The organism is Pseudomonas auratipiscis, assembly GCF_036324085.1.
GTDB classification, from domain to species: domain Bacteria; phylum Pseudomonadota; class Gammaproteobacteria; order Pseudomonadales; family Pseudomonadaceae; genus Aquipseudomonas; species Aquipseudomonas auratipiscis.
This window is the reverse complement of the sequence record NZ_JAZDCU010000026.1, coordinates 1-57,134: the sequence shown is the minus strand read 5'-3', so window position 1 is coordinate 57,134 and position 57,134 is coordinate 1. Positions and strand designations below refer to the sequence as shown.

50 protein-coding genes and 1 pseudogene (1 of these 51 running past the window's edge) are annotated in these 57,134 nt (G+C 59.6%); 23 read left to right on the top strand and 28 right to left on the bottom strand.

Going from position 1 to position 57,134, the window contains the following annotated elements:
• From V0R60_RS24975 to V0R60_RS24965, 3 genes are all read right to left on the bottom strand, one after another.
• On the bottom strand, positions 1-542 hold the 5' portion of the coding sequence (locus tag V0R60_RS24975) for a DUF4123 domain-containing protein (RefSeq protein ID WP_330080843.1). It extends 310 nt beyond the left edge of the window; only the first 542 of its 852 coding nucleotides appear in the window; it begins with the start codon at positions 540-542; its stop codon lies off the left edge, out of view.
• Complete coding sequence (locus V0R60_RS24970) at positions 539-2,608, bottom strand: type VI secretion system Vgr family protein (protein ID WP_330080844.1); 2,070 nt, start codon at positions 2,606-2,608, stop codon at positions 539-541. Before V0R60_RS24970 ends, V0R60_RS24975 begins: the two co-directional genes overlap by 4 nt.
• A gap of 173 nt (positions 2,609-2,781) precedes the next feature.
• Positions 2,782-4,122, bottom strand: a complete 1,341-nt coding sequence (locus tag V0R60_RS24965) for an MATE family efflux transporter (RefSeq protein ID WP_330080845.1) — start codon at positions 4,120-4,122, stop codon at positions 2,782-2,784.
• Positions 4,123-4,223: 101 nt separating this feature from the next.
• Between V0R60_RS24965 and V0R60_RS24960 the strand changes: the two genes are divergently transcribed.
• Positions 4,224-9,116 carry an alpha-2-macroglobulin family protein gene (locus tag V0R60_RS24960; protein WP_330080846.1) on the top strand — a complete coding sequence of 1,631 codons (4,893 nt, stop codon included), beginning with the start codon at positions 4,224-4,226 and terminating at the stop codon, positions 9,114-9,116.
• 69 nt (positions 9,117-9,185) lie between these two features.
• On the opposite strand, the gene V0R60_RS24955 is transcribed toward V0R60_RS24960, so the two are convergent.
• Positions 9,186-9,479 carry a hypothetical protein gene (locus V0R60_RS24955; protein WP_133216558.1) on the bottom strand — a complete coding sequence of 98 codons (294 nt, stop codon included), beginning with the start codon at positions 9,477-9,479 and terminating at the stop codon, positions 9,186-9,188.
• 134 nt (positions 9,480-9,613) lie between these two features.
• Here V0R60_RS24955 and pbpC point away from each other — a divergent pair, with 134 nt between their 5' ends.
• Positions 9,614-11,938, top strand: coding sequence for a peptidoglycan glycosyltransferase PbpC (gene pbpC / locus V0R60_RS24950; RefSeq protein ID WP_330080868.1), 2,325 nt, complete (start codon positions 9,614-9,616; stop codon positions 11,936-11,938).
• A 118-nt stretch (positions 11,939-12,056) separates the two neighbouring features.
• A complete protein-coding gene (locus tag V0R60_RS24945; RefSeq protein ID WP_330080847.1) occupies positions 12,057-13,721 on the top strand; it encodes a ShlB/FhaC/HecB family hemolysin secretion/activation protein in 1,665 nt (554 codons plus the stop codon).
• Positions 13,722-13,781: 60 nt separating this feature from the next.
• Here V0R60_RS24945 and V0R60_RS24940 read toward each other — a convergent pair whose 3' ends face one another.
• Positions 13,782-14,189: a response regulator gene (locus V0R60_RS24940; protein WP_203478928.1), complete on the bottom strand. Its 408-nt coding sequence runs from the start codon at positions 14,187-14,189 to the stop codon at positions 13,782-13,784.
• A 67-nt stretch (positions 14,190-14,256) separates the two neighbouring features.
• Positions 14,257-14,478 (bottom strand): Flp family type IVb pilin, encoded by a 222-nt coding sequence (locus V0R60_RS24935; protein WP_203542882.1) that lies wholly within the window; start codon positions 14,476-14,478, stop codon positions 14,257-14,259.
• A gap of 321 nt (positions 14,479-14,799) precedes the next feature.
• On the opposite strand from V0R60_RS24935, the gene cpaB reads away from it, so the two are divergent.
• Genes cpaB through V0R60_RS24895 form a run of 8 tightly spaced genes read left to right on the top strand, consistent with a single transcriptional unit; the run spans position 14,800 to position 22,232 of the window.
• Positions 14,800-15,729: a Flp pilus assembly protein CpaB gene (gene cpaB, locus V0R60_RS24930; RefSeq protein ID WP_330080848.1), complete on the top strand. Its 930-nt coding sequence runs from the start codon at positions 14,800-14,802 to the stop codon at positions 15,727-15,729.
• A gap of 20 nt (positions 15,730-15,749) precedes the next feature.
• Positions 15,750-17,000, top strand: coding sequence for a type II and III secretion system protein family protein (locus tag V0R60_RS24925; protein WP_330080849.1), 1,251 nt, complete (start codon positions 15,750-15,752; stop codon positions 16,998-17,000).
• Positions 16,997-18,187: an AAA family ATPase gene (locus V0R60_RS24920; RefSeq protein WP_330080850.1), complete on the top strand. Its 1,191-nt coding sequence runs from the start codon at positions 16,997-16,999 to the stop codon at positions 18,185-18,187. The genes V0R60_RS24925 and V0R60_RS24920 overlap by 4 nt, the downstream gene beginning before the upstream one ends.
• Positions 18,184-19,455, top strand: a complete 1,272-nt coding sequence (locus V0R60_RS24915; RefSeq protein WP_136478306.1) for a CpaF family protein — start codon at positions 18,184-18,186, stop codon at positions 19,453-19,455. The genes V0R60_RS24920 and V0R60_RS24915 overlap by 4 nt, the downstream gene beginning before the upstream one ends.
• A 32-nt stretch (positions 19,456-19,487) precedes the next feature.
• Positions 19,488-20,333 carry a type II secretion system F family protein gene (locus V0R60_RS24910; RefSeq protein ID WP_330080869.1) on the top strand — a complete coding sequence of 282 codons (846 nt, stop codon included), beginning with the start codon at positions 19,488-19,490 and terminating at the stop codon, positions 20,331-20,333.
• A gap of 1 nt (position 20,334) precedes the next feature.
• Positions 20,335-21,222, top strand: coding sequence for a type II secretion system F family protein (locus V0R60_RS24905; RefSeq protein WP_330080851.1), 888 nt, complete (start codon positions 20,335-20,337; stop codon positions 21,220-21,222).
• 13 nt (positions 21,223-21,235) lie between these two features.
• On the top strand, positions 21,236-21,961 hold the full coding sequence (locus V0R60_RS24900; protein ID WP_330080852.1) for a tetratricopeptide repeat protein: 726 nt from the start codon (positions 21,236-21,238) through the stop codon (positions 21,959-21,961).
• A 7-nt stretch (positions 21,962-21,968) separates the two neighbouring features.
• Positions 21,969-22,232 (top strand): DUF3613 domain-containing protein, encoded by a 264-nt coding sequence (locus V0R60_RS24895; protein WP_330080853.1) that lies wholly within the window; start codon positions 21,969-21,971, stop codon positions 22,230-22,232.
• A 3-nt stretch (positions 22,233-22,235) separates the two neighbouring features.
• Here the strand turns inward: V0R60_RS24895 and V0R60_RS24890 are convergent, their stop codons facing one another.
• Both V0R60_RS24890 and V0R60_RS24885 read right to left on the bottom strand, forming a co-directional pair.
• Positions 22,236-23,018, bottom strand: coding sequence for a response regulator transcription factor (locus V0R60_RS24890; protein WP_330080854.1), 783 nt, complete (start codon positions 23,016-23,018; stop codon positions 22,236-22,238).
• A 110-nt stretch (positions 23,019-23,128) separates the two neighbouring features.
• The gene (locus tag V0R60_RS24885; RefSeq protein WP_203478938.1) at positions 23,129-23,599 is read right to left on the bottom strand and encodes a prepilin peptidase; all 471 of its coding nucleotides are present in this window, start codon (positions 23,597-23,599) and stop codon (positions 23,129-23,131) included.
• A 74-nt stretch (positions 23,600-23,673) separates the two neighbouring features.
• On the opposite strand from V0R60_RS24885, the gene V0R60_RS24880 reads away from it, so the two are divergent.
• Positions 23,674-24,117: a TadE/TadG family type IV pilus assembly protein gene (locus tag V0R60_RS24880; RefSeq protein ID WP_330080855.1), complete on the top strand. Its 444-nt coding sequence runs from the start codon at positions 23,674-23,676 to the stop codon at positions 24,115-24,117.
• Positions 24,114-26,810 carry a PAS domain-containing sensor histidine kinase gene (locus V0R60_RS24875; protein WP_330080856.1) on the top strand — a complete coding sequence of 899 codons (2,697 nt, stop codon included), beginning with the start codon at positions 24,114-24,116 and terminating at the stop codon, positions 26,808-26,810. The genes V0R60_RS24880 and V0R60_RS24875 overlap by 4 nt, the downstream gene beginning before the upstream one ends.
• Here the strand turns inward: V0R60_RS24875 and V0R60_RS24870 are convergent.
• The 7 genes from V0R60_RS24870 to V0R60_RS24840 form a co-directional block, all read right to left on the bottom strand.
• Positions 26,795-28,735, bottom strand: coding sequence for a pilus assembly protein TadG-related protein (locus V0R60_RS24870; RefSeq protein ID WP_330080857.1), 1,941 nt, complete (start codon positions 28,733-28,735; stop codon positions 26,795-26,797). The genes V0R60_RS24875 and V0R60_RS24870 overlap by 16 nt on opposite strands.
• Positions 28,736-28,817: 82 nt before the next feature.
• Positions 28,818-29,378, bottom strand: coding sequence for a DUF4136 domain-containing protein (locus V0R60_RS24865; protein WP_136478299.1), 561 nt, complete (start codon positions 29,376-29,378; stop codon positions 28,818-28,820).
• Between the two features lie 20 nt (positions 29,379-29,398).
• On the bottom strand, positions 29,399-30,061 hold the full coding sequence (locus V0R60_RS24860) for a DUF4136 domain-containing protein (RefSeq protein ID WP_136478298.1): 663 nt from the start codon (positions 30,059-30,061) through the stop codon (positions 29,399-29,401).
• A gap of 19 nt (positions 30,062-30,080) precedes the next feature.
• Positions 30,081-30,830 (bottom strand): methyltransferase domain-containing protein, encoded by a 750-nt coding sequence (locus V0R60_RS24855; RefSeq protein WP_136478297.1) that lies wholly within the window; start codon positions 30,828-30,830, stop codon positions 30,081-30,083.
• The gene (locus V0R60_RS24850) at positions 30,827-31,132 is read right to left on the bottom strand and encodes a MazG-like family protein (protein ID WP_136478296.1); all 306 of its coding nucleotides are present in this window, start codon (positions 31,130-31,132) and stop codon (positions 30,827-30,829) included. Before V0R60_RS24850 ends, V0R60_RS24855 begins: the two co-directional genes overlap by 4 nt.
• A gap of 61 nt (positions 31,133-31,193) precedes the next feature.
• Positions 31,194-32,048, bottom strand: coding sequence for a MaoC family dehydratase (locus V0R60_RS24845; protein ID WP_330080858.1), 855 nt, complete (start codon positions 32,046-32,048; stop codon positions 31,194-31,196).
• A 2-nt stretch (positions 32,049-32,050) separates the two neighbouring features.
• Positions 32,051-33,403 (bottom strand): 3-oxoacyl-ACP reductase, encoded by a 1,353-nt coding sequence (locus V0R60_RS24840; protein ID WP_330080859.1) that lies wholly within the window; start codon positions 33,401-33,403, stop codon positions 32,051-32,053.
• Positions 33,404-33,573: 170 nt separating this feature from the next.
• Here V0R60_RS24840 and V0R60_RS24835 point away from each other — a divergent pair, with 170 nt between their 5' ends.
• The gene (locus V0R60_RS24835; protein ID WP_136478293.1) at positions 33,574-34,851 is read left to right on the top strand and encodes an acetyl-CoA C-acetyltransferase; all 1,278 of its coding nucleotides are present in this window, start codon (positions 33,574-33,576) and stop codon (positions 34,849-34,851) included.
• Here the strand turns inward: V0R60_RS24835 and V0R60_RS24830 are convergent.
• Positions 34,838-35,857, bottom strand: a complete 1,020-nt coding sequence (locus V0R60_RS24830; RefSeq protein ID WP_330080860.1) for a bile acid:sodium symporter family protein — start codon at positions 35,855-35,857, stop codon at positions 34,838-34,840. The two genes, V0R60_RS24835 and V0R60_RS24830, sit on opposite strands and share 14 nt — an antisense overlap.
• An 87-nt stretch (positions 35,858-35,944) precedes the next feature.
• Here V0R60_RS24830 and V0R60_RS24825 point away from each other — a divergent pair, with 87 nt between their 5' ends.
• Positions 35,945-36,733, top strand: coding sequence for an AraC family transcriptional regulator (locus V0R60_RS24825; RefSeq protein WP_330080861.1), 789 nt, complete (start codon positions 35,945-35,947; stop codon positions 36,731-36,733).
• Between the two features lie 32 nt (positions 36,734-36,765).
• On the opposite strand, the gene V0R60_RS27095 is transcribed toward V0R60_RS24825, so the two are convergent.
• Positions 36,766-37,494: a methyl-accepting chemotaxis protein gene (locus V0R60_RS27095; RefSeq protein WP_371922335.1), complete on the bottom strand. Its 729-nt coding sequence runs from the start codon at positions 37,492-37,494 to the stop codon at positions 36,766-36,768.
• Positions 37,495-37,623: 129 nt separating this feature from the next.
• Positions 37,624-38,712: pseudogene (locus V0R60_RS27090) on the bottom strand (cache domain-containing protein); the annotation flags it as partial.
• A gap of 279 nt (positions 38,713-38,991) precedes the next feature.
• On the opposite strand from V0R60_RS27090, the gene V0R60_RS24815 reads away from it, so the two are divergent.
• On the top strand, positions 38,992-39,885 hold the full coding sequence (locus V0R60_RS24815) for a PA4780 family RIO1-like protein kinase (protein ID WP_136478289.1): 894 nt from the start codon (positions 38,992-38,994) through the stop codon (positions 39,883-39,885).
• Positions 39,886-39,889: 4 nt separating this feature from the next.
• On the opposite strand, the gene cueR is transcribed toward V0R60_RS24815, so the two are convergent.
• The 3 genes from cueR to V0R60_RS24800 are packed head-to-tail and all read right to left on the bottom strand — an operon-like array spanning position 39,890 to position 43,130.
• Positions 39,890-40,294 carry a Cu(I)-responsive transcriptional regulator gene (gene cueR, locus V0R60_RS24810; RefSeq protein ID WP_136478288.1) on the bottom strand — a complete coding sequence of 135 codons (405 nt, stop codon included), beginning with the start codon at positions 40,292-40,294 and terminating at the stop codon, positions 39,890-39,892.
• Positions 40,291-42,693, bottom strand: coding sequence for a heavy metal translocating P-type ATPase (locus V0R60_RS24805; RefSeq protein ID WP_330080862.1), 2,403 nt, complete (start codon positions 42,691-42,693; stop codon positions 40,291-40,293). The genes cueR and V0R60_RS24805 overlap by 4 nt, the downstream gene beginning before the upstream one ends.
• Positions 42,694-42,743: 50 nt before the next feature.
• On the bottom strand, positions 42,744-43,130 hold the full coding sequence (locus V0R60_RS24800) for a hypothetical protein (RefSeq protein WP_136478286.1): 387 nt from the start codon (positions 43,128-43,130) through the stop codon (positions 42,744-42,746).
• A gap of 147 nt (positions 43,131-43,277) precedes the next feature.
• Between V0R60_RS24800 and V0R60_RS24795 the strand changes: the two genes are divergently transcribed.
• Positions 43,278-43,475, top strand: a complete 198-nt coding sequence (locus tag V0R60_RS24795; RefSeq protein WP_136478285.1) for a heavy-metal-associated domain-containing protein — start codon at positions 43,278-43,280, stop codon at positions 43,473-43,475.
• Positions 43,476-43,591: 116 nt separating this feature from the next.
• Positions 43,592-44,773 carry a multidrug effflux MFS transporter gene (locus V0R60_RS24790; protein WP_136478284.1) on the top strand — a complete coding sequence of 394 codons (1,182 nt, stop codon included), beginning with the start codon at positions 43,592-43,594 and terminating at the stop codon, positions 44,771-44,773.
• Here V0R60_RS24790 and V0R60_RS24785 read toward each other — a convergent pair.
• Together V0R60_RS24785 and V0R60_RS24780 are read right to left on the bottom strand one after the other, a co-directional pair.
• Entirely contained in the window at positions 44,757-44,921 is a 165-nt protein-coding gene (locus V0R60_RS24785; protein ID WP_168198498.1) for a hypothetical protein, read from the bottom strand. The genes V0R60_RS24790 and V0R60_RS24785 overlap by 17 nt on opposite strands.
• 123 nt (positions 44,922-45,044) lie before the next feature.
• Entirely contained in the window at positions 45,045-46,058 is a 1,014-nt protein-coding gene (locus tag V0R60_RS24780; protein WP_330080863.1) for a zinc-binding alcohol dehydrogenase family protein, read from the bottom strand.
• Between the two features lie 119 nt (positions 46,059-46,177).
• On the opposite strand from V0R60_RS24780, the gene V0R60_RS24775 reads away from it, so the two are divergent.
• Both V0R60_RS24775 and V0R60_RS24770 read left to right on the top strand, forming a co-directional pair.
• On the top strand, positions 46,178-47,107 hold the full coding sequence (locus V0R60_RS24775; protein WP_330080864.1) for a LysR family transcriptional regulator: 930 nt from the start codon (positions 46,178-46,180) through the stop codon (positions 47,105-47,107).
• Between the two features lie 463 nt (positions 47,108-47,570).
• Positions 47,571-48,284, top strand: coding sequence for an ArsR/SmtB family transcription factor (locus tag V0R60_RS24770; RefSeq protein ID WP_136478281.1), 714 nt, complete (start codon positions 47,571-47,573; stop codon positions 48,282-48,284).
• Positions 48,285-48,340: 56 nt separating this feature from the next.
• On the opposite strand, the gene V0R60_RS24765 is transcribed toward V0R60_RS24770, so the two are convergent.
• Entirely contained in the window at positions 48,341-49,294 is a 954-nt protein-coding gene (locus tag V0R60_RS24765) for an adenosine deaminase (protein ID WP_330080865.1), read from the bottom strand.
• Between the two features lie 147 nt (positions 49,295-49,441).
• On the opposite strand from V0R60_RS24765, the gene V0R60_RS24760 reads away from it, so the two are divergent.
• Positions 49,442-50,521: a calcium:proton antiporter gene (locus tag V0R60_RS24760; RefSeq protein ID WP_136478279.1), complete on the top strand. Its 1,080-nt coding sequence runs from the start codon at positions 49,442-49,444 to the stop codon at positions 50,519-50,521.
• Between the two features lie 9 nt (positions 50,522-50,530).
• Here V0R60_RS24760 and V0R60_RS24755 read toward each other — a convergent pair whose 3' ends face one another.
• From V0R60_RS24755 to V0R60_RS24740, 4 genes are all read right to left on the bottom strand, one after another.
• Positions 50,531-51,211 carry an SDR family oxidoreductase gene (locus V0R60_RS24755; RefSeq protein ID WP_330080866.1) on the bottom strand — a complete coding sequence of 227 codons (681 nt, stop codon included), beginning with the start codon at positions 51,209-51,211 and terminating at the stop codon, positions 50,531-50,533.
• A 333-nt stretch (positions 51,212-51,544) separates the two neighbouring features.
• Entirely contained in the window at positions 51,545-52,129 is a 585-nt protein-coding gene (locus V0R60_RS24750) for an IMPACT family protein (protein WP_203542903.1), read from the bottom strand.
• Positions 52,130-52,139: 10 nt separating this feature from the next.
• The gene (locus V0R60_RS24745; RefSeq protein ID WP_136478276.1) at positions 52,140-52,802 is read right to left on the bottom strand and encodes a TetR/AcrR family transcriptional regulator; all 663 of its coding nucleotides are present in this window, start codon (positions 52,800-52,802) and stop codon (positions 52,140-52,142) included.
• Between the two features lie 62 nt (positions 52,803-52,864).
• On the bottom strand, positions 52,865-53,782 hold the full coding sequence (locus V0R60_RS24740; RefSeq protein WP_136478275.1) for a LysR family transcriptional regulator: 918 nt from the start codon (positions 53,780-53,782) through the stop codon (positions 52,865-52,867).
• Between the two features lie 118 nt (positions 53,783-53,900).
• Between V0R60_RS24740 and V0R60_RS24735 the strand changes: the two genes are divergently transcribed.
• Entirely contained in the window at positions 53,901-55,247 is a 1,347-nt protein-coding gene (locus tag V0R60_RS24735) for an aspartate aminotransferase family protein (protein WP_330080867.1), read from the top strand.
• A gap of 73 nt (positions 55,248-55,320) precedes the next feature.
• The gene (locus V0R60_RS24730; protein WP_136478273.1) at positions 55,321-56,814 is read left to right on the top strand and encodes a CoA-acylating methylmalonate-semialdehyde dehydrogenase; all 1,494 of its coding nucleotides are present in this window, start codon (positions 55,321-55,323) and stop codon (positions 56,812-56,814) included.
• Positions 56,815-57,134 lie beyond the last annotated feature (320 nt).

Below are 57,134 nucleotides of genomic sequence, written 5' to 3'. Positions count from 1 at the left end.
GTAAGCTTCTGCTGCTTGGCGGCGCTGAGGTGATTCAACTGCTGCATGCCAAGGCATAGCCACGGTTTGTCCGAGTACTGGGCAATGGGCTGTTCGGGGTTTTCCTGCGTGATGCACCCGCCACGCTGAAACGACTTCGGCAGTACGATGCGGCGGATCGGTCCCATCAGTCGATCACGTTCGCGTGGCTCCAGGTCTGTCAGCCACAGGTGCGCGATACGCGGATCGTAGTAGCGAAAAAAGACCGTGACATCGCCCTCGATGCGGGCGTGGATCAGGCTGCGCAGATGTTGCAGCAACGCCGCTTCATCCACCTCGGACTCAAGCCAGATACCCGCTGTGGTGCTCCATTCGTGGGTAAAGGTTTCTGCCAGTGGGCTGTCGGCAACTACGGGTACCAATACCGGGCTGGTCTTTATCAGCGCGTTGTACGCAGTATGTTGATACAGCGATTGCACTGCCGTGGTGCATCCGAGTTCAAACAGGCGATCCGGCAAGCTATCGATGAGGGCGCCGTCCAGCAGCAAATAGGCCTGGTTCATGCGTTCATCTCCGCGAGTTTTTCACACACGGCGCAGATGGGAGCGGCTTGTCGCGCGGCGTGTATCAGCGCTGCTTTTTGCGCGGCCAGCGACAGCGCAACCAGTGCTGCTGCCGCCACCGGTAAGACCGAAAGGGCCTGCTGGGACGCAACCCCGACAACCGGCGCGCCCCCTGGAACGATGGGCACGCTGCTGAAGATTCCTCCCGCACTGATAATGATGTGTTGCCCGCCAGCCTTGAGGGTCAGGCTCATTCCGGCATCGATCACCACATTGGTGGCGGTGACGTGCGCCTGTGGACCTGCCTGGATCACCAATGTGCCGTCCGCCACAGTGCTGCTATTGCCGGTGATGGAAATCAGGTCGTTACCGCCGATCACTGTATTGCGCAGGCCCTGGGTGGTATGTAGCTCGTCGCCACCGATCAGGCTGGAGCTGTTGTGATCGACCTGTTCACAGCGGTCATTGTTGATCAGGCTGTGACTGTTCTGGCTTATCTGCTCGTGACGGTCGTTTCCGATCTTGATGTCGCTGTCGTTGAGGATCAGTTGCTCGATGTCGCGCTGCGCGCGCAGGTAGATTTTTTCCTGTCCGGCGCGGTCTTCCAGTAACAACTCGTTGTAGCCACCATTGTGCGGAGAGCTATGGCTGCGCAAGACGGTTTTGGTTTTGTTCGCGGGCAACGGATACGCCACCGGTGTGCACTTGTTGGCCACGCAGCCGGTGATCAACGGCTGGTCGGGATCACCATTGAGAAAGGTCACTACCACTTCCATGCCGATCCGCGGGATGGTCACTGTGCCAAAACTTTCCCCGGCCCAGCTGGATGCTACTCGCAACCAGCAACTGCTCTTGTCGCTGTTAAGCTCCGCGCGGTCCCAATGGAACTCGACTTTGACCCTGCCATGCTCATCGCAGTAGATCTCTTCGCCCACAGGTCCGGTGACGCGTGCGGTGTCGCACACCAACGTTGCTTTACGCGTGACCAGCGGAGGACGAAAGAACACGTCCCAGGGGATAGCGCTGAAGTTGTTGCGATAGCCTTGGCTGAAACCGTTCTCCGACGGCCAGTCGCTGGAGGCCGACTCTTCAAGCACCTGCGGCTGCTTGCCTTCATGGCTTACGCTGAGCAGCAGCCACAAGTCGTTGTATTGCTTGCGCGGGTGATCGGTCAGGTCGAAGAAGTAACCGCTGCGCAGGGTGGGCTGATCGCTCTGGCCTTTAACCAGCTGATAATCGCTGCGCTGTCGTTCCAGGGCATGGCGGGCACGTTGTTCGCCGAGTTTTGCCGTCTCGATCAGCGTGGGGTAGCGGTAGTCTTCAAGAGCAGGGGCGGATGTGCTGGAGGACTTGCTTTCGAGCAACAGGTTTGGGCGTTTCAGATCGTAATCGCGGCGGGTGACCTTAGTGGTTCGGGTGTTGAAACCCATGGCAAATTGGCTGACCACCGGATGCTCTGCCACCAGGCCGGTGCCTTGCAGATAGGGGGTTGCATCGAGTTTGGGAAAATAGGTCTGGTGGTCGGTGAACACCAGTTGATGGTCATCCGGGCTGTGCTGGTGGTGCCAGGCGATGCCATCTTCACTGCACAAGCGCTGAATGAAATCGAAGTCACTTTCACCGTACTGAGTACAGTAGACCCGCTGCGGGCTGGTGGTGACATGGAACCTGAAGGTATCGGCCTGAATCCCGTGCCCCTGGAGCACCTGTGTGACGATCTGTGTAACGGTCTGTTGTTGGAAAATCCGCTGGTTATGGCTGAACTGCAGGTAGTGCAGGGCCGGCACCAGCGTCAGGTGATAGCGCGTCAGGCGTTTGCCCGGCTCACCGACCGAGACGTTGTCGATGCGGCCATGGATACCTTCGCCATTGAGGCCAAACGTGAGGAACGCCGGTTGGCCGAGCAGGCTTTCAAGGTTGAAGTCTGGGTACTCGCTGACCAGCTCCACCTGGATCGCGTACAAGCTACTGATTGCCTCAGTCCCGTGAAAGGCCAACACCTTGAAGTCATTGCGAATGGACGGGATCAGTAACGCGAAGTGTGCAGCGTTGGCCGGGGCGAACATACGCTTATCCTTACTCTGAAAAGTGAACGCAGAACGCGATGCCACGGCAGAAAGCCGGGCAAGTTCAAATTTCAGCGCACGCTAACAAGACGGCTAAGGAATTGATGCAGGGGGCGTCCTAAGAGGACGTGTGAATTTTCTTTTGTCTACCCAAAGGGTTAGCCCCGCGATTTTCAGCGACTAAACCATCCATCCCGGCGCTGCAGTTGCCAACCCATCACCCCCAGGGTCACCCCACGCAGGGCCATGAACAGCAGAAAAGCCATCCACAAACCGTGGTTGCCCAGGTCGCTGGCGGCGTAGGCCACCGGCAGCGCCAAGGCCACGCTGAGCAGCATGCCGTTGCGCATCTCGCGGGCACGGGTGGCGCCAATGAACAGGCCATCGAGCAGATAGCTCCAGACTGCAACCAGGGGCAGCAGTGCCAGGTACGGCAGGTACTGGTACGCCGTTGTGCGTACGCTTTCGATGTCTGTCTGCAGGTTGATAAACAGGTGCCCGCCCAACAGAAACAGCACGGCAAAGCCGCTGCTGGCCAGCAGCGACCATCCGCAAGCCACGGTCAGTGAACGGCGCAAGGCCTGGCGATCGCCAGCACCGATGGCGTGGCCGCACAAGGCTTCGACTGCATGGGCCAGGCCGTCCAGGGCGTAGGCGGTGAGCAGCAGACCATTGAGTAGCAGGGCGTTGGCGGCAACGGTGGCTTCACCCAGGCGGGCGCCTTGGACGGTGATCAGGAAGAACACCGCCTGCAACGCCAGGCTGCGGATAAAGATGTCGCGGTTGACCGCAAGCAACGGCCGCCAGCTCTGCCAGCGAGCGAGCAGGGCCCAGGCGATTTTTCCGGGGTAGGCGCGCAAGGCGGGGCGGGTCAGGGCCAGGCCAAGCAGGGCAGCGCTCCACTCGGCAATTACTGAGGCGCGGGCCGAACCGAGTACGCCCCAGTCCAATCCCAGCACGAACCACAGGTTCAGGGCGATGTTCAGCAGGTTCGTGGTCAACAGGATCGCCAACGGCGCCCTGGCGTTCTGGGTGCCGAGGAACCAGCCGACCAGGGCGAAGCTCGCCAGTGCGGCGGGCAAGCCCAGCAGGCGAGTGTGAAAGAAGTCCTGGGTGGATTGCTCCAACGCTGCCGACGGCTGCATCAGTTGCAAGGCCAACTGGCTGAAAGGCAGGGCCAGCAACCCCAGGAGCAGTGCGAACAGTAATGCCAGTAGCAGGCCTTGCACCAGCACTTGGCGCAAGGCCGCGCCATCGGCACGCCCGGCAGCCTGGGCGGCAAAACCGGTAGAGCCCATGCGAAGAAAGCCCATCAAAAAGGCCAGGAAGGTGTACAGGCTGGCACCTACCGCTACCGCGCCAAGCTGATGGGCATGAGGCAGATGGCCAATCACGGCACTGTCTACCAGCGCCACCAGGGGTACGGAGATGTTCGAGAGAATCATCGGTGCGGCCAGGGCCCAGACCTTGCGGTGGGTCAGGCGGTCGCGCCAGTCGGTCAGCAATTGGGACATGTCGGCTCCAGGCAAGCCGCACATTGTAGCCGCAGCGTACGGTGACGACCTGGTTGATATATAGTTCTCCCCTCAGAACCTGCTGCCAAAGAGTTACTTTCATGCTCAACAAAGGATTGTTGCTGGCCTGTGCGCTGGCCTTGCTCAGTGCCTGCGACTCGTCTGCCCCAGACAAGCCGGCCCCCGCGCCAACCCAGGCGCAGGAAGTCGCCCAGCCGGCCCGTGAAGATGCCGCGGCCCTGGCCAAGCGTTATGCCGGTCGCGAGCTGAGCGTGGTGGATGTATCCGAAATCCAGGTCGATGGCGCCAGTGCGCTGTCCCTGACGTTCTCGGTACCGCTGGATGCGCAGCAGAACTTTGCCGACCGGGTTCATCTGGTCGACACCGTCAAAGGTAAGGTCGATGGCGCCTGGGAGCTCTCGGACAACGCGATGGAGCTGCGCCTGCGTCACCTGGAGCCGCAGCGCAAGCTGGTGCTGACCATCGATGCCGGCCTGCAGGCAGTCAACGGTGAACGCCTGGCCGCCGAATCGGTAAGTCGCCTGGAAACCCGCGACATGCAGGCAACCATTGGCTTTGCCAGCCGCGGCTCACTGCTGCCGACACGCCTGGCCGAAGGGTTGCCGGTGATTGCCTTGAACGTCGACAAGGTCGATGTCGAGTTCTTCCGGGTCAAGCCAGCGTCGCTTTCGCCGTTTCTCAGTGCCTGGGGGCGCAACAGCAGCCTGTATTACTACCAGTCGAAAGAAACCCTGAACATGACCGAGCTGGTCTACAGCGGTCGCTTCGACCTGAACCCTGCACGCAACACCCGCGAAACCGTGTTGCTGCCGATTGCCGGAATCAAGCCACTGCAGGAACCGGGGGTCTACCTTGCGGTCATGCGCGCTTCCGGTACCTATGACTATTCGCAACCGGCAACGCTGTTCACCCTCAGCGATATCGGTGTGTCGGCTCACCGCTATCAGAACCGCATGGACGTGTTTACCCAGGGTCTGGAGGGTGGCAAGGCCCTGAGCGGCGTCAATCTCGAACTGCTCGACGCCGAAGGCCGTGTGGTTGGCCAAGGTAAAACCGACAGCGATGGCCATGCCCAATTGCCGATGCCGCCAAAGGCTGAAACCCTGTTGGCCCATCAGGGCGTACACACCACCATGCTGCGCCTGAACAGTGCGGCGCTGGATCTGGCCGAGTTCGACATTACCGGCCCGCAAGCCAATCCCCTGCAGTTTTTCGTCTTCGGTCCGCGAGACCTGTACCGCCCCGGTGAAACCGTGTTGCTCAACGGCTTGTTGCGTGACCAGGATGGTCGTCCCATCAAACCCCAGCCGGTGACCGTTGAAGTACGTCGGCCGGATGAACAGATCAGCCGCAAGTTCGTTTGGGAACCGGACAGCAATGGCCTGTACCAGTACCAATTGCAGTTGGCCACTGAAGCGCCGACCGGTCGCTGGCAGCTGTTGTTCGATCTGGGTGGCGGCAAGAAACAGATCTATGAATTTCTCGTCGAAGACTTCCTGCCTGAGCGCTTGGCCCTGGAGCTCAAAGGCAGTGATGCTCCTTTGAGTCCTGAGCAAAACGCTGAAATCGACGTCAATGGTCGGTACCTGTACGGTGCGCCTGCCTCGGGCAACCGCTTGAGCGGCCAGGCTTACGTGCGTCCGCTGCGCGAAGCGGTACCGGCATTGCCAGGCTATCAGTTCGGCTCGATTACTGAGCAGGAGCTGACCCAGGATCTGGAGCTGGATGAAGTCAATCTCGATGCCAACGGCAAGGCCACATTGAACATCGAGAGCAAATGGTCCGAGGCCCGCTCGCCGCTGCAACTGACAGTACAGGCTAGTTTGCAGGAGTCCGGTGGTCGGCCGGTTACCCGGCGCCTGGAACAGCCGATCTGGCCCGCCGAGCGCTTGCCGGGTTTGCGTGGTCTATTTGACGGTGAAGAAACCGATAGCGACGGCCCAGTGGAATTCGAAGTGCTGGTTGCCGACCGCGACGGTAACAAGTTGGCTGCCAATGGCCTCAAGGTGCGCTTGATCCGCGAGCGCCGCGACTACTACTGGAACTACTCCGACAGTGATGGCTGGAGCTACAACTTCAACGAGAAGTTCCTGACCCAGAGCGAGGAGACGGTCAACGTCAAGGCCGGGTCCACTGCCAAACTCAACTTCCAGGTTGAATGGGGGCCCTACCGGGTTGAAGTGGAAGACCCGCAGACCGGCCTGGTTTCCAGTGAGCGATTCTGGGCCGGCTACCGCGCCCAGGACAATGCCGATGGTGGCGCTGTTCGCCCTGATCAGGTCAAGCTTGCCCTGGACAAACCGTCCTATGCTGATGGCGCTATCGCCAATGTCACCGTAACACCCCCGGCTGCCGGGACCGGCTACCTGATGGTCGAGTCGAGCGAAGGTCCGCTGTGGTGGCAAGAGATCGATGTGCCGGCTGAAGGCAAAACTTTCGCCATCAACCTGGACCGCAAGTGGGCCCGCCATGACCTGTACGTCAGCGCCCTGGTGATTCGTCCTGGCGAGCGTAAGGTAAATGCCACGCCGAAGCGCGCGGTCGGCGTGCTGCACCTGCCACTGGACCGCGCCGAGCGCAAGCTTGCGGTCACCCTCAGTGCACCGGAAAAAATGCGTCCCAAGCAGCCCTTGACGGTCAAGGTGCAGGCGCGCAATGCGGATGGCAGTGTGCCTGAGCAGGTACACGTGCTGCTGGCCGCGGTCGACGTGGGCATTCTCAATATCACCGACTACCTGACCCCCGACCCCTTCACCGGCATGTTCGGGCGCAAGGCCTATGGCGCCGACCAACTGGATATCTATGGTCAGTTGATCGAAGCCGGTCAGGGCCGTCTGGCCAGCCTTGCCTTCGGTGGCGATGCGGCCATGGCCAAAGGTGGCAAGCGCCCCAACACCAGCATCACCATCGTTGCCCAGCAAAGTGCGCCGGTCACCCTGGATGCGAATGGCGAAGGCGAGGCCAGTGTCGACATCCCCGATTTCAACGGCGAACTGCGCTTGATGGCCCAGGCCTGGACCGATGATCGCTATGGTGTAGCCGAGGGCAAGACGGTGGTTGCTGCGCCGTTGATCGCTGAATTGTCGGCGCCACGTTTCCTGGCTGGGGGCGACAGCACCTCCTTGGCACTGGATATGTCGAACCTGTCCGGTCAGGCGCAGAAGCTCACTGTGCGGTTGAGCACGGAAGGCCAATTGAATCTGATGCGCACAGCCGAGCAAACCCTGGACCTGACCCAGGGCAAGCGCGTCACCCTGTTGGTGCCGGTACAGGCCACAGGCGGCCTGGGCCAGGGCAAGGTCAAGGTCGAAGTGCTGGGCCTGCAACTGCCTGGTGAAAAGGCCGCGGCGTTCACCCGTGAATGGACCCTGGGTATTCGCCCGGCTTACCCGGCGATGCTCAAGCACTATCGGGTGGCGCTCAACGACCAGCCGTGGAGCCTGCCGGAGTCCGATCTGGCCGAGTTCGAACCGGCGGGGCTGGAGGCCACACTGGCATTGTCCAGCCGACCTCCGCTGAACCTGGCTGAACAGATTCGCGCCCTGGAAGCCTACCCTTACGGGTGCCTGGAGCAGACCACCAGTGGCCTTTATCCCTCGCTGTACGCCGATGCCAAAACCCTCAAGCGCCTGGGGATCACTGCAGAACCGGCCGATGTGCGCAAGCGCAAGATCGAAATGGGTATTGAGCATCTGCTCGGGATGCAGCGCTACAACGGTAGTTTTGGCTTGTGGAGTTCGGACAGCGAGGAAGAATACTGGCTGACCGCGTATGTCACCGACTTCCTGCTGCGCGCGCGCGAGCAAGGCTACGCGGTACCGGCCGATGCGTTGAAGAAGGCCAGCGAGCGCCTGCTGCGTTATCTGCAGGAACGTAACCTGATCGAGGTGAACTACAGCAACAATGCCGAGCACAGTCGCTTTGCGGTGCAGGCATATGCAGCGTTGGTTCTTGCGCGTACGCAGCAGGCCCCTTTGGGTGCCCTGCGTAGCGTGTTCGAACGACGCAGCGATGCACGCTCCGGCTTGCCATTGGTACAGTTGGCCATTGCCTTGGAAAAAATGGGCGACAAACCGCGTGCCCAGCAAGCCTTGCAGGCGGGCCTGGCGGTTAGCCGCGACAGCAAAGAATGGCTCGGTGACTATGGCAGCCCGGTGCGTGACCAAGCATTGATTCTGGCCTTGCTGGAAGAAAACAACCTGGCCACCAACAGCGTGGATCAACGCTTGTTCCAGCTGTCTGACCAAGTGGCTGCCAACCAGTGGCTGTCGACTCAGGAGCGCAACGCCTTGTTCCTGGCTGGACGCGGTCTATTGAGCAAGCCCGAAGGCAAGTGGTCGGCACGCCTGGACAGCGCCGGTGAACTACGCGACCTCGATAGCGCGCAGTCGGGCCTTAAGCTTGAAGGTCCGCTGCTGGCCTCGCCATTGACGGTTCAAAACCAGAGTAGCGACACGCTGTACCAGCAATTGACCCTGTCCGGTTATCCACGCCACGCCCCGGCGCCGAGCAGCGCCGGAATGAACATTCGTCGTGAGTATCTGGGGATGAATGGTCAGCCTCTGGACATTCGCGCGCTGAAGAGTGGCGATCTGGTGCTGGTGCACCTGGCCGTTACCGCTACTTCGCGGGTGCCGGATGCGTTGGTTGTCGACCTGTTGCCTGCAGGCCTGGAGCTGGAAAACCAGAACCTGGCGCAGAGCGCGGCGAGCCTGGAAAATGCCAGCAGCGCGGTCAAGCAATGGCGAGAGTCGATGCAGAATGCCAACCTGGTGCACCAGGAATTTCGCGATGATCGCTACGTAGCAGCGTTGCCGGTGGACAGCTATGGCACCACGCATCTGCTCTATCTGGCGCGGGCGGTAACGCCGGGCACCTACCGTGTGCCTCCACCGCAAGTAGAGTCGATGTATCGCCCTAATCTGCAGTCGGTGGGTGAGTCGGCAGGGGATATGGTGGTCAGGGGGCGCTGAGTAACCATCCCTCTGATTGTGCAGGCGTTGGCTTTGCCAGCGCCTGCAGCGACAAGGGCGATACTGCCATCAGTGAATGATCCAGCTCAGTACCCACAGCCCCAGTACCAGCCAGATGATGCCGAGAATGATCGAGGCACGCATGAAGGCACGGATGGCCGAGTACAGCAGCATCAAACCGATGATCAGGGCGATGATGCTGACCAGCGAGGTGTCCATGCCCAATGTGCGTGCCAGGCCATCGATGAAATTGCCACCGGCGTTGGCCAGCAGGTTGAATAACCCGCTCAAACCATCGACGACAAAGCGGATCAGCGCCCCCAGGGCCTGGCCGAGCCACTCGAAAAAACCTTCTACATGCATAGTTGCTTCCTGATGATCGTCTCGGCGAGTCTGCCGTTGCCAAATCTTTGGCCTTCCAATGTCCTGCTCGGTTCCCTACCCATTACCGCTGGCAGGGTCGTCTGATGCTCATCTTAGCTCGCTCGCTCAGTCCCATGGCGAAACGCTTGGGTGTCGTTTCGGGTGTGCTGCTATTGCTTGCTGCGCTGTTGTGGATCGCTGACCGGGTGTGGCCGCTGCCACTGCCGGCCGATGATCTGGCACGTGTGGTGCTGGCCGAGGACGGCACGCCATTGTGGCGCTTCGCCGATGCCGAAGGAGTCTGGCGCTATCCGGTCAGCGCCGATCAGGTGTCACCCTATTATTTGCAGGCGTTGCTGACTTATGAGGATCGCTGGTTCTATCAGCACCCAGGGGTCAATCCGTTGGCGCTGGGCCGCGCTGCATGGCAAAACCTGCGCGGTGGGCGAGTGGTGTCGGGCGGCAGCACCCTGTCGATGCAGGTCGCTCGATTGCTGGACCCGCACGCGCGCACCTTGCCTGGAAAACTGCGCCAACTGTGGCGCACGGCGCAGTTGGAATGGCATTTGTCCAAGGCGCAGATCCTTGAGATCTATCTCAATCGTGCACCTTTCGGCGGCACCTTACAGGGTGTAGCCGCGGCCAGTTGGGCTTACCTGGGCAAGTCGCCACAGCATTTGACCCCGTCCGAAGCGGCGATGCTCGCGGTATTGCCGCAGGCGCCAAGTCGTTTGCGCCCAGACCGACATCCGGCTCGCGCGCAAGTGGCACGTGACAAAGTGCTCAAGCGCCTGGCCGAGTATCAAGTATGGCCGCAGCAACGGATTGCCGAGGCCATGGAAGAACCGTTGCTTCTGGCTCCCCGCCAGGAACCAGCCTTGGCGCCATTGCTGGCGCGACGCCTGAACCGGCCGCACAGCCCGCCCCTGATCCGTACCACGCTCGATGCCTCATTGCAGCGGCGTCTGGAAAACCTGTTGCTGGGCTGGCGCGCGCGCCTGCCCGAACGTACCTCGGCAGCGATTCTGGTGGTTGAAGCTCAGAACATGGCCGTGCGTGCCTACCTTGGTTCCGTCGACTTGAACGATGAGCGCCGTTTTGGCCACGTCGACATGATCACTGCGCTCAGGTCACCAGGCTCTACCCTCAAACCGTTCCTTTATGGCATGGCCATGGATGAGGGGCTGATTCATTCCGAATCGTTACTCCAGGATGTGCCAAGACGCTACGGTGATTATCGGCCAGGTAACTTCTCCATGGGCTTCAGTGGCCCGGTGGCTGCCAGTTCGGCGCTGGCGCTGTCGTTGAATCTGCCCGCGGTGCAGTTGCTCGAAGCATATGGGCCGAAGCGCTTTGCGGCGCAGATGCGCAATGGTGGCGTGCCGCTGACACTGCCGCCACTGGCGGAGCCGAACCTGTCGTTGATTCTGGGAGGGGCGGGCAGTCGCCTGGAGGATTTGGTCGCCGGTTACGGGGCATTGTCACGCGGCGGATTGAGTGCGCCGATGCGCTTGCAGCCAGATGCGCCTTTACTTGACCGGCGGCTGCTGTCGCCGGGCAGCGCCTGGATCATCCGGCGTATTCTCAGTGGTCAGGCGCGCCCCGACCGCGACCCGCATGCCGAATTGGTACAGCGACCCCTGCTGGCCTGGAAGACCGGCACCAGTTATGGCTTTCGTGATGCCTGGTCGATTGGTGTCGGCCCTCGTTATCTGATCGGCATCTGGATCGGACGCCCCGATGGTACGCCGGTGCCCGGGCAGTTCGGCCTGGCGTCGGCAGCGCCGCTGATGCTGCAGGTGCATGATGTGTTGAGTAACCGTGACAGCCAGCGCGGCATTGCCGTGCCGGTGGCTGCAGTACCCGACAACGTCGGCGTGGCCGCAATCTGCTGGCCGCTCGGGCAACCAATGGCTCGCCAGAATGACAATTGCCGACGCCAGCGCTTTGCCTGGACCCTGGATGGCACTGCCCCGCCGACCTTGCTGGCAGCTGATCAACCCTTGAGCGTCGGTTTGCGTGAAACGGTCTGGCTAAACGCCCAGGGGCAGCGGGTAGACCACAGTTGCAGCGGCGCTCAACCCCGTGAGATTGCCTTGTGGCCGGCACCCTTGGAACCCTGGCTGCCACGCGTAGAACGCCGAGAGGCGCGACTGCCGAAAATTGATCCTGATTGCCCACCCCAGGTACCGGCTAGCGCACCGCCATTGTCGATCGTCGGGGTGCGCCAGGGTGATCAGTTGCGGCGTCCGGCGTCGAGCAGCGAGCCCTTGCGCCTTGAGGTGTCCGCACTGGGCGGCAATGGTCGGCGTTGGTGGTTCCTCAATGGCGTACCGCTGGGCGAATCGCAGGGGCAGGAATCGCTGAGTGCCCGCTTTGAACAGGCAGGGCGTGTAGAGCTCAGCGCGCTGGATGAGAGTGGCCAGACTGCGCGGGTCGAGTTCCAGATCAATCAATGACGGGGCTGCCTGTCAGTCCCTATTGCGATTAGACGTCAGCGCAGGCACCACCTACGCTTGAAGCTGACGAGGGAACCGTCCCGGTGTTCTCGAATTTGTCGGGATCATGGAGCGCCACATGCGTCCGTTGACCGTCGCGATACTCAGTCTTTGTTGGGCGAGCGGGTCGAGCGCAGAACCCTTGCCAACCTATCTGATCAGCAATGAAGTCGAGCGTAGCCTGCCTGCCGTCAACCTGCCCATCGACAGCTACCGGCCTGCCTCCGCGAGCTTGCAGGTAGCGGTGCCGCCGTCGCAGTCGCTGCAACTTGATAGGCGCACCCGGATACGCTTGCACAAGGTGCGCTTTACCGGCGGCACCGTTTACCCCTTGAGCGATTTGCGCGAGAACTACCAGGAGCTGGTCGATCGTGACGTCACGCTGGCAGAACTGAGCGAGGCAACTCAACGCCTGACTCGACGCTATCAGGAGGATGGCTACCTGCTGTCCTACGCCTACCTGCCGCCACAGGATTTCGCTGATGGGCGGGTACAGGTGGTCTTGGTTGAAGGCTACATTGGTGACTTTGAACTACAAGGCGACATTGGGCCGGCGTCTACCTTTCTGGGTGAAGTGGCCACCCGGCTCAAGGCTGAGCGCCCGCTTACGCGCAAGACCTTGGAGCGCTACACAACATTGATGAGCCACGTGCCGGGTATCACGCTGCAGGCTCAGGTGGCGCCCGGCACCGCCGATGGCGCCAATACATTGTTGGTACAGGCCGCGCACCAAGCGTTTTCGGCGCGGTTGGATGTAGCCGATGGTAACCGCGAAGGACTTCAAGCGCTCTTGGGCGTCAGCAGCAACGCGCTGACGTCGATGGCTGAGCAATTGAGCTTCAGCGCGCTATTTCCGCCGGGCAACGATCATGAACATTACTATCGCCTGGATTACGACCAATACCTGGATAGCGAGGGGAGCCGCTTGAATCTCTCCGCCTCGCAGTATCGCGGTGATCTGAGTGCTCTGCTGCGATTGAACAATGGCAGCGACCTCCGGCAGCATCGCCAGAGTGACCGCTACTCGGCAGGCCTGAGCCAGACCTTGACCGCCTCACCTAATGAATGGCTCAGCGTTGCCGGGCGCCTGTATGTGGTGAACGACCAAAGCCATTACCAGGCACTGGATTCCGCTCTCAAAACCCGCAGCAGCACGGATATGCGCGCCGTGGCGTTCGAAGGCGACTGGCGCCAGAGTGACCATGGGCGTCTGCGCATCCTCAGTGTCGGTGCCTATCAGGGCATGGATTATTTTGCAGCAGACACCAACAGCGATATCGACCTGGACTTCCTGCGCCTGCGTTTATCCGGATTACAAAGCGATTACTTTTCTGCTAACTGGCAAGGCGTGGCTTCAGCGGCGTTGTACTGGAGTAACGACAGCTTGCCCGACAGTGAGCGTGCCGTGTTTGGCGGCCAGGCTTTCGGCCGTGGCTATCCCAGTGACCAGGCATCGGGGGACAAGGGCTGGGGCGCGGCCTACGAGCTGAACTACAGCTTCAGGTACAGCAGCGACTGGCTCAAATGGGTTCAGCCGTATGTGCTGGTAGATGCTGCGCGCAGTTGGTTCAACGAGTTGCAGGTGCGTGATTCGCGCCTGTCGTCGGCGGCGGTGGGGTTGCGGTTTGGCGATGCACGCTCCTACAACATTGCGGTTGAGGCGGCCAAGCCGATGTCGGACATCGCCCTGGACAGCCTCAATCGGCAACCGCGCTTTACCCTCAGCTTCAGCTACCAGCTTTAGCTGCAGATGTATCCGGCAGGAATGGGCTTGCCCCGCATTGGGGCTGCGGCGCTTCGCGCGTCAGTTCACCAGATGCAATCGAGGTTTTGGAAAAAGGTTGTCCAGGGTTTCCAGCAGGCGGGTGTGATAGATCGGCTTGCGGAACAGGTCCAGCACCTGCAGGCGCAGCAGGTCACTGATGTCGTCCATGTCGGCGTGGCCGGAGGTGACGATCACTGGCAGGTGCTGGCGAGCGGTATGCTCACGCAGGCGCTTGATCAGGGAAATGCCGCTTTCTTCCGGCATACGCAGATCGGTAATCACCAGCGCTACGTCCGGGTGGCGGGTGAGCTGTTGCAGGGCGAGTTTTACCGAGGTAGCCGTGTGGCAGCAAAAACCCTCGCCCTCAAGCAGTTCGGCAAGTTCCAGCAGAGCGTCCTCTTCGTCATCCACCAGGAGAATTTGTTGACGTTGGGAGGCGATCGGCATGGTGTGTTCCTGATGACAGAATAGATTTCAGGGCCAAAAGCCCACGACACTCAACGCCGATAATTGACTAACTGCCTGTACCGGTGCCGGTGGTTTTGACTTTGTCAGCATTGCTCATGGCCGTTTCTACCTTGCCAAAGATGGAATTGACACTATCGGAAATTGGCCCGATGAAACTGGTCAACACCACTGCCACCATCGCCGCCGCAATCGCGTACTCGATACCCGAGGCACCGTCCTTGCGGTAGAAGAACGCTTTGCAGCTCTTGAAGATTCGGGAAACACGCATGGCACTTCTCCTGGCGCGCAAGGCGCAGATGGCAGGGGCTTGTTCGATGATTCCCCTTTGCCACCACAGCATCGTCAAAGGCTGAAAATCCGGCAAATGTAAGAAGGTATTAATCCAAAAGTGATAGTGGCTTTTTGGCGCCGGCTAACGGTTGTTTTTAGGGGGTGTCGGGATTACGGCGCAAAATAATCTGGCGGGTAATGGCATTTTGACTTAGCTGCGCTACCTTCAAATAGCGAAATCGTTACTTCCGATGACAACGTTGTGCGCGGCTCACAGCTGGTTGCAAAGGATGAACCCGGGTATTTAGGAAGGGTCGGCATGAGCAGTCGCATTACCATCATCCTCGCTGGCTTTTTTTTGATCGGCGCCTTGCTGGCGGGCTACTGGGGCCTGGTTCTGAGCCGCCCACCTGCCGAGCCTGTGGCTGTTGCTGTTGCGTCGACCCCGGCACCCGTCGCTGCACAGGTGGTGGAGAAAGCGGGCGATGAGGTGCGTCAGTCGGTAGTGGTATTGCGTCGCGATGTTGCCGCTTACACCCCATTGAGCGCTGAGGACCTGCTGGTTGAGCGCCTGCAAGTCGCACCTGCCGGCAGTTTCCAGAGTGTCGAACAAGTGCTTGGACGCAGCAGTTGGCGTTCGCTGAGTGCTGGCACCTGGCTCGCGTCGAGCAGCTTTGAAGCCGGTGGGCCGCTGGCGCGAATGATCCATCCTCATGAGCGTGCGCTGGCCTTGGCCATTGATGAGGTGGTCGGCGCCGCGGGGCAGTTGAGCCCAGGTGACTACGTCGATGTGCTGCTCTACCTGCGCGAGGACAACAACAACCCCCAGGCCAGCGCTCAGGTGGTATTACCGGCGTTGCGTCTGCTCAGCGTCGGCCAGCAGTTGGGGATGGGTGTTGACGGTCAGCCGATCGCGCCGGCCCAGGATGAAAAAGCCCGCCAGGAACAACAACGCAATGTCGCTCGCACCGTGGTCCTGGCGGTGCCTGAGGCATTGACCCGCCGACTGCTGCTTGCCGCCCAATCCGGCAGTCTTCGCCTGGCCGTGCGCAGCGCCGAAGAAAAACGCCTGGCTCAATACTGGGCCGACCCGCACGCTGGCAATCAAGTGGTGGATAACGCCAATCGCGAACTCTTTCGCTTCAGCCAGCTTGCCCAGACACCCGCGGCGCCCTCGATTGCCAGTTCAACGCCACGCCGTGGCATGCAGATTATCCGCGGAAACCAATCCAGCGATCCAACTCCCTGACCAAGCAAGGATGCCCTTAAATGAGCAGTCGTTCCGTGCGGGCAATCAAGTATTTGCTGTGGGTCATCCCCTGGGCGGGGCTGACTGTTTCTGTGGCCCAGGCCGCGAGTAGCGGTTGCGCAGGGCTGGGGCAATTACCCGAGGTGATCGAAATCGATCAGGGTTTGCAGCAGGAGTTGCGTGCACCGGTGAGCATTATCCGGGTGGCAGTGGGCGATTCGAAAATCGTCGATGTCGATGCCAGTGGCGACGATGCCGTCGTGCTCACCGCCCTTAGCCCCGGCGCCACTAGCCTAATGCTCTGGACCGCCTGCTCGAAGACCCCGCGCCAAGCCATGCTGTTTGTCAAAGGCGTGGCCACCACGGACATGGCGGCGACGGCCTTGCCGCCTTCCCAGGATTCATCGCTGCCTAGCCAGGTTCAGGCTGACATTCGCTTTGTCGAGGTCAACCGCACCAAGTTCAAAGAGGCCGGTGCGCGTTTTCTATTCAAGGGCTCCAACAACACCTTGATCGGTTCGCCTGGAACGACGCCAAACACGGTGGCTCGGCCTGGCCATGTTGCTGACGCTATCGCCGGCATTCCGCTGGACAACGATGTCTTCAATATCGTCTGGGGCGGTGGTAGCAGCCGCTTTCTTGCGGCCATCAGCGCCTTGGAGAACAGCGGGTTTGCCTACACCCTGGCGCGTCCCAGTCTGGTCGTGCTCAGTGGCCTGACCGCGAGCTTTCTCGCCGGTGGCGAAATTCCGATACCGGTGCCCAGCAGTGGCAGCGACAGCGTGTCGATCGAATACAAGGAGTTTGGTATTCGCCTGGCGTTGTCACCCACGGTGGTCAGCCGTGATCGCATTACCCTCAAGGTTGCGCCGGAAGTCAGTGAGCTGGACTACGCAAATGCCGTGAACATCGCCGGCACCCTGGTACCTGGTTTAACGGTGAGGCGCACAGATACCAGCATTTCTCTGGCCGATGGCGAGAGCTTTGTTATCAGTGGCTTGATCAGCAGTACCACCCGTTCGGCTGTGGATAAGTTTCCAGGGCTGGGCAATATTCCGATCCTGGGCGCGTTCTTTCGCCAATCGACGTTGATGCGCGATGAGACTGAACTGTTGATGATCGTCACCCCGCACTTGGTCCAGCCGTTGGCCGCCAATGCCCAGCTACCGTCGTTGCCGGGTGAAGGGTTGCGCAATTACGACCCAAGCTGGGGCCGCTTGTTCTTTCTCGAAAACGGCGACTTTGAAGGTCGCAGCGGGCTATCCCAATGAGCGAAAGTTTGAGCCAGACTTTTCTCGCCATCACCCGAAACGAGGTCGACCTGCAGTGGTTGCAAGGTGCGCTGGCGCCGTTGGGGCAGGTGGTCGGCGCCGCCAGCGGTAGCCTCGATGAACTGCTTGCGCTGGTTGACGTGACGTTCGCCAACCTGGTTTTTGTCGGTCTGGATCGCGAGCACGTGGTCAATCAGTGCGCACTCATCGAGGGCGTGCTGGAAGCTAAACCGATGTTGGCGATAGTCGCCCTGGGCGATGGCATGGACAACCAATTGGTGCTCAACGCCATGCGCGCCGGCGCGCGGGATTTTGTCGCCTACGGGTCGCGCTCCAGCGAAGTCGCCGGTTTGGTGCGACGCTTGAGCAAGCGCTTGCCGCAAGTCACCAGCAATCCGAGCCTCGGTGGTTTGACCGTACTGTATGGTGCGCAAGCCGCGGCCGATGGTGCCTTGCTGACCACGCACCTGGCGCGGGTGGTACAGCGCAGTGGCCAGCAGACCTTGTTGCTCGACCTGGGCTTGCCGCGGGGGGACAGTCTGGCATTGCTCGGTCTTGAGGCGTCGTTTCATTTCAGCGATGCCCTGCGCCATCTGCGCCGCCTGGACAATACGCTTATCGACAGTGCCTTTACCTGCGAGAGTTCCGGCCTGCGCCTGCTGGCCTACGCCGATGGTGATGAGCCGCTGGAGCGCACCAGTGCCGCTGAGCTGTACATGTTGCTCAGCGCCTTGCGCCAGCATTTCCAGCATATCGTCGTGAACCTCACGGGCCAGGCAGACAGCGAAGCACTGCGGACCTTTGTCAGCCATTGCGACAAGTTGATCTGGTACACCGACCAGAATGTCCTCGACTGCCGGCGCAACCTCGACGTGCTTGCTCAATGGCGGGAGAAGGGTATGAAGCTTGAGCATGCCAGCCTGCTGGTCGATCGCTACCTCAAGGGTGTGGCGCCCGATTCCGACGCCTTGGCCAAGCGCTACGGTTTGCCGCTGCTGGTGGTGTTGCCTTACAGCCCGCACGTGCGCTTGAACGCCAAGAACCAAGGCCTGACCTTGTTCGAACTGGCCCCGCGAGAAACCCTCACTCAGCACCTCAAGGCACTGGGCGAGCGGCTGGCACGGAGATCGGAGAACAACAAACCACCCGGCGGCAACTGGTTCAATCGGCTTTGGGGGCATAAATGAGCAACGTCGATGAGTTGTTTGGCGGTTCGCGGCATAACCTGGGCAACGATCCCCAGGGACTCAAGCGAGCATTGCATCGCTACATCATCGATGCCATCGAGGACAGCGGTCGCAATTTGCTGGAAGGTTCGCGTCCGGCGCTGGCGCAATTTGTGATGGAGCAGGTCGGCGATTACATCGCTCGTTTGCACCTGGCGTTGTCACGCTACGAGATGGAGCGCCTGGCCGAAGAAATTGTCGATGAGTTGACCGGTTTTGGTCCGCTGGAAGTGTTGTTGCGCGACAGCAGTGTCACCGAGATTCTGGTCAATGGTCCGCATCGGGTGTTTGTTGAACGGGCAGGGGTGCTGCAACAGACCGATCTGCGTTTTATCGATGGCCATCACGTCGAGCGCGTTATGCAACGCATCCTTGCGCCCCTTGGCCGGCGCCTCGACGAATCGTCGCCGATGGTCGATGCGCGAATGCCGGACGGCAGCCGGGTCAATGCGATTATTCCGCCGGTGGCGCTGGATGGCCCCTGCCTGTCGATCCGCAAGTTTCGCAAGGACATGCTCAAGAGTGCAGATCTGCTCGCCACGCGTACGGTCGATCACAATATTCTCGAATTTCTCCAACTGGCGGTGACGCGACGCTGCAACATTCTGGTCAGTGGCGGCACGGGCACCGGCAAGACAACCTTGCTCAACATCCTCAGCCAGTTGATCAGCCCCCATGAGCGGCTGGTCAGCATCGAGGATGTCGCCGAGCTGCAATTGGACCATCCCCATGTGGTGCGCCTGGAAACCCGGCCACCCAACGCTGAAGGCCACGGCGAAATCAAATCCAGTGAGTTGATCCGCAACGCCTTGCGTATGCGCCCGGACCGGATTCTGCTGGGCGAGATTCGCGGGGTTGAAGTGCTTGACGTGTTGACAGCTATGAACACCGGCCACGACGGCTCGATGAGCACTGTGCACGCCAACACTGCCCAGGATGCGCTGTTGCGTCTGGAGACCCTGGTGGGCCTGACCGGTCGCTCGGTGGCGGAAAAAACCTTGCGCCAGATGATCTGCGCGGCCCTTGATGTGGTGATTCAACTGACGCGCCTGGCCGACGGTCGACGGTGTGTCAGCGAGGTGCTGGAAGTGGTGGGTGTGCGTGATGATGTCTATGTCACCAACACCTTGTTCCGGCTCGATCGCCGTAGCGGCGAAGGCTTCTTGCGTGAAGCGCAGAACCCGGCGAGCGACAAGCTGCGCCGGGTAGTCTCCGAGTCACAGCCGTGATTGTCGTGCTGCTTGGGGTGACCTGCCTGGTGATGCTGGGCTTGTCCCTGACGCTGTTCTACAACGGCATGCGCAAGTCCGGAACCGAGCGCACACTGGCGCGACTTGGACGGCTGCAGAGCAACGCGCCCGCTAAGGTCGGCGGGCGCGACTGGCTGGACAAACTGCTGCAACGCGCTGGGTTGGAACGGCGCAACGATCGCCTGCTGTCGTACCTGCTGTGCTGGGCGCTGCTGTCTTTGCTGGTTGCGCTGGTGCTGGGTTGGCCGGTTGGCGGCGGGTTGCTGCTGGTCGGTCCGCTGTTGTTCCGTCTGTACCTGGGCTGGCGTTACCAGCGGCGTTTGCGGCGCATGATCGAGCAGTTGCCGGTGTTACTTGACCACAGCGTACGCAGCCTGAAGTCGGGGCGTACGTTGAGCGATGCCGTTCTGGGCGGTATCGATGCCTCTCGTGATCCGTTGCATGGCGCCATGCAACGGGTACGGCGCAACGTGCAGATGGGCGTGGATCTGGATGATGCCATGCAGGATCTTGCCGAGCTTTATGATCAGGATGAGCTGCGTCTGTTCGCCTTGGGCTTGCGCATCAATCATCGCTACGGTGGTAACGCCAGCGAGTTGCTGGAGAATTTGATCAAGCTCATTCGCGAGCGTGAGCAGGGTGCCCGGCAACTGCGAGCGATGACCGGCGAAACGCGGATGACCGCCATGGTTCTGGGCTTTTTGCCCGTGGGGATGGCGGCCTATTTCCTGTTCAGCAATCCCAAGTACCTATTGGCCATGTGGAACGACAGTGATGGCCAGTTCATGTTGCTCGGCGCTTTCGGCCTGCAGGTGCTCGGATGCCTGGTGCTGTGGCGCATGTTGCGGAGTATCTGAAATGATCCTGATGCTCAGTGCCGCCCTGTTTTTCGCCGCGTTTGTGCTGTTGCTCGGGCAGTTTCTGCGCCAGCGCCGCAGGCAGCGTCTGGTCGCCCAGCGTTTGCAAGGTCGACTGAACCGTGACAACCGCCTGGATGACTGGATGCAACAGGTGGGCAGCAGTGCGCTTGCCCAGCGACTGCTTAACTTCGACGCGGAAACCCGGCTGCTGCTCGACCGTGTGGGGTGGCGGCGTAGCCGTCAGCGTGCCTTGTTTGCTGCCTGTCAGGTCGGTGTGCCGGTGCTGGCCCTGGGCGTTGGCGTGGCCATCGAGCACACCTTCTATCAGCACAGCCAGAGTGCTTGGCTCGTGGTGCCGATGTGTGCGCTGGGGGTTGGTTACCTGCTGCCTAAACGCGTGTTGGCAGTGGCGGCAGCTCGACGTCAGCAACAGATCATTGGTGAAGTGTCGACCTTCATTCCCTTGCTGCGCATTCTGTTCGAATCAGGCTTGGCCGTGGAGCAGGGATTGCGTGTGTTGAGCAAGGAATCGCGGCAACTGCTGCCAGCGCTCAGCGAAGAGTTGCGCGGCATATTGCTTCGGGTCGATTCCGGATTGGCGTTGGCGCCGGAGCTTGAGAAAACTGCACAGCTGTTGGCGGTGGATGAGTTCACTGACACCTGTGTGATTCTTCAGCAGTTGCTTGCCCAAGGTGGCGGGGCGATGAAATCACTGCTGGCGCTCAAGCAACTGCTCGACGACCGGCGGCTGACGCGGATGCAGGAGCGGGTATCGAAGATGTCCGCAAAAATGTCGATGGTGATGATGGTATTTCTGTTTCCTGCGTTGCTGATTGTGTTGGCCGGTCCCGGCTTCACAGCGTTGGCAAAAGCAATGGGTTCGTAAAGGAGAGGCATGGATGAAAGCAGTCATGGTAGTCATGAGCCTGTTGTTGCTCGGCGGCTGTGCCACCGAGACTGGCGGGCCGTGGTTGGCGTTGCCGGGGAGCAGTGCCAGTTGTGCCAAGCCCGATTCCAGCCAAGAGTTGGCCTTGAGCATGGCGGACGAAATGCTCAATGAAGGCCGTCCGCATGCCAGTCTGGCCCATCTGGAAGTATTGCCTGCCGATATGGCCCAGGTGCGTCTGCGCAAGGCCAAGGTTCTGCGGCTGCTTGGGCGCAACGAGGCTGAGCCGCTGTATCGCAGTTTGCTCGGTGGTTGTATGGCCGCCGAGGCGGAGCATGGTTTGGGGCAGTTGTCGGCAGCGCGCGGTGACAATCTGCAGGCTCAGCGCCATTTGCTGCGTGCCGTTCGCCTGGCGCCCACCAACGAGAAGGTGCGCAATGACTTGGGCGTGGTGTACCTCAACCTGGGCAATGTCGAGCAGGCGCGTTTCGAGTTTCTGACCGCAATCGAGCTCAAGGACAACAATGCACTGGCCGCCGTCAATCTGGTCAGCCTGCTGTTGTATCAGGACAAGTGGCAGCAGGCGGCTGATCTGGTGTCGCGTTTCAACCTTAGCCCTGCTCAGTTCAGTGAGGCCCGATCGCGCGCCGATCTACTGAAAAAGCCTGGCAAGTCGACGGTTGCTGCGGATCAGGTTGCGACGATCGAGAACCCAGCTCCTTCACTCGGGCAACAGTGAGGTGTTTATGAAACCAGCATGGTTACTATTGATTACCATAGGCGCACTGCCATTGGCCGCCCTGGCAGTTGAGCCGCAGCCGCCAGCCAAAACGCAAACGCTCACCGAATCCTGGCTGCAGATGCAGGCCAGTAACCGGCAATCCTCGAAGATCCAACAGACAGCGACGCCCAAAGAGCGCGAGCAGAGCATGCAGCGCTGGCTGGACAGCTATAAGTATGCGATTCCGGACTTCTACCGTTGGGAGTCGGTCGGTTCGTCCGACAAGTAACCCTCAGTGCGCCGTTGCACGCAGATGCAACGGCGAATTGCCTGGCGCCAGGGCCAACGCCAACTGCGTGCGGTTGTGCATGTGGGTCAGACGCAGTACCTGCGATACATAGAGCTTTACCGTGTTTTCGGTGATCCCCAGCTCGCAGGCGATCTGGTAGTTGGTCTTGCCTTTGCTGACCAGGCGCGCCACTTCAAGTTGGCGCGGCGAGAGTTTTTCGAAAATGCTCGGAAGGTTGTCGCTGGCACACGACTCTTCAGTATCGGTAGCACGACGATGCGCACCCAGACCGCGGGCTTTTTCCAGGTCTTGATAGAGATCATCGATGGAGTCGGCGAGAAACTGCAGTTTCTGGTTCAGGTCGCCTAAATGCTGGAAGCTCTGCTGGCGTTGCTGCAGCGCAGCCTCCTGGCGCTGCACGCCTTCGAGCAGTTCGTTCAGGTTCACGGGTTTCTGGTAGTAGTCGGCAAAGCCTTCGCGCAACGCTCTGATCAGATCCTGTTTATCATCGCCGCCGGTCAGCATGATGGCTTCGAACAAGCGATGCGGACCGGCAATTACCTTGAGCGCCCTGAACAGCTCTACTCCATCGCACTCCGGCATGTGCAGATCGCACAATACCAGGCCGATAGCGGGATCGGCGGCAAAGCACTCAATGGCCTGGGAACTGGACAGACAGGGCACGCAACAGTAGCCGCTGCTTTGTAAAAACTCGCTTAACTCATCGACGACCTCAGGTTGATCGTCGACCACCAGTATCTTTACCTCACTGACGGTATTTATCACGCGCTGCTCCCTGCTCAGAAGTCCTTGTTTCTTTGGGCCGGGAGCCTTGCAGTTGGCCTCTGGCTCTCTAGAAAGTAGTCGGACTTCGCGATTATGTACACGCGGTGCGACTACTGCACCCACACCGCCGCGAGGATGAACCCTGCAAGGATGAACGGCGCGAAAGGTTGTTTATTTGACGAGTCTTCAGTCAGCTGCTTGATACGGTTCCTAACCTTTTGACTGAGAAGCGACCACAGCCAGCGGCGGCTGGCCAGCCAGAGCAACACCGCAATCCCGGCACCGATAAAAGTGCCCAGCACGTACATGCGATCAGTGGCCAGGGCCAGCGCCGCAAGCAGCTTTACATCACCTGCACCGAAGCGACCGAGCATGTAGCCCGGCAAGGTCAAGAGCATGACGATCGCCAGCGCCCAGCCCCCTTCGCTGGCGTCGGCACCTATCCAGGTGTGTCCGGTAATGAACAAATATCCCAACGCGCATGTCGCTGCGCCCAGGGTCAGGGTGTTGGCAATCTGGCGCTCACGCAGGTCTTGTTCAGCGCACAGGGCAAGCCACATCAGCAGGACAATACTTTGCATCGGCGAAATGCATCCCTTTGTTGTGAATGATTCTATGCTGTCAATCAGGTGTCACTGTCAGGGTAGACGCGATCATGAAAGCAGGCTTGGGGAAACGGCAAAAAGGCGCTGCGGCGCTGGAATTCGTGGCGGTGTTCGTGATCTTTTTCGCAGTCTTCTATGGGGTGGTCAGCTACGGCTTGCCGATGTTGATGCTGCAGTCGTTCAACCAGGCCAGCAGCGAGGCAGTGCGCCGTTGCGTGGCCCTGGACCCAACCAGCGCAAGCTATCGTGATGACGTCGACAAAATGGCCAAGGATGTGCTCGGCAAACAGTTGGCGTGGATGCCCGCATCCTTGGATTTTCAGCTTGCCAGTGATGCCAGCGTTGCGTTGACGTCGGGTAACCTGTTGACGGTAAAAATCGAGTACGCCAAAGCCAAGCTGACCGCTGTACTGCCGGTGCTCGACTTACCGGCAATCGGAGAAGTACCGCGATTACCCGCGAGCCTGAAGGCCGAAGCGAGCCTGCAACTTTGAGCGGCGGACAACGGTTGTTCGAGCGTTGGCGTGCGCGCATAACCCCGGTGAGCGTGGTGCCGGAACCTACCGCCCACGTGCCGGCAGTGGGATTGCAGCTATGGCTCGACGATAGTGCCAAGGTACTGCGCATTGCCGGCCCTTTGCGTTCGGCGTTGGCCTTGCCGCAGCACAACGAATCGCGATTGCACGATTACGTGCAGCCCCACAGTTTGCTTGTGCTTGAAGGCGATCTCTTGGACTGGCAGGCCCACCCCCTGGATCTGGATTTCAAGGCGGCCGGTGGCGCCACCCTGCATACCCGTGGCTGGTTGCTGAATCAGTCTGGGGGGTGGTTGTTACAGCTGTTCGATATCGGCGATCTGTTGCAGCACCGCCAGCAATCGCTGGGCGCCGAACGTCAGCGCCACTTGACCAGCCATTTGGCCGCCGAGTTGCGCAATTGCTCGACTGAACGCTTGGACAAGGTGGCCCAGGAGCAGCTGCAATGGCTGGTTCATCATTGGCGGGCTCATGCCGGACGGGTGTTTTTGCAAGGAGAGCAGGGCTGGAAAACCTATGTCAGCAGCGGTGACCCATTGCATTGGCCCAGCGATGAAACGATCGGGCCGTTGTTGGATCGACTGACGCCGGGACAAGTGGTCTCGAGCACCTCCCATGCAGGCTTGCACAGCCTGCTGGCGCACACCCCGGCTTATTTGCTGCCCTATGGGCAGGGGCACGTGGTCCAGGCCTGGTTGATGTGTTTTGGTTCGTTCGACGCGCTCAACTCGGCAGATGCACTCAGTGCTTGCGCTGCGTATGCCGAGCCGTTGGTGAGCCGTTTGACGACATTTGCTCTGCAACAACAAAGTGAGCGGCTGGACAGCCTGCAACTGCAATTAGGTGCAGGTTGGTGGCAATGGCGATTGTGCGAGACCACTCTGCAACTGGACCCGGGCTTGGCGACAAGCCTGGGAATGCCAACGCAGTTGACCATCAGCCAGTGGCTGAGCCGGGTGCACCCGGCTGACCGCGAGGCCGCGCAACTTGCACTCGGCGAGTTGCAGCGCGATGGCTGTGCCCTGCACCTGAGCCTGCGTTTGCTCGATAACAACCTGGCTGCCAATCCGCGCTGGTATCGCCTGTGCGGACAAGTGCGCGGTAGTGGTGAGCATCGTCGCCTGCTGGGCTTCATGCTCGACATCAGTGATAGCAAAAGCCAACAGCTACAGGCCAGCGCCGCTCAGGCACGCCTGGAAAACCTGATTGCCAGCTCGCCTGCGGTGATCTACATCCAGCGCTATGTCGAGGGTGCCCTACAGGCCGAGTTCTTCAGTGCCAGCCTGCAACCGATGCTTGGGTGGACACAAACAGAGCAAGCCCCGCTGCAGCCGGGGCAATGGGTCCACCCCGAAGATCAGGCCCTGTGGCTGGCGCGCACGCGCACGTTGTTGCGCGAGGGTCAGGTACGCAGTCGCTATCGTTTATGTGATCACCATGGCGGTTATCACTGGGTGCTCGATGAAGCGCGCCTGCTACGAGATGATCTGGGCATGCCGGTCGAAGTCGTCGGGATATGGCTGGATATCACTGAAACAACCGAGGCGACCGAACGTTTGCGGGTCAGTGAAGAACGCTACCGGGTGTTGGTCGAAGACTCTCCGGCAATGATCTGTCGTTACACGCCGGATTTGAACCTGCTGTTCGGCAACCAGCCGCTGGCCGACTACCTGGAGTATCCGCCCGCGCAGTTGAGCGGTATGAACCTGGGACGTTGGATGTCTGCAGCGCAGCGCGAGGAATTTGTTCAACGCCTTGCCAGTCTGAGCGTGGCGCAGCCGGTGAGCACTGCAGAAATCTGCCTGGAGTTGCCGGGGCGCGAGCATGCCTGGTGGGTGTGGGCGGACCGTGGCCTGTTCGACGATCAAGGGCGCTTGGTAGAAGTGCAGGCCGTGGGACGCGACAACACACAGGTGCGCCGGACCCATCAGCAGCTGATGCAAAGTGCAAAAATGGCCACGCTCGGCGAAATGGCCACCGGCCTTGCCCATGAGATCAACCAGCCTCTGAATGTGATGCGCATGGCCGTGGTCAACGCGTTGAAGCGGCTGGAGAACGGCGACGTGCAGATTGACTATCTGCAGGACAAGCTCAAACGTATCGACGCGCAGGTGCTGCGTGCCTCGCGAGTGGTGGATCACATGCGCGTTTTCGGTCGCCGCTCGGCGGTCGAGCCGCAGTTGTTCGAGCCCTGGCAGGCCGCGGACGGTGCCTTGTCGCTGCTAGCCGATGGCTTGCGCGGCAAAGGCGTGGAGCTACGCGTTACCAAACCGCAAGCGCAGTGTCTGGTGAGCGGCCATCAAGACCAGTTGGAGCAAGTGTTGATCAACTTGCTGGTCAATGCGCGTGATGCGTTGCTGGCACGGCGCGAACAGCATCGCCAATTGCAGCCCTGGATCAGCTTGCGCATGGAAGTGGATGAGCCCCAGGTACGGATCTTGGTCGAAGACAATGGCGCGGGTATCGAGCCTCGTCTGCTGGAACGGATTTTCGAACCCTTCTTCACCACCAAGCCTGTCGGTGTCGGCACCGGCCTGGGCTTGTCGGTCAGTTACGGGATCGTCAACGCCATGGGTGGCTGTCTGAGCGTAAAGAACAGTACGGAGGGGGCTCGGTTCTGTATCGAACTCCCCACTCAAAGCACCAACTGAGCACGACTGCTGGAACAGGTCAGGTTGGCCCCGACTTCAACTTTGACCAGATCGATGCCCAGGGCTTTGAGCAAGGCATTGACCAGCGGATCTACCAAGGGGCTCAACAGATGTCTGATCAAGGGCTCGAGAATGGCTTTGACGTCGTTCAGGAGCCCGGCAGTCAGCGTCAATATGCCACCCAGGAGGTTGCCGTTGAGGGGCTTGTATGCCTGTAGCTCAATGCCATCGATGGTCTGGTTCAGACTGCTGATGATGTCACTGGCGGTTGTGCTCAGGTAAGCAGGTGCCTGGTCGATGTTAGGCGGTGTGTGCTCGGCAGGTGCAAATTTGAGGTTAGTGGCAGTGCTTGCCAACAAGGCGGTGTTCACCTTCAGGCCAATGCCTCCTCCGGCAAACGGAACCCGAGTGCCGCACACGGCTGGAAGAAACAGAAGCCGACTGCAAACATTGGTGCCGATATCAATCAGCGGTAGTGGGGTTACCGCATTCACGCCGGTGGCAAAAAAGGCGTTGCGATCCTTGAACTGTCCCACCGCCAGATCGGTTGCTGCACTGTCAGTGCGTGCGGTCAGGGTTTTTTCCGGCGCGCAGCTGTAGCCACTCACCTGGCTGGTAGCGCGTGCTACCTCGATACCGACATCCAGACTGACAGTGCCTGGCAGTAGTTGGATATCACTGACTTTGCAAGGAATGCCCAAGGCACAGGTCAACGACTCCACGGTGCCGAATAAATTGAGGCCAAGCAGATTGTTGAGGATGTTGGTCAAGGGCGTGGCAAGGTCAAGCACGGCGTTGACCAGACCGATGACGGTTTTCAGCACCGGCAGATCGAGGGAAATCAATGTTCGTATCTGTGCTGTGTGCACCTTGATCAGGTCGGTCTGCGGGTTGCCGATGGCAGAAATCTGCTGGGGTTCGATCACCTTGATGCGGACCTTGCCATTGACCAGTCCCAACACGTTGATCGGCATTTCGACGACGGCGGCGCTGTCCTTGGTCGACAGCAGGATCACGCTTTGCAGCAGATCCAGCACTTGCAGACTGGCATCCAGGCCGGCTTTGGTCGTGCCACTTTGCAGGTCGAGTATGTCGCCCAGATGGAGTATCCGAGTACTGTCGACACCAACGACAAGCTTGCTCAGGTTATTCACCACATCGACTGCCGCACCGCCCCTTTGCAGCACTTTCAGGGCGGCTTCGATCAGTTTTGCCGCGCTGGCATCGGCGCGCAGCAGTTGCTGGTAATCACCGGCGCTGACCCCCACTTCGATTGCCAACTGGTCGAGGTAGCTGAGGAGATTTATCTCGGTTTTCGCCAGGCCCTGCCAGCCCAGCAGGTCGAGCTGAACGTGGCCACCCAGGGGATCTACCAGCGCATTTAGCAGCGCTGACTGGCGGGTGTCGACAGTCGCCAGGGTGCTGCGAATACGCAGCATCGCCTGCGGCGGTTTGGGGGTGGCGGCGACTGCGCGGGCACTCAAGAGAGTGGTATCGGGGATGCTGTTGCCGTTGACCAGAGACCACACCCCTGCGGCGACACTGGTGGCAACCTGGGTAGTGGCGATCACGCGGATTGCTTCGTTGCGCGACAAATCGACACTGAAGCTGCGCAAGCTGTTGGCCCCGGTTTGCAGTCGACCACAGGTGGTTTCAAGCGATTGCCCGGCACTCAGCTCGAAGCCGTTGCGAGCAGCGCCTACTCGGGCCAGGGTGTCGGCGCGTGGCCCGCTGCCGGTGCAGACAGCACTTTGGCCTGCCGCCTCCAGCGCGGCCATATCGGCAATTCGCTGCAAGCGGCGCTGTTCCAGGTAGAGTCTACTGCTGTCGATCACCATCAACATGAACATCAAGCCCATGCCCAGGGTCAGGGCAGCGATCAGGCCGATAGCACCGCGCTGCCTTGCGGGGAAGCGAGAAGACACGCGCACTCCTTTGCCCCGCGTTGAGGCCCCTGAACTCACACCCAATTGGCAAGAGTGTAGTCAGGTTGCTGGCCATTTGCCTTTAACGTGGTGGATAGTTCGACAGGGCGTTGGTTACAGTCTTCTGGATCGCCTCACTGCGTTCTTCGGGGCTAGGTGGATAGTTGTTCATGATTTGCTCGGCACTGCCGCGCCAAACCAGCTTGCCATCCTTGCCATCGAACATGTCGACCTGGATGGTTGCCACCTTGTAATCGACGCTACGGGTTTCGTTGTACATCGGCCCGCCCCAGTAGTTGCCCCAGTAGCCACCCCAGGCACCGCCGTAGTTGGTGGTGATCTGTTGCTGACGGTCCTCGACGATCAGGTATGTCTGTACTTTCAGATCACCTTGGCTATTGCCCTGCGCCGGGCGCAAGCCACGTTGATCGAGTTGGCCGGCGACGGCCTGGCGGATGCGCTGCTCGGTCAGATCGCTCTTGATCCGGGGATCATCGGGGCGGTACTGCAATGCAGGCTCCTGCCAGACCCAGCTGCGATAGGCAGCAAAATCGCGGCTGGCGTCATAGTCCTGAGTCACGTTGTGGTTTGAACAAGCACCCAACAACACCAATAACGAGAGTAAAGCGAAACGGCGCAGCATGATGGATCTCCAATTACCTTTTAACTGGGAGGATAGCCGTTGAGGGCCTTTTTGACCGATTCGCGCAATGCGTCTTCGCGTTCGCGCTGAGTACCCTGGCTGGTCGCCTCGGCACTGGCGCTCCAAACTGCCTTACCGTCGCGGGCGTCGAACAGGTCGACCTGAACTACCATCACTTCTACCTCATAGGTGCGTACCAGCGGAACGCTAATGGCGGCACCATAACCGTCGTGGTACCGGCCAACACTGCCGTAGCCGCCAACACCGCCGTAGGGATAGCCTCCGTAAGGGTAGCCGCCATAGGGATAGCCACCATAGGGATAGTAGTCATCGCGGACCTGACGCAGGCGGCGTTCCAGGTGCAGATTGGCGCTTACCAGCAAATCGCCTTGGCCCTCACGCGCAGGCCGCAGGCCGCGCTGGTCCAGGGCGGTGCTCACCGCATCGGCCAATTGTGCGGGTTCAGTCAGGGCGGCACCGCTGGGTAACTGGCCATCGCGCCAGGCCCAGCTACGGTAACGGCCGTAGTCCAGGGTTGGCGCCGGGTAAGCGCTGGCATCAAAGGTTGTGGCCGCCTGCGGTGGCGCAGGCGGCAGCGGACGGGAGCTGGCGACATAAGGGTTGCTGCTCTGGCAGGCTGCCAGTGTCAGGCACAACAGACCCAGGGTAAAACGGTACGGCATGTCACTCTCCCGGCACGCTTCAGCTTGGTCGACAGATCCAGTGCAGGTAACGCCCCAACCCGGCAAAGGCGGGATGGCGCCGATGCGCCAGCTCCATTTCCAGCAGGTCGAGCAGTTCGGCCTTGGACTGGAACTCCACCGGCATGTAATCGTGAAACACCCGCACTCCGCTTTCTGTTTCGACCTGCCACAGACCTTCAAGTTGCGCCTTGAGCGTGCGCGGATCAAGCGGTTTTTGCGGGGTCAGGCTCTGCTTCTCGCCGGCCATGTCATTGCTTCGCAACTTGCGAAAATGGCCTTTGAGCAGATTGCGATAAACCAGTGCATCGCGATTGTAGAACGCCAATGACAGCAGGCCATCACTGCGGGTCAACTGGTGCAGGACCGGCAGGATGGTTTCCGGCTCGGCGAGCCATTCCAGGACTGCATGACACAGCACAAGATCATAGGGCTCGGTCAGTTGTCCGAGCAGTTCCTGCCAGGGCGCCTGGATAAAGGTGGCCTGCTGGCCGGCTTCGGCAAACCGTGCGCGGGCCCCTTCGAGCATGGGTGCAGCGGGCTCGGCCAGGGTGACCTGATGACCGCGCTCCGCCAGCCACAGGGCCATGTGACCCAGACCAGCACCAATATCGAGCACGCGTAGCGGCCGTTCGGGCAAGGCGTCGGCGAGGTCGGCCTGCAATACCGCAAGGCGGATCGCACCTTTGGCACCGCCATAGATTTTCTCGGCAAAACGCGTGGCCAGGGCATCGAAGTGTCTGTCTTTCATCGCGCAAAACGCCTTTCGCTGTCGGCCAGTTTGGCGCGCACTACCTGCTCCATGTCCAGGCCTAGCTCGCTGCATAGCAGCAGCAGATACAGCACCACATCGCCGACCTCCTGACCTGCATGCGCCAGTTGTTCGGGCGATAGCTGCCGCGACTGGTCCTCGCTGAGCCACTGGAAAATTTCAACCAGTTCGGCCATTTCGACACTGGCGGCCATGGCCAGGTTTTTTGGGCTATGGAAGCCGCGCCAATCATTGTTGTCACGGATGCTGTGCAGGCGTTGGGTCAGTTCGTGCAGGTTCATCAAAGCTCTCCTCAAGCCGCATAGCTTCAGGCGGGCGCCTTTGCAACGCAAGAGCTCCGTTTCAGTCCAGTTGCCGCCAGGCACCGCGCATATGCACCAACCCGCCATGACCGTCCAGGCGCAGTTGGCCTTCAATGGCGGTAGGGCTTGCGTTGAGGATCACCTCGCTGGGCAGGCGCACGGGTTTGAGAAAGTCCACCGCGAATGCGTATTTGCTCACCGGCAAATGGTTGCGCAAAGCCGCCAGCGTCATGGCCTTGGTCCACATGCCGTGGGCAATGGCGGTGGGAAAGCCGAACAGTTTTGCACTGGTAGCACTCAGATGGATCGGGTTGTAGTCGCCACAGACCTTGGCGTAGCGCCGGCCGATATCGCTGTCGGCGTACCAGCGGGTCAGTTCTTCCAGCGGTTCGTCGGCGGGCGCTTCGCTGGCCGTGGGCTCGCCTGCCAGTTTCACGCCGCGACACAGCATGCGGCTGGTTTCGGACCAGAGCAGCCCCAGCGCGTCTTCGGCTTCGGTGATCAGGTCGCAAGTGGCGCCTTTTTCGTGTGCTTGCAGGTTATCCACGTAGACCGAGAAACGCAGGCGGCTGATGCCGCCGAGGGGGCGTACAACGCGGATGCTGTTGTGTAGATGGACCAGACCCAGCAGCGGAAAAGGAAAGGTCTTGTCGGTCAGCAACTGCATCTGCAAGGCAAACGCCATCACATGGGGAAAGGTTGGCGGCAAGCGTCCGTCATCACCGAAATGGCAGAGCTTGCGATAACTTTCCAATTGCTTCGATTGGACGTCCAGGTAACAGCGCAGGCCGATCTCCGGGAGGGTGTCACCGCTGATCTTGCGTTTGCGTACGGCGCGCAGATAGAGACTTGAGAGTGCCAGGGTATTGCTCAGATCCTGCCAGTGTCTAGTCATGGTCAGGCCCCCATTACGGCCTGGCCGCAGACGCGCAGGACCTGGCCGTTGACAGCGCCAGACCCCGGTTGCGCCAGCCAGGCGATGGCTTCGGCGACATCCTGGGGCAGGCCGCCCTGGCCCAACGAACTCATGCGCCGTCCGGCTTCGCGCAGGGCGAAGGGAATAGCGGCAGTCATGCGGGTTTCTATGAAACCTGGGGCCACGGCATTGATACTACCGCCGCGCTCAGCCAGTTTTGTTGACCAGGCCTGGGCCATGCCAATGAGCCCGGCCTTGCTGGCGGCATAGTTGGATTGGCCCCGGTTACCGGCAATGCCACTGATCGATGCCAGCAGGACGATGCGGGCGTTGTCGTGCAGGGTGCCGCTATCGAACAGCGCCTGGGTCAGCAACTGCGGCGCTTTGAGGTTCACAGCCAGCACCGAGTCCCAGTATTCCGGGGTCATGTTGGCGAGGGTCTTGTCGCGGGTAATACCGGCGTTGTGTATGACGATGTCGATACCCTCAGGGAGGGCTTCAATCAGTTGTGCCGGTGCATCGGCGGCACAGATGTCGAGGGTCAGGCTGCGGCCACCCAGGCGTGCAGCCAGGGCTTCGAGGTCGGTTTTGGCTTGGGGAACATCAAGTAGCACAACGTCGGCGCCGTCACGGGCCAGGGTCTCGGCGATGGCGGCACCGATACCTCGGGCGGCTCCAGTAACCAAGGCCTTGCGCCCGGCCAATGGCCGTGTCCAGTCCTGCACCTGGGTCGCGCAGGCTTCCAGACGCAGGACCTGACCGGAAACGAAAGCACTCTTGGGCGAGAGGAAAAAGCGCAGGGCGCCTTCGAGTTGATCGTCGGCTTTGTCGCTGACATACAGCAACTGCAGGGTGCCGCCGGCGCGTAACTCCTTGGCCAGCGAGCGACTGAAGCCTTCCAGGGCGCGCTGGGTGATCTGCGCAGATACATCATCCAACTGCTCCGGTGCCCTGCCGAGTATCACCACATGAGCGCAACTCTGCAGGCTGCGCAGCAGGGGTTGGAAGAATTCGCGTAACTGCTTGAGTTGATCGCTGTCGTTCAGTTCGCTGGCGTCGAAAACCACCGCCTTGAGTTTCGGACCAAGGCCTGCGACCCATTCCGTCGCGCTCAGGTCGGGGCTGGCAAAACTGTAGACCTCATCGGTCAGACGCTGGGCAAAAGCTTCGATTTTGTTAGCCAGAGGGCCCCCGCCCAGCAGCAAGGCACCTTCGACAGGCCGCAGGCGACCAGCGCTCCAACGTTCCAGGCGAGCGGGGCTTGGCAGGCCCACGGCACCAACCAGGCGGCGGCCAAGGTCGGAATTGGCGAAGTCGATATAGCGGTCGCTCATGTGCGGCTCTCCCTGAAATTAAGCTTCAAAGTGTGGACCATCTTTGCCCGTTGGTCGTTCGAACCCTGAAAAAAGCACCTACGCTGGTTGTGGTCTGTACCTTCGATACTATCGGGTGACAGCCGTTTCATGATTGACCAGGATTAATTGCCCTACAGAGGACCTTACGCATGCGCTCATTGCGCCGAGTCGCGATTATTGGCGGCAACCGGATTCCCTTCGCACGTTCCAATGGTGCCTATGCCGGCGCCAGCAATCAGGCAATGTTTACCGCTGCCCTCGAAGGACTGATCGAGCGCTACGGCTTGCATGGCCTGCAACTGGGGGAAGTCGCCGCAGGCGCGGTGCTCAAGCACTCCCGAGACATGAACCTGACCCGCGAGTGTGTGCTCGGTTCGCGCCTGTCGGCGCAGACACCGGCCTATGACGTGCAGCAGGCGTGCGGCACGGGGCTGGAGACTGCCCTGCTGGTGGCCAACAAGATTGCCTTGGGGCAGATCGACTGTGGCATCGCCGGGGGAGTGGATACCACCTCCGATGCTCCCATTGCGGTGAGCGAGGGTTTACGTCACATCTTGTTGCAAGCCCACCGCGGCAAAACCATGGCCGACAAGCTCAAGGCGTTCCTCAAGTTGCGTCCTGGGCATTTGAAGCCGGAAATCCCTCGTAACGTTGAGCCGCGCACCGGACTTTCCATGGGCCAGCATTGCGAGTTGATGGCGCAAACCTGGCACATTCCGCGCCTGCCCCAGGACGAATTGGCTCTGCTCAGCCACCAACACATGGCGGCAGCTTTCAGCCAGGGCTGGCATGACGATCTGCTTACCCCTTTTCTGGGCCTGACTCGCGACGACAACCTGCGTGCCGACCTGACCCTGGACAAGCTTGCCAGCCTCAAACCGGTGTTCGAGACCGGTGATAAAGGCACCCTGACTGCCGGCAACTCCACGCCACTGACCGACGGTGCATCGGTAGTTCTGCTCGCCAGTGAAGACTGGGCGCGGGAGCACAACCTTGATGTAATGGCGTACCTGGTCGACGGTGAAACAGCCGCGGTGGACTTCGTCAAAGCCCAGGAGGGGCTGCTGATGGCGCCTACCTACGCGGTGCCACGCATGCTGGCGCGTAATGGTTTGTGCCTGCAGGACTTCGATTTCTATGAGATCCATGAAGCTTTCGCTGCCCAGGTGCTATGTACGCTCAACGCCTGGGAAGATTCCGAATACTGTCGGCAACGCTTGGGATTGACTGAGCCGTTGGGCGCGATCGATCGCAGTAAGCTCAATGTCAAAGGCAGTTCATTGGCGGCGGGGCACCCATTTGCTGCAACCGGGGGCCGCATCCTGGCCAATATGGCCAAGCTGCTGGCCACGACCGGCAAGGGCCGCGGCCTGATTTCGATCTGCGCCGCAGGTGGTCAGGGCGTCACGGCGATCATCGAGCGTTGACCAGCGTGGCTGAAGCGAACGGGGTAGGACGATTGGCATAGTGCTCGGCCATGATCGAGCAGACGATCAGCTGCAGCGGATGGTAGATCATGATCGGCAGCAGGATCAGCCCCAACCCGGGATGCGCACCGAAGATCAACGCAGCCATTGGCGCGCCGGCGGCCAGGGACTTCTTGCTGGCGCAGAACACTGCAGCAATCTCGTCGGCCGGGTTCAAATGCAGCGCCCGGGCTGTGCGAGTGGTCAGCCAAAGGACGAGTGCCAGCAACAGCGCACTGCCCACCAGTGCGGTGAGCAATACCGAGCTACCTTGTTGCTGCCACATGCCCGAGACCATCGAGTTGCAGAACGCGGCATAGACCAGCAGCAGGATCACCACCTTGTCCATGATGTTGGTGTAACGCTTATGCCGGGCGAAAAAGCGGCCCAGCCAGGGACGCAGCAATTGCCCGAGTACCAATGGCGCCAACAGCAGCGCACAGAGGTCCAGCAGCGTGGCTCCCAGATCGATGCCGTTGCTGCCGGTGCCAACCACCAGGCTGACCAGCCACGGAGTGATGAATATACCCAGGACACTGGAGAGGCTGGCATTGAGAATCGCCGCCGGGACGTTGCCCCCAGCGCTACCGGTCAAGGCAACCGAGGATGAGATGGTCGAGGGCAGGGCGCACAGGTAGAAAAAGCCGAGCATCAATAGCGCTGGAACATGACTGCCAAGCAGTGTGTTCACCAGCCACCAGAGTGCCGGGAAAACGATGAAGGTGAACCCCTGCACCATCATGTGCAGACGGCTGTTTTTCAGGCCGTGGCCAATTTGTTCACTGGACAGGTTGATGCCGTGCAGGAAAAACACCAGGAACACGCCGACATTGATCACTGATTCGGCATGCAGGGCGCCGCCACTGCGGCCAATGTCGGGAAACAGCCAGGCCAGAAAGGTGGCGAGGAACATGCCGCACAGAAACCAGTCGGTAACGACGCGTTTGAGGTGTTTGAGCACTTGCATAGGCGGGCCTGCGAATCATTTTGTAATCGTTGAGCACACAGGCTACGCTCGGCAGATGGTTACCGTCTTGCGACATAAGGCCAAGTGATGCCGATTAACGGACAACAGCCTGCACCCCGTCAGATTCCAGCACTGGAGCGGTTACCGCGGGCGCTGTATGCACGGGCGGAAAGCCTCGGAGCAGGTTCCTGGACGCCACGGCATCAGCATGACTGGGTGCAATTTTCTTATGCGATCAGTGGCGTGCTCGGTGTCTACACCGATGAAGGCAGCTACTTTGCTCCGCCTCAATGGGGTATCTGGATTCCAGCCGGAGTGGAGCACGAGGTGGTCACCTCGATGCAAGCGGAAATGCGCAGCCTGTATGTACGCCGCGAAGAAGCTGGCTGGGCGCCAGGGCAGTGCCGGGTATTGGAAGTCACGCCGCTGGCGCGAGAATTGATCAAACAGTTCTGCTTGTTGCCGGTGAACTATCCCGAAGGCGACAGCGCTGAAGCACGACTGGTGGCGGTGTTGCTGGATCAGTTGCAGGCATTGCCGCAGGTAGGCTTTTCCTTGCCCTTGCCTAAACACCCGCGCTTGCTTGAAGTGTGCAACGAATTGCTCGCCCACCCGGAGCACGGGCAAACGCTGGGGCAATGGGCGCAGCGCCTGAACACCTCGGAGAAAACCTTGATGCGTTTGTTCCAGCGTGAAACCGGTTTGAGCTTTCGCGGCTGGCGCCAGCGCATGCGCCTACTGTCTTCTCTGACGGCGCTGGAGGCCGGGCAAAGTGTCACCGAAGCCGCGCTAGGTTGCGGTTACGACTCCACCTCGGCCTACATTGCAGCGTTCAAGGGCCTGTTCGGCTTCACTCCGGGTGAGTTGCGCCTTTAGTTACTCCCACGTAGTTAGGCCCACGGCGGCGTTCAGGTACGGAACCTGCGCACCAGCGCATCCAGTTCGTTGGACAAGCCCGCAAGGCTTTGTGAGTCCTGGCGCGCCGAGTTGGCCAGTTCAGCCACCAATTGCGCGTCACCATGAATCTGGCTGATATGCCGGTTGATGTCTTCGGCCACCTGGTGCTGTTCTTCGGCCGCCGTGGCAATTTGGGTGTTCATGTCGCGAATGACGTCGACTGACTCGCGAATCTGTCCAAAACTGCTGCGCGCCATTCCAATGCGGTTGACCGACAATTGCGAGATCTCCAGGCTGGCATGCATTTGCTGGGCGACTTCGCTGGTGCGATTGGCGAGGTTTCCGAGCAGACCGTCGATCTCGGCGGTGGAGTCGGCGGTACGTTTGGCCAAGGCCCGAACTTCGTCGGCTACCACGGCAAAACCGCGGCCCTGTTCACCTGCGCGGGCGGCTTCGATGGCTGCGTTAAGGGCCAGCAGGTTGGTTTGCTCGGCAATCGAACGAATGGTGCCAAGAATCGATTGAATAGCATTGCTGTCACGTTCCAGTTGCTGCATCGATTGCGCTGACTGTTGAATCTCCTGGCTCAGGCGATCGACGCTTTGCACCGCGTCGTCGATCTGCTGCTGGCCTTCGCGCGCCTGTTGTTGACCGCTGTCGGCCGAATCTGCCGCCTGGCTGCAAGAACGGGCAACCTCGTTGGCGGTGGCAACCATTTCGTGGAAGGCTGTCGACACCATATCTACCGCTTCGCGCTGACGCCCGGCCGCTTCGGCCATGTCGTGGGAAACCTGAGTGGAGCTGCTGGAGGTCGCAAGGATTTTACTGGCGGCCTGACCGATGCTCTGAATCAGGTTGCGGATGGCTGCCAGGAACTGGTTGAACCAACTGGCCAATTGCGCGGTTTCGTCGCGCCCGCGAACCTCGAGGCTACGGGTCAGATCACCTTCGCCTTGGGCGATGCCTTCCAGGCCATTGGTAACACTGTGGATAGGTCGCACGATCAGTTTGGCGAAGGTGGCGCCAACCAGTGCGAACACACCCGCCAGCACCAGGGCGATGATCGATACAATCCAGGTCAGTTGAGTAGCGCCCTGCATGACTTCGTCGTGACGTATCAGACCGATGAAGTTCCAGCCCAACTGCTCCGAGGGCCAGACATTGGCCATGTAGCGCTCACCGTCGAGTTCGACCTCGACCAGCCCTTTACCGGCCTTGGCCAGCTGCGCGTAGCCATCGCCGAGGGTGGCCAGGTTTTTGAAGTTGTGTGCGGGGGCGCGGGGGTCGACCAGCACGTTGCCGTTATCTTCGAGCAGCATCAGGTAGCCACTCTCACCCAGTTTGATCTGCTTGATGATTTCGGTCAGTTGCTTGAGCGACACGTCGATGTTGACCACCCCGCCTGGATTGCCAAGCTGGTTGGCGACGGCGCGCACGGTGCTGACCAGCACCGCGTCGTCACTGGCCCAGTAGTACGCGTCGGTGCGCAGGGTCTTGCCCGGACTGGCCATTGCGGCCTGATACCAAGGGCGTTGGCGCGGGTCATAGTTGGCCATCTTTGGATCGCCCGGCCAGAAGGCATAACCACCGTCACTCAGTCCGTAGGACACATAGGCATAGGCCGGATGGCTGGCCGCCAGGCTTGCAAACATATTGAAGAGCTTTTGGTCTTGCTCGCTCTGAACAATCTGCGCAGCATCGGCGCTCATATGCTTCTTGACGTCGTTGCCGCTGGCGCTGATCAACGGCTGAGCGGCCAGATAGTCGACGTTCTGACTGATGCCCTCGAAGAACAGCTGCATGGCGTTGGCCACTTGGCGAATTTCGCGATTACTGCCATCAACGAAACCTTCTTTGGCCTCACTGCGCAAATTGAGGACGACCAGCGTGGCGACCAGGATGACAGGCAAACCGGCGATAACTGCAAAGGCCCATGTCAGTTTTTGTTTGATGTTCATCCGCGCTCCAGAATTTTTCTTGTAAACACACGAGGCTGCTTCAGACTGCATCGGCCATTTGTTTCAGAAATAAAGTCCGACCTCGGTTAAAGTCCGGTATTCATTGGGAACTAACGACGGAAATGACTACTCCCTCGTCAGTGCCCATAAAAAGAATGGCAAGTCAGACGGATTGCCGTTACAACGCTGTGCGGTCTTGAAACAGCGAAAAGCCGGTGCAGTACCGGTAACCTACAAAAAATTACGTGTCTGGCAGAACAGGACCCCCGACAAAAGCCGATGAAGACTCCAAAACGCATTGAACCACTGGTTGAAGATGGACTGGTCGATGAGGTACTCCGACCGCTGATGAGTGGCAAGGAGGCCGCCGTGTACGTGGTGCGCTGCGGAAAGGAATTGCGCTGTGCCAAGGTCTACAAAGAGGCGAACAAGCGCAGCTTCCGTCAGGCGGCCGAGTATCAGGAAGGGCGTAAAGTACGCAACAGCCGTCAGGCCCGAGCCATGGCCAAAGGCTCCAAGTACGGACGCAAGGAGGCTGAGGACGCCTGGCAGAACGCCGAGGTGGCTGCTCTGTTCCGACTCGCCAATGCGGGTGTGCGGGTGCCGCGCCCCTACGACTTTCTCGACGGTGTACTGCTGATGGAGCTGGTGGCCGACGAACATGGTGATGCCGCTCCTCGGCTCAACGATGTGTACCTGGAGCCGGATCAAGCGCGCGAATATCACGCTTTCGTGATTCGTCAGATCGTGCTGATGCTATGTGCGGGCCTCGTGCATGGCGACTTGTCGGAGTTCAACGTGCTGCTGGGGCCGGAAGGGCCGGTGATCATCGACTTGCCACAAGCGGTGGATGCGGCGGGTAACAACCACGCATTCAGCATGCTGGAGCGTGATGTCGGCAACATGGCGGCGTACTTCGGGCGCTTTGCCCCGGAACTCCGGAAAACCCGATATGCCCATGAAATGTGGGCCCTGTACCAGTCTGGTGACTTGTTGCCGGAGAGCGAGCTTACGGGGCAGTTCGCGCTGGACGAGCACACGGCTGATGTCAAAGGAGTTATGCGCGAGATTGACGCAGCGCGCTTCGATGAGGCCCGTCGGCGTGCCATCAGAGAGGACGCCGAGCGGGGTTCGAGCAAGGACGAGGAACCAGCCCCGCCCTGGATGCAGTAGTGCGTCAGTGACAGCAACTGCCCCCGGCTGCCAGATCCTTGAGGATCGGGCAGTCCGGGCGATCGTCGCCGTGGCAATGAGTGACCAGCTCGCTCAAGGTATCGCGCAGGCTTACCAGTTCTTCGATGCGTCGGTTCAGATCATCGATGTGTTGGCTGGCCAGGGCCTTGACGTCGGCACTGGCGCGCTGGCGGTCCTGCCACAGGGTCAGCAGGCGGGCGACTTCTTCCAGTGAAAACCCCAGATCTCTCGAACGCTTGATGAACGCCAGTTGGTGCAAGTCTTCCTGCTGGTACAAGCGATAGCCACTGTCGCTGCGCACCGCCGGCTTGAGCAAACCAATCGACTCGTAGTAGCGGATCATCTTGGCGCTCAGTCCGGAGCGCCGGGCGGCTTGACCGATGTTCATTGCACGTCGTCCTGTGATGGGGTTTCAGGCTTCCAGGTTTTCAATAGCAGCGCGTTGCTGACCACGCTGACACTCGACAAGGCCATCGCGGCGCCAGCTAGCACCGGGTTGAGCATGCCGAAGGCGGCCAGTGGAATGCCAATGAGGTTGTAGATGAATGCCCAGAACAAGTTCTGCCGAATCTTCGCATAGGTTTTGCGGCTGATTTCCAATGCTGCCGGCACCAGGCGTGGATCACCGCGCATCAGGGTGATGCCCGCGGCTTGCATGGCCACGTCAGTGCCACCGCCCATGGCGATGCCGATATCGGCTGCCGCCAGTGCGGGGGCGTCGTTGATACCGTCACCCACCATTGCCACAACGCCTGACTGCTTGAGCTCGGCAACTTTTGCCGCTTTGTCTCCTGGTAGCACCTCGGCGTGTACGTCGGTAATGCCCAATGCCTGGGCGACGACGTTGGCGCTGCCACGGTTATCGCCGGTGAGCAGGTGACTGCTGATGCCTTGATCGGCGAGCTTCTGCACCGCTTGCCCGGCACCTGGCTTGAGGCTGTCACCGAAGGCAAACAGCCCCAATACGCGCACCTGCGGACTACGCTCGATCAACCAGGACAAGGTGCGGCCTTCGGCCTCCCAGGCTGTGGCGCTGGCTTGCAAGTCACCCGCTTGCAGACCGCTTTCATCGAGCATGCGCCGGTTGCCGAGGGCCAGGTCACGGCCGTCCAGGCTGCCGGCGATGCCACGCCCGGTCAGGGACTGGCTGTTGCTGATGTCCGCGACCGGTAAACCCTGTTCTTCACAAGCGTCGAGCACGGCTTTGGCCAAAGGGTGTTCGCTACCGCGTTGCAGGGCACCGGCAAGTTGCAGCAAATCAGCCGGTTCGCCGACCGCAGCCTGGCTGTGGACGATCCGTGGGCTGCCAGAGGTCAGAGTACCGGTCTTGTCGAATACCACGCGGTTGACCGCATGGGCTCGCTCCAGCGCTTCGGCGTCCTTGATCAGAATACCGTGACGCGCAGCGACCCCTGTGCCAGCCATGATCGCCGTAGGCGTTGCCAGGCCAAGCGCACATGGGCAAGCAATCACCAATACAGCGACCGCGTTGATCAAGGCTGTTTCAATCGGCGCACCGGCTAGCCACCAGCCAACCAGGGTAATCAGCGCCAGCACCAGCACGGCTGGCACGAACACCTGGCTGACGCGGTCCACCAGCTTCTGAATGGGGGCCTTGGCTGCCTGGGCGTCTTCTACCAGGCGAATGATGCGTGCCAGTACCGTTTCGGTGCCCAGGGCCTGGGTGCGCACCAGCAGGCGGCCTTCGCCGTTGATCGCCCCGCCGGTGACCTTGTCGCCCGGTTGTTTGGGCACTGGCAGGCTTTCACCGCTGATCAGCGCTTCGTCAGCATGGCTTTGGCCTTCGCTGACTTCACCGTCCACCGGGAAGCGTTCGCCGGGCTTGACCACAACGGTATCGCCAACACGCAGTTCGCTGATCGCCACGTCGCGTTCCTGGCCATCGACCAGCAGCAGGGCGCGTTCCGGCCGCAAGGCTTCGAGGGCACGAATAGCGCTGGCTGTCTGGCGCTTGGCACGGCTTTCCAGGTACTTGCCGAGCAGAATCAGGGCAATGACCACGGCCGAAGCTTCAAAATACAAGTGCGGCATGACACCGGGGCTTGCCTGGGCCCACTCATAGATACTCAAGCCATACCCAGCGCTGGTCCCGATGGCGACCAGCAAGTCCATGTTACCGGCGCCGGCACGTACCGCTTTCCAGGCCGCCACATAGAAACGCGCACCCAGAATGAATTGCACCGGGGTCGCCAGAACGAATTGGGCCCACGCCGGCAGCATCCAGTGAATGCCGAACGGCTGTAGCACCATGGGCAGCACCAATGGCAGTGCCAGTATGACGGCCAAGGCCACCGACCAGCGCTCCTTGCGCAGGCGCCGCTCGGCATCGACCTGGTTCGCCTTCGGGCTTTGCGGCAAGCTGGCGGTGTAACCGGCATGGACAACCGCGTCGATCAGTACCGCGTTATTGATCTGGCCGAGCACCTGCACATGGGCGCGCTCACTGGCCAGATTGACGCTGACGTGTTGCACACCGGGTATCTTGGCCAACGCGCGTTCCACCCTGCCGGCGCAAGATGCGCAGGTCATACCGCCAATCTGCAGCTCAAGGGGTTGGCTTGGCACGTGGTAGCCGGCTTGTTCGACCGCTTCGACAAGGGCCGGCAGGCTATCGGCGGATGCTTGAATTCGCGCCTGTTCGGTGGCGAGGTTGACGCTGACCGTTTCGGCGCCACTGACTTTGCGCAGCGCTCGCTCGACCCTGCCAGCACAGCTGGCACAGGTCATTCCGGAAATGGGCAGATCGAATGTGGTAGATGCAGACATGGCAATCCTCCTGGGTTGGCCACAGCTTCAACCTTTCCACGCTGGTAAGGTCAATACCCCAAGCCAGCTCTTATCAATGTGAGTCCATTCTGATCGGCTGCAACCCGGTATTTATTGATCTGACCGGCCACCAGCTTCAATCGGCTCGAGCGCTGGTTCTCCATGCCCGGCTGGCAGCCTGGTACATGCCCAGGCAAGTAGCGCAGGCGCACATCGATTTCACCTGGTGGCAGATTGAATGAGGTCGATTGCTCCTGGAAGACGCGTCCGGCCAATTGATCGTTGATATACACGCCAATCTCGCATGAGGTTGCCACCTCCAGGCGTTCGCGGGAAATGATCAGAATGCTGTAGTCGGCTGGCCCTGCCGCGTTGGCTTGAGCGAACAAGCCAAATACATTCAGCAGGCCGAAAAGGCCCAAAGCTGCCCTGCGCATGAAACGAAACTCCTGCATCTTCAATCGTCAGGATCGCAGCTTGGCCGACCCGGGCGATGATTTCCAGCCCGGCAGCACCAAGAGGAACTTGACCTTACCCTGGTGGCAAGCTTGAAACTCAGTCAAAACCCACAGGAGGCAGAACCCATGCAAGTGTTCAATGTACAAGGAATGACCTGCGGTCATTGCGTCAAAGCCGTCACCCGTGCAGTACATGCTCAGGACGCCGAGGCGATCGTCGAGGTCGATTTGGGTCAGAAGCAGGTGAAGGTGCAAAGCTCGTTGCAGGCGCCGCAGATCCTGCAACTGATTCGTGAAGAAGGCTATCAGGCCGAAGCCGTCTGACAGTTGCAGGGCTGCGCTGTGGATAAAAGTTTCACGGCGCAGGTGCAACTCTTCGCAGCGCAACCTTGGCAGGCCGGTTAGACTAGCAGACTTGCTTAGCCTGCTATGGATTCCCGATGAACCTGCGAACCATCCTGATTCTGGGCGCCTTGAGTGCGTTCGGGCCTCTGGCAATCGACTTTTACCTGCCAGGCTTTCCGGCGATGGCGCTGGCCTTCGGTACTGACGAAAAACATATCCAGACAACCCTGGCTGCCTATTTCCTTGGCTTGTCCATCGGTCAATTGGCCTATGGACCGGTGGCTGACCGCTTTGGCCGCCGTATTCCGCTGCTGGTCGGTGTTTGTCTGTTCACCCTGGCGTCAATTGCCTGCGCCTTTGCCCCGAACCTCGATACGTTGATTGCGGCCCGATTCGTCCAGGCGCTGGGCGGGTGTGCCGGCATGGTGTTGTCGCGGGCAATTGTCAGTGACAAATGCGATGCGGTGGCATCCGCCAAGGTATTTTCGCAATTGGTGCTAGTGATGGGCCTCGCCCCCATTCTCGCCCCTATGCTGGGAGGGGTGCTGGTCAATGCCTATGGCTGGCAGTCGATCTTTGTTGCGCTGACCTTGTTCAGCGCCCTGTGTACCCTCGCCGTTGCTCTGGGGCTGCCTGAGAGCTTGCCGGCCAATCTGCCGCGCCAGCCACTTTCCGGCGCTTTGCGCCAGTACGGGCGGCTGCTCAAAGACCGCGTCTTCATTGGGCACGCTTTGACCGGCGGAATCGCCATCGCTGGGATGTTTTCCTATATCGCCGGATCTCCCTTCGTTTTCATCAAGCTCTATGGGGTGCCACCTGAGCACTACGGCTGGTTGTTCGGCAGTAACGCGGCCGGCTTCATTCTGGTTGCCCAGGTGAATGCGCGACTGCTGGCCAAGCGTGGTCCGGCCTTCTTGCTCCGGCGAGCGGTGTGGGTATATCTGCTGGCGGGCCTGACGCTGCTTGCGATCAGTGCGTTGAAGCCGACCAAGTTGTGGCCACTGCTGATTCCGCTGTTCGTCTGTATTGCCAGCCTGGGTTGCATCATCCCCAATGCATCAGCCTGTGCCATGAACGGGCAAGGTGCTCGGGCAGGGAGCGCTTCAGCGCTGCTCGGGTGCATTCAGTTCAGTGTCGCGGCAGGTGCTGCGGCACTGGTGGGCGTGTTGCACGATGGCAGCGCAGTACCCATGGCGCTGGTCATAAGCCTATGCGGCCTGGGCGCAGTGGTGGTGTCGATGGTTACCTACCGCTTGCAGCTCAGCCGACCTGTTTGAGTGTATGCGGGGCCTGCAGGCGGGCCTGCAAGGTGTTGACGAAAGCGCGGGCTTCGGCCTCGCTACGAAAGTTCACTACCTGCTTGTCCAGCCGAACCTGCCAAGGGCAGCCTGGCTTTTGGGCTGATGCGCTGACTTGAATGATCATCGTGGCATACCTGCGGTGAGCGTTGGCCCGAAGATTGTAGCGCTGCTTGCCTGCAGGAAAATGACTTGGATCAGTTGTCGGACTGACGGTCGCCCACCCCAAGTCAGAGGTGGGCGCGATGCCTCAGAACCCTTCCAGGACAATCTTGCCCTTTGCCGCGCCGCTTTCCAGCAGGGCGTGGGCGCGACGCAGGTTGGCCGCATTGATGCTGCCGTAGTGCTCGCCCAAGGTAGTTTTGAGCGTGCCGGCATCAATCAGATCGGCAACCCGATTGAGCAGTTTGTGTTGTTCGATCATGTCGTCGGTTTCAAACAACGAGCGGGTGTACATGAACTCCCAATGCAACGACAGGCTCTTGCGTTTAAGCAGGCCGATGTCTATTTGCTTGGGGTCATCGATCAGCGCAAGTCTTCCTTGAGGGGCAAGGGCTTCGACCAATTGCGCCAGATGCTGGTCGGTCTGGGTGAGGCTGGCAACGTGGGTTACGAATTCGATACCTTCGGCCTTGAGTGCTGCAGCAAGCGGTTGGCTGTGATTAACAACGTGGTCGGCACCCAACTGACGTACCCAGTCCTGGGTCTGGGGACGAGAGGCGCTACCGATGACGGTCAGGCCGGTCAATTGACTCGCAAGTTGAGTCAAAATCGAGCCCACGCCACCTGCTGCACCTACGATCAACAGGCGCTGGCCGAGGTCATCTTGTCCTTCTGGAATCTGCAGGCGCTCAAACAACAACTCCCATGCTGTGATCGCCGTCAGCGGCAGGGCTGCCGCTTCTGCGAAGCCCAACGTCTTGGGCATATGGCCAACGATGCGCTCATCGACGACATGCAGTTCGCTGTTGGCCCCGGCGCGAGCGATGGAACCTGCGTAAAAAACCTTATCCCCAGGCTGGAACAGGCTGACATCACTGCCTACCGCCTTGACCACGCCCGCTACGTCCCAGCCCAGTACCTTGGCAACACCTGGTTCTGGCTGGGCATTCTGGCGCACCTTGGTGTCCACCGGATTGACCGAAATGGCTCGTACTTCCACGAGCAGGTCCCGTGGTCCCGGCTCGGGTTCGGGCAGCTCGATGTCTTGCAGGGAGTCCGGGTGGCTGATGTCCAGGGACTGGTAATAGGCAACGGCTTTCATCTGTAGCGTCCTCAGAAGGGAAATCCTTGGTGGCCATGATTGACGCTTTCACTTCATGTTAAAACCCGCTAGAACGACAGATACTTTCAATAAATTTTTGATAATAGCGAGGCCTTGCTGTGCGATTCGATGACCTGCAACTGTTCGTTCGCACCGTGCAACTGGGTAGCCTGTCAGCTGCGGCTCGGTTGTTGGACCTGTCCCCAGCGGTAGCCAGTGCTGCGCTCAAACGCCTGGAGCAACAATTGGGTGCCCGACTGCTCGCACGCTCGACGCGTAACTTGCGCCTGACAGCCGAAGGCGAAGTTTTTTTGCTGCATGCGCGCAATGCACTGGCCAGCCTGGAAGAAGGGCGGCGTTTGCTGGCGCGAGGGCAGGACGATGTCAGTGGTGTGTTGCAACTCTCTGCACCATCGGACTTTGGACGTAATGTGCTGCTGCCCTGGCTTGATGAATTGCAGCGCCAACACCCGAAGTTATCGGTACGCCTGCTGCTGGGCGACCGCAACGCCGATCTGTTTCGCCAGGCGGCGGATATCGCCTTGCGCTATGGTACGCCGGAAGATTCCAGTCTGGTGGCACTGCCCCTGTGCCCTGACAACCGACGAGTGCTCTGTGCCTCGCCCGCGTACCTGGCGGTTCACGGTGAACCGCAGGATATTGCTCAACTTGCCCAGCACAACTGCCTGCTTTATCAGCTGGGTAGCCGCATTCATGACCATTGGCGGTTTGGTCGGGGCGCAAACGAGGTGGGGGTGATTGTCAGTGGGGACCGGTTTTGTGACGACGCCGATGTCGTTCGTCGTTGGGCATTGGCAGGCCTTGGAATCGCCTACAAGTCCTGGTTGGACGTGGCGTTCGACGTTCAGGCTGGGCGCTTGAAGGTGCTGTTGGGACAGCTGGAAGGTGAGTCGGCGCCCTTGAACCTTATGTGCACGCACCGAGCGCAATTGGGCAAGCCGGTGCAATTGCTGCGTAACCTGCTGCGGGAGCGGTGCCAGATTCTGCTCGAACAACTTAAGGATGCAGATGAGTTAGCGAATTTTTAGGTTTACAGAATTTTCTGGCTTATTTGTAGTTCTTTGGTAGATGAGTTGTAGGCATTAAATATTATTTTTTTTGATCAATAGTTATCAAGTTTAAACGAGCGGGTATGGGGTGCGGTTTTACAACAAATGTATCTGAAGTTTTCTATAAGTGGTCATGCTTGTCGATGCTTATGGTTGGGCAGAGGATGGAGCCTTTACCCGTTTGTCCGCGCGATGGCCCGGAAATTGTTTCCCTGAGGCGGCTTATAATAGATGCAGCAGTCGTTTCCAGCGAGAGAAGCTTCCATGTCATCGGCCGGAAAGTGCCGCCGTTAATTTTACTTTGCCTGATAAACATCCTGGCAATTTGCCGGTGAGTCAACGTTACAACTTCTAGCCGGTCTGGCATCGGAAACCTCGCAGTAAATGCTGCTGACATGGTTGTTCAAACGATTTCAGATGTGATCTCGCAGGGAGTTGAGATATGAAAGCAACAAGTATTAGCCAGATTGCCAGCCTGCTTGCAGATCCCAAGCGCAGCGCAATGTTATGGGCGCTGATCGACGGCATGGCACGGCCTGCCGATGAACTGGCCGACTTGACTGGCCTGACGCCTTCCTCCGCCTGCGCACACCTGGCAAGACTCTCGGCCAGCGGATTGCTCAAGCTCGAGCCGCGCGGACGAAAGCGCTACTTCAGACTCGCCGGGCCTGAAGTTGGCGCGGCGGTGGAAGCATTGGCCAGTGTTCAGGTCACCAGTCGCGAGCAGGCCGCAGGGAGAGAGGACGTTGGTATTCCACAGTCCATGCGTAGAGCGCGCCTGTGTGGTGATCACCTAGGCGGAGAGCTTGCTGCGGACTTGTATCAGCGATTTTTCGATGCTGGGTGGCTGGAGGGCGCGGAGCAGCAAATCGAAGTCACCTCTGAGGGGCGTACTCAATTTGCCCGTCATGGCATTTTTATCGAGGCGCTGGCGCGTTACCAACACAGGGGCTTCAGCAGTTGCCGCTGCTGCAGTGAATGGAGTGACCATCGTCCACATCTGGGCGGTGCGTTGGGTACCAGCCTGCTGAAGCTGTTCATGCAATCTGGGTGGATCCGCGAGAGTGAGACTTCCCGCCGATTGCAGATCAGCTCGGCGGGATTGCGTCAGATCAACCGAATTGCCCAACCGGTGATTCTGCAGTCAGCAAGTTAGCACGCGATAAGCCCGCTCCTGATCGGAGTGGGCTCATCGGTGCTGTCTCTAATCACTCAAGGGCGAAGCAGGCGTGCATCCAGGCTGTTCTGCGCCAAGCGTTGGGCCTGATCCTGGGTCATGCCCAGATGAGTATGCAACGCATGGAAGTTTTCGGTGACATAACCACCGAAGTACGCTGGATCGTCCGAGTTCACGGTGACCTTCACGCCGCGCTCGAGCATGTCGAGAATGTTGTGCTGGCTCATATGATCAAACACACAAAGCTTGGTGTTGGAGAGCGGGCATACGGTCAGCGGGATCTGCTCGTCGATGATGCGCTGCATCAGGCGCTCGTCTTCGATGGCGCGTACACCATGGTCGATACGCTGGATCTTGAGCAGGTCGATGGCTTCCCAGATGTATTCAGGTGGTCCTTCTTCTCCTGCGTGTGCAACCGTCAGGAAGCCTTCGCTGCGGGCACGATCGAATACTCGTTGGAACTTGCTCGGCGGGTGACCCATTTCCGAGCTGTCCAGGCCGACGGCGATAAAGGCATCGCGAAACGGCAGTGCTTGGTCGAGAGTCTTATGTGCCTCTTCTTCGCTCAGGTGGCGCAAGAAGCTTAGGATCAGGCCGCTGCTGATGTCCAGTTGCTGCTGGCCATCCTTGAGTGCCTGGCTGATGCCCCTGAGTACCACTTCGAATGGAATACCACGATCAGTATGGGTTTGCGGATCGAAGAATGGTTCGGTGTGAACCACATTTTGCGCTTTGCAGTGCAGCAGGTATGCCCAGGTCAGGTCGTAGAAGTCCTGCTCGGTGCGCAGTACATCGGCGCCCTGGTAGTAGAGGTCGAGAAACTCCTGCAGGTTGTTGAACGCATAGGCTGCGCGCAGGGCTTCGACATCGTTCCACGGCAGGGCAATTTTGTTGCGCTCGGCCAGGGCGAATAGCAACTCGGGCTCCAGCGATCCTTCCAGGTGCAGGTGCAATTCTGCCTTGGGCAGCGCATTAAGCCAGTCGTACATAAAGTCGGTATCTCATCAGGTGCGGTTGCCCGCATTCTACAGAGGTTGCCTGCCCCTGGCCGAGAAAGCTGACCGCAGGGGTGTTTGTCGCAAACCTTCTAGAGTGACTAGAGTCTCTTTGCTGTACACCACTTGAACGGGATTGCGATGCTTGCCTTGATAAACCAGGAAAAACCCCTGCTGATTGCCATGCTGTTGGCGGTTCTGGCCTGGCCGCTGCAGTCACAGTTGCTGGGGCATGGTCACACGGCTGCTCTGCTGGCGGGGCTGGTGCTGGTGGTGGCGATCATCTGTGCGTCGATGCGCGTGGCCCAGCACGCCGAACAATTGGCCGAGAAGGTCGGTGACCCCTACGGAACCATGATTCTGACCTTATCTGCGGTAATGGTCGAAGTGCTGGTTTTGGCGATCATGATGAGTAACCAGTCTTCGCCAACCTTGGTGCGCGATACCATCTACTCGGCGGTGATGCTCGATATTAATGGCATCCTCGGGTTGGCGGCGTTGATGGGAGGGCTCAAGCACGGCGAGCAGTCGTACAACGATGATTCGGCGCGTACCTACAGCGTGATGATCATGACTGCCATGGGCGTCTCGATGGTGGTGCCCGAATTTATTGCGCGCGAGGACTGGAAGCTGTATTCGGGGTTCACCATTGCCGCGATGATGGTGCTGTACGCATTGTTCCTGCGCATGCAGGTCGGGCCGCACAGCTATTTTTTCAGCTACAGCTATCCACAAAAAAAGCGCCGGGACACATCGCAGGCTCCCGTAAATAAGGTGCGCTCTATCGTCATCCTGATCGTCGGGGTGATGATTATTGGCGTGCTCGCGGAAATCATGTCGCATCCGCTGAACTATGGTTTGGAGGGTAGCGGCGCACCGCCGGTGTTAATGGCTATTGTGGTGGCAACCATTTCTGCGGCACCGGAGATCCTGACCGCCTTGCGTGCAGCTTTGGCCAATCGTATGCAGTCGGTGGTCAACATCGCCTTGGGTGCTTCCCTGTCCACGGTGATATTGACCGTCCCGCTGATGGAAGCGATGGCGCTTTACACCGGCCAGCCCTTTCAGATGGCCATGACACCGGTACAAACGGTAATGATCGCCATCACCCTGATCGTCAGTGCAATCAACCTCAACGATGGCGAAACCAACGCGATCGAAGGCATGACCCACTTCGTGTTGTTCGCCACCTTTATCATGCTGGCTTTTCTCGGGCTCTGAAGTACTGGCTCACCAGATCAGGCTGTCGCCCTTGTAATTGATGAAATGCAGGCCGCCTTTGCCTGCGTTGGCCTTGACCTGCTCGAGCATGCCGCGTGTGCTGGTCAGCACGTCGATCTCGGCGTTCTCGCCACCCATGTCGGTCTTGACCCAGCCTGGGTGCATGGCCAGAACGGTCTGCGCTGGCTGGTTCAAGGTAACGAAGCTGTTGATCATCGAGTTGAGTGCAGCCTTGCTGGCCTTGTAAAGGCACATCTCGCTGCCATCCGGGATGGCGATGCTGCCAAGGATCGAGCTCATGAACGCGAGGACGCCGCTGTCGCTCAGTTGGGCGACCAAGCGCTGGGCCACGCGGATGGGGGACACAGCGTTGGTCATGAAGAGATCGCCTACATCAGCCAACTGCGCGTGCTCGGCGTTCTGATCGCGTGGGCCCATGACACCCGCATTTACGAACAGCAGGTCGAAGGTCTGACCGTGTAGACGTTGCTGCAGTGCATCGAGTTGAGTACCGCTGTTCATCTCCAGGGTTTCTACTCGAACATTTGTCAACGCTGTCAGGCTGCCGGCTTTGGTGCGGTCGCGCACAGTGGCGACCACGTCCCAGCCGTCTTCCAGCAAACGTTCTACCAAGCCTAGGCCCAGGCCGCGGGAGGCGCCGATGATCAGGGCGGTTTTTTGCGAGGACATGAAGAACTCCTTTAATGGGTAACGCAGTGGTCAAAGAATAACCAGTCTAGCCAAGCCTTGGCCAAGCAAGCGATTGGTGCAGGGGTGCACGGCTTATCCACAGCTTGCTCCACAGTATTTGTGAGCAAGCACAAAGTGCGGGGATGAATACTTGTAGGTGAGCTTTGTGAGGGGTACATGTGGATAACTAACTGATTTATCGACGGTTGAAGTGCTGTCATCAAATCTTGATCAAAATATGATCGATTGCCTGAAGGCCACGCCGATAAAGGCATGCAGCCGAGTGCCCAGAGCTTATCCACAGCCGGGCCCACAGTGAATGTGGGCAATTGTTCAGCGCCTTTCCAGCAAGATCCGTCCTCGGCTCAAGTCTGCCAATTGGCGTTGCAGTGATTCGATGTGTTCCTCGCCCAGGGCCAGCAGCAGATCAACGCCATTGGCCGTGAAGTGCTCTTCCAGTACCAGGCCGTCTGCTTCGGCTACCCGCAGTTTGAGCAGCGCCAACTCACTGAAACTGCAACTGCAACTGACTTCGCTACGGCTTACCAGCAGGCGTTTTTCAGCTTGCTGCAGACACTTGTTGGCGCCGCCGCCATAGGCGCGAGCAAGGCCGCCCGTTCCCAGTTGGATACCGCCGTACCAGCGGATCACCAGTACCACCACCTGATCACAGTCCTGGGCTTCGATGGCCGCCAGAATCGGACGTCCGGCGGTACCGCCCGGCTCGCCGTCGTCGCTGCTGCGATACTGAGCACCCAGCTTCCAGGCCCAGCAATTGTGAGTGGCATCCAGATCGCTGTGTTGGTCGATGAAGGCCATGGCCTCGGCAGGGCTGCTGATGGGCGCTGCCAGGGTAATGAAGCGGCTCTTGCGAATCTCTTCGCGAAACTCGCAGGTGTCGAGCAGGGTAAAAGGCATAAACGCAGGTTCAGTCGGGAAGTTTCAGGCCGCAGCCTTTAAGAATGATGTGGATAAGATTGTTGCTGGCATCTTCCATATCTTGTTTGGTGAGGCGGCTACGGCCCGTGACCTGGCAGATCTGGGTAGCGAAGTCAGCATAATGCTGGGTACTGCCCCAAAGCAGAAAGATCAAATGAACCGGGTCGACCGGGTCCATCTTTCCGGCATCTATCCAGGCTTGGAACACCGCGGCGCGACCTTTGAACCATTCACGGTAGTCCTGGCTGAAATAGTCGCTCAGGCACTTGCCGCCACTGATTATCTCCATGGCAAAGATCCGCGAAGCCTGGGGATTGCGTCGAGAGAACTCCATCTTGGTGCGAATGTAGGTGCTCAGCGCCGTTGCTGGATCGTCCTCGACGCTCAGGGCATTGAAGGTACTGTCCCACAATTCGATGATGTTGCTCAGCACCGCTACGTAGAGGCTCAGCTTATTGGTGAAGTAGTAATGCAGGTTCGCCTTTGGCAATCCGGCCTTGAGGGCGATGGTGTTCATGCTGGTGCCCTTGAAGCCGTGACGCGCGAACTCATCTTCAGCGGCCTGGATGATGGCTTGTTCGTTCTTCTGACGAATACGCCCGGCGGGCTTGCCCGGGGCGGTGGCACGATGCGCAGGGACTTCGAAGGACATGGACGGTTCCAGACAAGGCAATGGGTATCACTTCTGTTCGGTTAACCTAACAGTATTAGCGCTCAGCGAGTAGCCGCCAGGCTTTCCAGGAAGCTTTCCAGGACCAAGTGCGGTCGTCTTCCTTTGCGTGTTACCCAACACAGGCTCAAGTCATAGAAGCGCTGGCTTGGCTTGAGGGCGCGCAATCTGCCTTGTTGTACCCAGAAACTGGCGTAATGATCCGGCAGGTAGCCAATGTAGCTTCCGGTCAGAATCAGGAACGCCATGCCTTCACGGTCCGATGCGCTGGCGGTGCAGTGGAGTGCCTGGTAATGCGCCTGGACATCGGCTGGCAAACGGAATGTCGGGGCAATGGCATCTTGCACATTGAGCCGATCGTCGTCCAATTGGCGATCATCGGCGTAGAACAATGGGTGACCTACTGCGCAATAGAGCAAGGAACGCTCACTGTACAGCGGTTGATACTCAAGGCCCGAGAGCGGGCTGGTTTGTGGCACCACGCCGACATGCAAGCTGCCATCGAGCACACCTTGTTCTACCTGGCTGGGTGCAATCATGCGGATCTGGATACGGACATCCGGGCCACGTTCTTTCAACTGCGCCAGTGCGTGGGTAATGCGCATGTGCGGCAAGGTCACCAGATTGTCGGTCAGACCAATGTTCAATTCGCCGCGCAAGTGCTGGTGCAGGCCGTTGACTTCGGTACGAAAGCTCTCCAGAGCGCTGAGTAGTTGCAATGCCGACTGATAAACTTCGCGGCCTTCCTCGGTCAACGAAAACCCGGCGCGGCCGCGTTGACACAAACGCAGGCCCAGGCGCTGCTCTAGATCGCTCATCTGCTGGCTGATAGCCGAACGCCCGATGCCCAACACGTTCTCTGCTGCTGAGAAGCCGCCGCACTCCACCACACTGCGGTAGATCTTCAACAAGCGGATGTCGAAATCGCTGACTTGAGCGAGGGGATCGGGGCGTCGGCTCATAGTTTAGTAATCGTCTATCTGAAGATTAGAAATGTTGGGTTTTCTAGACTTTATCGTCATGACAACTTAGTCGCAACAACACTTGTCGCTGCTCAATTGCCTTGCGAGGATTTGCCCGATGAATCTGCCTGAAAATGCTCCTGTCGGTTTGGCCAGCCAGCTCAAGCTGGACGCCCATTGGATGCCCTACACTGCCAACCGCAATTTTCAGCGCGATCCACGGCTGATCGTTGCTGCCGAAGGCAGTTACCTGACCGATGACAAAGGTCGCAAGATCTACGACGCACTGTCAGGCCTGTGGACCTGCGGCGCCGGTCACACCCGTAAACAAATTCAAGAAGCCGTGTCGCGTCAGCTCGGCGTGCTCGATTACGCGCCAGCTTTCCAGTTCGGCCACCCATTGTCGTTTCAGTTGGCCGAGAAAATCGCTGACCTGGTTCCGGGCAACCTCAATCACGTCTTCTATACCAACTCCGGCTCCGAGTGCGCCGACACCGCAGTGAAGATGGTTCGTGCCTACTGGCGTCTGAAAGGCCAGGCTACCAAGACCAAGCTGATCGGTCGTGCCCGTGGTTATCACGGTGTGAACATCGCCGGTACCAGCCTGGGTGGTGTAAACGGTAACCGTAAGCTGTTTGGTCAGTTGTTGGATGTCGACCATATCCCGCACACCCTGTTGGCAAGCAACGCTTTCACCAAGGGTATGCCGGAGGAGGGGGGGATCGCCCTGGCCGATGAGATGCTCAAGCTGATCGAACTGCACGATGCTTCGAACATCGCTGCGCTGATCGTTGAGCCGCTTGCAGGTTCGGCGGGTGTACTGCCACCACCTAAAGGCTACCTGAAGCGTTTGCGCGAAATCTGCGACCAGCACAACATCTTGCTGATCTTCGACGAAGTCATTACCGGTTTTGGCCGTATGGGTGCCATGACTGGCGCCGAAGCGTTCGGCGTAACCCCGGACCTGATGTGCATCGCCAAGCAGGTTACCAACGGCGCCATCCCAATGGGCGCGGTGATTGCCAGCAGCGAGATTTACCAAACCTTCATGAATCAGCCGACTCCGGAATACGCTGTTGAGTTTCCACACGGCTATACCTACTCGGCGCACCCAGTTGCCTGTGCGGCCGGTCTCGCTGCGCTGGACCTGTTGGAAAAAGAAAATCTGGTGCAGTCGGCCGCCGAGCTGTCGCCACATTTTGAGAAGGTCCTGCACGGCATCAAGGGCGCGAAGCATATTATCGATATCCGTAACTACGGCCTGGCAGGCGCTATCCAGATTGCTGCCCGTGACGGAGACGCCATCGTGCGCCCTTATGAAATTGCCATGAAGCTGTGGCAAGCCGGGTTCTACGTGCGCTTTGGTGGCGATACCCTGCAGTTTGGCCCGACCTTCAACAGCAAGCCGGAAGAACTGGACCGCCTGTTCGATGCAGTCGGCGAAGCGATCAACCAAGTCAGCTGATCGACATACCTATATATAAGAAGAGGACGCGAGTGAGCTCGCGTCCAGGCACGCCCCCTTTTTGGAGTTTTGCATGAGCACTGTTCAACATTTGATCAATGGCGAGTTGGTAGCTGCTAACGAGCGCACCGCTGATGTTTTCAACCCAGCCACTGGTGAGGTTATCCACAAGGTCGCTCTGGCCAGCAAGCAAACTGTGCAGCAGGCTATCGACGCTGCCAAAGCCGCTTTCCCGGCCTGGCGCAACACCCCACCTGCCAAGCGCGCTCAAGTAATGTTCCGTTTCAAGCAACTGCTGGAGCAGAACGAAGCGCGTATCTCTCAGCTGATTAGCGAAGAGCACGGCAAAACAATCGAAGATGCTGCAGGTGAGCTCAAGCGCGGTATTGAAAACGTCGAATTCGCCTGTGCCGCGCCAGAAGTGCTCAAAGGCGAGTACAGCCGCAACGTCGGCCCAAATATCGATGCGTGGTCCGATTTCCAGCCGCTGGGTGTTGTCGCCGGTATTACCCCATTCAACTTCCCGGCCATGGTGCCCCTGTGGATGTACCCGTTGGCCATTGCGTGTGGCAACTGCTTCATTCTCAAGCCATCCGAGCGCGATCCGAGCTCGACCTTGTTGATCGCCCAACTGCTGCAAGAAGCGGGTCTGCCCAAGGGCGTGCTCAACGTGGTGCACGGTGACAAGGAAGCGGTGGACGCACTGATCGAGGCGCCAGAGGTCAAGGCCCTGAGTTTCGTTGGTTCAACTCCGATTGCCGAGTACATCTATTCCGAAGGCACCAAGCGCGGCAAGCGCGTTCAGGCACTGGGTGGGGCGAAAAACCACGCGGTACTGATGCCAGATGCCGACCTGGATAACGCCGTAAGTGCGCTGATGGGGGCTGCTTATGGTTCGTGCGGCGAGCGCTGCATGGCGATCTCCGTTGCAGTTTGCGTAGGTGACCAGGTTGCCGACGCGTTGATTGCCAAGCTGGAGCCACAGATCAAAGCGCTGAAAATTGGTGCTGGCACTACCTGTGGCCTGGATATGGGGCCTCTGGTTACTGCCGCTGCTCGTGACAAAGTTGTCGGCTACATCGATGACGGCGTAGCCGCAGGTGCTCAATTGGTAGTGGACGGTCGTGGTTACCGGGTTGCTGGTAATGAAGATGGTTACTTCCTGGGCGGCACGCTGTTCGATCGCGTGACAACAGAGATGCGCATCTATAAGGAAGAGATCTTCGGCCCAGTACTGTGCGTAGTGCGTGTAGATAGCCTAGAAGAGGCGATGCGCCTGATCAACGAACACGAGTACGGCAACGGTACCTGTATCTTCACCCGTGACGGTGAAGCGGCGCGCTTGTTCTGCGACGAAATCGAAGTGGGCATGGTTGGCGTCAACGTCCCGCTGCCAGTGCCAGTGGCTTACCACAGCTTCGGCGGCTGGAAGCGTTCTCTGTTCGGTGACCTGCATGCATACGGTCCGGACGGCGTGCGTTTCTACACCCGTCGCAAGGCAATCACTCAGCGCTGGCCGCAACGCGCCAGCCACGAAGCCTCGCAGTTCGCCTTCCCAAGTCTGTAAGAGGGCAACAAGCTGCAAGCTGCAAGAGGGGCGCGGCGTTCGCGTTTGTTCTTGTAGCTTGCAGCTTGCTTCTTATAGCCGAAATGCTCCTCTTGAAACAAAGTTGTAATAAGTCCTTGACGCCCCTGCGGATGTATCTATAATTCGCCCCACTTCCGGCGTAGTCGGAACGGAAAACTCCTTGAGATTCAATGAGTTAGATGTTTCAGGTAGTGCTGGGAGGGCTTCGATCGAAAGATCGGTAGCGGTGAAAAAGGTGGTTGACAGCGAATTGAAACGCTGTAGAATTCGCCTCCCGCTGACGAGAGATCGCAGCGAGT

Bases quoted from the DNA above. Each gene is read 5' to 3' on its own strand.
- V0R60_RS24900 (WP_330080852.1), top strand. From the start codon at position 21,236: ATGAAAGCAGTCATGGTAGTCATGAGCCTGTTGTTGCTCGGCGGCTGT.
- V0R60_RS24830 (WP_330080860.1), bottom strand. From the start codon at position 35,857: ATGCAAGTGCTCAAACACCTCAAACGCGTCGTTACCGACTGGTTTCTG.
- V0R60_RS24790 (WP_136478284.1), top strand. From the start codon at position 43,592: ATGAACCTGCGAACCATCCTGATTCTGGGCGCCTTGAGTGCGTTCGGG.
- V0R60_RS24760 (WP_136478279.1), top strand. From the start codon at position 49,442: ATGCTTGCCTTGATAAACCAGGAAAAACCCCTGCTGATTGCCATGCTG.
- V0R60_RS24920 (WP_330080850.1), top strand. From the start codon at position 16,997: ATGAGCGAAAGTTTGAGCCAGACTTTTCTCGCCATCACCCGAAACGAG.
- V0R60_RS24780 (WP_330080863.1), bottom strand. From the start codon at position 46,058: ATGAAAGCCGTTGCCTATTACCAGTCCCTGGACATCAGCCACCCGGAC.
- V0R60_RS24765 (WP_330080865.1), bottom strand. From the start codon at position 49,294: ATGTACGACTGGCTTAATGCGCTGCCCAAGGCAGAATTGCACCTGCAC.
- V0R60_RS24910 (WP_330080869.1), top strand. From the start codon at position 19,488: ATGCTGGGCTTGTCCCTGACGCTGTTCTACAACGGCATGCGCAAGTCC.
- cueR (WP_136478288.1), bottom strand. From the start codon at position 40,294: ATGAACATCGGTCAAGCCGCCCGGCGCTCCGGACTGAGCGCCAAGATG.
- V0R60_RS24865 (WP_136478299.1), bottom strand. From the start codon at position 29,378: ATGCTGCGCCGTTTCGCTTTACTCTCGTTATTGGTGTTGTTGGGTGCT.
- V0R60_RS24925 (WP_330080849.1), top strand. From the start codon at position 15,750: ATGAGCAGTCGTTCCGTGCGGGCAATCAAGTATTTGCTGTGGGTCATC.
- V0R60_RS27095 (WP_371922335.1), bottom strand. From the start codon at position 37,494: ATGGTGTCGACAGCCTTCCACGAAATGGTTGCCACCGCCAACGAGGTT.
- V0R60_RS24795 (WP_136478285.1), top strand. From the start codon at position 43,278: ATGCAAGTGTTCAATGTACAAGGAATGACCTGCGGTCATTGCGTCAAA.
- V0R60_RS24945 (WP_330080847.1), top strand. From the start codon at position 12,057: ATGCGTCCGTTGACCGTCGCGATACTCAGTCTTTGTTGGGCGAGCGGG.
- V0R60_RS24850 (WP_136478296.1), bottom strand. From the start codon at position 31,132: ATGAACCTGCACGAACTGACCCAACGCCTGCACAGCATCCGTGACAAC.
- V0R60_RS24755 (WP_330080866.1), bottom strand. From the start codon at position 51,211: ATGTCCTCGCAAAAAACCGCCCTGATCATCGGCGCCTCCCGCGGCCTG.
- V0R60_RS24730 (WP_136478273.1), top strand. From the start codon at position 55,321: ATGAGCACTGTTCAACATTTGATCAATGGCGAGTTGGTAGCTGCTAAC.
- V0R60_RS24905 (WP_330080851.1), top strand. From the start codon at position 20,335: ATGATCCTGATGCTCAGTGCCGCCCTGTTTTTCGCCGCGTTTGTGCTG.
- V0R60_RS24935 (WP_203542882.1), bottom strand. From the start codon at position 14,478: ATGCGTGTTTCCCGAATCTTCAAGAGCTGCAAAGCGTTCTTCTACCGC.
- V0R60_RS24915 (WP_136478306.1), top strand. From the start codon at position 18,184: ATGAGCAACGTCGATGAGTTGTTTGGCGGTTCGCGGCATAACCTGGGC.
- cpaB (WP_330080848.1), top strand. From the start codon at position 14,800: ATGAGCAGTCGCATTACCATCATCCTCGCTGGCTTTTTTTTGATCGGC.
- V0R60_RS24800 (WP_136478286.1), bottom strand. From the start codon at position 43,130: ATGCGCAGGGCAGCTTTGGGCCTTTTCGGCCTGCTGAATGTATTTGGC.
- V0R60_RS24805 (WP_330080862.1), bottom strand. From the start codon at position 42,693: ATGTCTGCATCTACCACATTCGATCTGCCCATTTCCGGAATGACCTGT.
- V0R60_RS24745 (WP_136478276.1), bottom strand. From the start codon at position 52,802: ATGTCCTTCGAAGTCCCTGCGCATCGTGCCACCGCCCCGGGCAAGCCC.
- V0R60_RS24970 (WP_330080844.1), bottom strand. From the start codon at position 2,608: ATGTTCGCCCCGGCCAACGCTGCACACTTCGCGTTACTGATCCCGTCC.
- V0R60_RS24735 (WP_330080867.1), top strand. From the start codon at position 53,901: ATGAATCTGCCTGAAAATGCTCCTGTCGGTTTGGCCAGCCAGCTCAAG.
- V0R60_RS24885 (WP_203478938.1), bottom strand. From the start codon at position 23,599: ATGCAAAGTATTGTCCTGCTGATGTGGCTTGCCCTGTGCGCTGAACAA.
- V0R60_RS24815 (WP_136478289.1), top strand. From the start codon at position 38,992: ATGAAGACTCCAAAACGCATTGAACCACTGGTTGAAGATGGACTGGTC.
- V0R60_RS24825 (WP_330080861.1), top strand. From the start codon at position 35,945: ATGCCGATTAACGGACAACAGCCTGCACCCCGTCAGATTCCAGCACTG.
- V0R60_RS24955 (WP_133216558.1), bottom strand. From the start codon at position 9,479: ATGCATGTAGAAGGTTTTTTCGAGTGGCTCGGCCAGGCCCTGGGGGCG.
- V0R60_RS24845 (WP_330080858.1), bottom strand. From the start codon at position 32,048: ATGACTAGACACTGGCAGGATCTGAGCAATACCCTGGCACTCTCAAGT.
- V0R60_RS24895 (WP_330080853.1), top strand. From the start codon at position 21,969: ATGAAACCAGCATGGTTACTATTGATTACCATAGGCGCACTGCCATTG.
- V0R60_RS24740 (WP_136478275.1), bottom strand. From the start codon at position 53,782: ATGAGCCGACGCCCCGATCCCCTCGCTCAAGTCAGCGATTTCGACATC.
- V0R60_RS24860 (WP_136478298.1), bottom strand. From the start codon at position 30,061: ATGCCGTACCGTTTTACCCTGGGTCTGTTGTGCCTGACACTGGCAGCC.
- V0R60_RS24940 (WP_203478928.1), bottom strand. From the start codon at position 14,189: ATGCCGATCGCCTCCCAACGTCAACAAATTCTCCTGGTGGATGACGAA.
- V0R60_RS24770 (WP_136478281.1), top strand. From the start codon at position 47,571: ATGAAAGCAACAAGTATTAGCCAGATTGCCAGCCTGCTTGCAGATCCC.
- V0R60_RS24880 (WP_330080855.1), top strand. From the start codon at position 23,674: ATGAAAGCAGGCTTGGGGAAACGGCAAAAAGGCGCTGCGGCGCTGGAA.
- V0R60_RS24785 (WP_168198498.1), bottom strand. From the start codon at position 44,921: ATGATCATTCAAGTCAGCGCATCAGCCCAAAAGCCAGGCTGCCCTTGG.
- V0R60_RS24835 (WP_136478293.1), top strand. From the start codon at position 33,574: ATGCGCTCATTGCGCCGAGTCGCGATTATTGGCGGCAACCGGATTCCC.
- pbpC (WP_330080868.1), top strand. From the start codon at position 9,614: ATGGCGAAACGCTTGGGTGTCGTTTCGGGTGTGCTGCTATTGCTTGCT.
- V0R60_RS24855 (WP_136478297.1), bottom strand. From the start codon at position 30,830: ATGAAAGACAGACACTTCGATGCCCTGGCCACGCGTTTTGCCGAGAAA.
- V0R60_RS24960 (WP_330080846.1), top strand. From the start codon at position 4,224: ATGCTCAACAAAGGATTGTTGCTGGCCTGTGCGCTGGCCTTGCTCAGT.
- V0R60_RS24965 (WP_330080845.1), bottom strand. From the start codon at position 4,122: ATGTCCCAATTGCTGACCGACTGGCGCGACCGCCTGACCCACCGCAAG.
- V0R60_RS24750 (WP_203542903.1), bottom strand. From the start codon at position 52,129: ATGCCTTTTACCCTGCTCGACACCTGCGAGTTTCGCGAAGAGATTCGC.
- V0R60_RS24840 (WP_330080859.1), bottom strand. From the start codon at position 33,403: ATGAGCGACCGCTATATCGACTTCGCCAATTCCGACCTTGGCCGCCGC.